35 protein-coding genes are annotated in these 42,272 nt (G+C 43.6%); 12 read left to right on the plus strand and 23 right to left on the minus strand.

Annotated features, from left to right (window positions below; genetic code table 11):
* Positions 1-105: 105 nt before the first annotated feature.
* The 19 genes from A6K76_RS02625 to A6K76_RS02715 form a co-directional block, all read right to left on the minus strand.
* Positions 106-1,569, minus strand: coding sequence for an aldehyde dehydrogenase family protein (locus tag A6K76_RS02625; RefSeq protein ID WP_066461809.1), 1,464 nt, complete (start codon positions 1,567-1,569; stop codon positions 106-108).
* Positions 1,570-1,587: 18 nt separating this feature from the next.
* Positions 1,588-4,176 (minus strand): aconitate hydratase AcnA, encoded by a 2,589-nt coding sequence (gene acnA, locus A6K76_RS02630; protein ID WP_066461812.1) that lies wholly within the window; start codon positions 4,174-4,176, stop codon positions 1,588-1,590.
* A gap of 11 nt (positions 4,177-4,187) precedes the next feature.
* Complete coding sequence (locus A6K76_RS02635) at positions 4,188-5,123, minus strand: hydroxymethylglutaryl-CoA lyase (protein ID WP_066461814.1); 936 nt, start codon at positions 5,121-5,123, stop codon at positions 4,188-4,190.
* Between the two features lie 11 nt (positions 5,124-5,134).
* Positions 5,135-6,346 carry a CaiB/BaiF CoA transferase family protein gene (locus A6K76_RS02640; RefSeq protein ID WP_066461816.1) on the minus strand — a complete coding sequence of 404 codons (1,212 nt, stop codon included), beginning with the start codon at positions 6,344-6,346 and terminating at the stop codon, positions 5,135-5,137.
* Between the two features lie 170 nt (positions 6,347-6,516).
* Positions 6,517-7,698, minus strand: a complete 1,182-nt coding sequence (locus A6K76_RS02645; protein ID WP_066461817.1) for an FAD-dependent monooxygenase — start codon at positions 7,696-7,698, stop codon at positions 6,517-6,519.
* Between the two features lie 18 nt (positions 7,699-7,716).
* Complete coding sequence (locus tag A6K76_RS02650) at positions 7,717-8,859, minus strand: cupin domain-containing protein (protein WP_066461819.1); 1,143 nt, start codon at positions 8,857-8,859, stop codon at positions 7,717-7,719.
* Positions 8,860-8,940: 81 nt separating this feature from the next.
* Positions 8,941-9,774: a fumarylacetoacetate hydrolase family protein gene (locus tag A6K76_RS02655; protein WP_066461823.1), complete on the minus strand. Its 834-nt coding sequence runs from the start codon at positions 9,772-9,774 to the stop codon at positions 8,941-8,943.
* A 14-nt stretch (positions 9,775-9,788) separates the two neighbouring features.
* Positions 9,789-11,210: an MmgE/PrpD family protein gene (locus tag A6K76_RS02660; protein WP_066461825.1), complete on the minus strand. Its 1,422-nt coding sequence runs from the start codon at positions 11,208-11,210 to the stop codon at positions 9,789-9,791.
* On the minus strand, positions 11,176-11,982 hold the full coding sequence (locus A6K76_RS02665) for an enoyl-CoA hydratase/isomerase family protein (protein WP_083995232.1): 807 nt from the start codon (positions 11,980-11,982) through the stop codon (positions 11,176-11,178). The genes A6K76_RS02660 and A6K76_RS02665 overlap by 35 nt, the downstream gene beginning before the upstream one ends.
* A 16-nt stretch (positions 11,983-11,998) precedes the next feature.
* Positions 11,999-13,171: an acyl-CoA dehydrogenase family protein gene (locus A6K76_RS02670; protein ID WP_066461827.1), complete on the minus strand. Its 1,173-nt coding sequence runs from the start codon at positions 13,169-13,171 to the stop codon at positions 11,999-12,001.
* Positions 13,172-13,193: 22 nt separating this feature from the next.
* Complete coding sequence (locus A6K76_RS02675; protein WP_066461829.1) at positions 13,194-14,156, minus strand: hydroxymethylglutaryl-CoA lyase; 963 nt, start codon at positions 14,154-14,156, stop codon at positions 13,194-13,196.
* A 12-nt stretch (positions 14,157-14,168) separates the two neighbouring features.
* A complete protein-coding gene (locus tag A6K76_RS02680) occupies positions 14,169-15,362 on the minus strand; it encodes a CaiB/BaiF CoA transferase family protein (protein WP_066461831.1) in 1,194 nt (397 codons plus the stop codon).
* 16 nt (positions 15,363-15,378) lie between these two features.
* Complete coding sequence (locus A6K76_RS02685; protein ID WP_066461833.1) at positions 15,379-16,350, minus strand: electron transfer flavoprotein subunit alpha/FixB family protein; 972 nt, start codon at positions 16,348-16,350, stop codon at positions 15,379-15,381.
* A gap of 13 nt (positions 16,351-16,363) precedes the next feature.
* Positions 16,364-17,131, minus strand: a complete 768-nt coding sequence (locus tag A6K76_RS02690) for an electron transfer flavoprotein subunit beta/FixA family protein (RefSeq protein ID WP_066461835.1) — start codon at positions 17,129-17,131, stop codon at positions 16,364-16,366.
* A 390-nt stretch (positions 17,132-17,521) separates the two neighbouring features.
* Positions 17,522-19,030 (minus strand): tripartite tricarboxylate transporter permease, encoded by a 1,509-nt coding sequence (locus tag A6K76_RS02695; RefSeq protein WP_083995234.1) that lies wholly within the window; start codon positions 19,028-19,030, stop codon positions 17,522-17,524.
* Between the two features lie 11 nt (positions 19,031-19,041).
* Entirely contained in the window at positions 19,042-19,506 is a 465-nt protein-coding gene (locus A6K76_RS02700) for a tripartite tricarboxylate transporter TctB family protein (RefSeq protein ID WP_066461838.1), read from the minus strand.
* Between the two features lie 27 nt (positions 19,507-19,533).
* A complete protein-coding gene (locus tag A6K76_RS02705; RefSeq protein ID WP_066461840.1) occupies positions 19,534-20,514 on the minus strand; it encodes a Bug family tripartite tricarboxylate transporter substrate binding protein in 981 nt (326 codons plus the stop codon).
* A gap of 42 nt (positions 20,515-20,556) precedes the next feature.
* Entirely contained in the window at positions 20,557-22,272 is a 1,716-nt protein-coding gene (locus A6K76_RS02710) for a thiamine pyrophosphate-requiring protein (RefSeq protein WP_066461843.1), read from the minus strand.
* A complete protein-coding gene (locus A6K76_RS02715; RefSeq protein ID WP_066461847.1) occupies positions 22,273-24,363 on the minus strand; it encodes a (Fe-S)-binding protein in 2,091 nt (696 codons plus the stop codon).
* A gap of 255 nt (positions 24,364-24,618) precedes the next feature.
* Between A6K76_RS02715 and A6K76_RS02720 the strand changes: the two genes are divergently transcribed.
* A complete protein-coding gene (locus tag A6K76_RS02720; RefSeq protein WP_066461848.1) occupies positions 24,619-25,494 on the plus strand; it encodes a LysR family transcriptional regulator in 876 nt (291 codons plus the stop codon).
* 815 nt (positions 25,495-26,309) lie between these two features.
* Here A6K76_RS02720 and A6K76_RS02725 read toward each other — a convergent pair.
* A complete protein-coding gene (locus A6K76_RS02725) occupies positions 26,310-26,777 on the minus strand; it encodes a hypothetical protein (RefSeq protein WP_066461849.1) in 468 nt (155 codons plus the stop codon).
* 99 nt (positions 26,778-26,876) lie between these two features.
* Here A6K76_RS02725 and A6K76_RS02730 point away from each other — a divergent pair, with 99 nt between their 5' ends.
* The 10 genes from A6K76_RS02730 to A6K76_RS02775 all read left to right on the plus strand — a co-directional run bounded on the left by A6K76_RS02730 (position 26,877) and on the right by A6K76_RS02775 (position 39,120).
* A complete protein-coding gene (locus A6K76_RS02730) occupies positions 26,877-28,424 on the plus strand; it encodes a methyl-accepting chemotaxis protein (protein WP_066461850.1) in 1,548 nt (515 codons plus the stop codon).
* Between the two features lie 145 nt (positions 28,425-28,569).
* Positions 28,570-30,252, plus strand: a complete 1,683-nt coding sequence (locus tag A6K76_RS02735; RefSeq protein WP_066461852.1) for a methyl-accepting chemotaxis protein — start codon at positions 28,570-28,572, stop codon at positions 30,250-30,252.
* A gap of 440 nt (positions 30,253-30,692) precedes the next feature.
* Positions 30,693-32,777 (plus strand): methyl-accepting chemotaxis protein, encoded by a 2,085-nt coding sequence (locus tag A6K76_RS02740; RefSeq protein ID WP_066461853.1) that lies wholly within the window; start codon positions 30,693-30,695, stop codon positions 32,775-32,777.
* Between the two features lie 429 nt (positions 32,778-33,206).
* Complete coding sequence (gene ahpC, locus A6K76_RS02745; RefSeq protein WP_066461855.1) at positions 33,207-33,770, plus strand: alkyl hydroperoxide reductase subunit C; 564 nt, start codon at positions 33,207-33,209, stop codon at positions 33,768-33,770.
* Between the two features lie 407 nt (positions 33,771-34,177).
* Positions 34,178-35,734, plus strand: coding sequence for an alkyl hydroperoxide reductase subunit F (gene ahpF / locus A6K76_RS02750; protein ID WP_066461857.1), 1,557 nt, complete (start codon positions 34,178-34,180; stop codon positions 35,732-35,734).
* 271 nt (positions 35,735-36,005) lie between these two features.
* On the plus strand, positions 36,006-36,401 hold the full coding sequence (locus A6K76_RS02755; RefSeq protein WP_066461860.1) for a hypothetical protein: 396 nt from the start codon (positions 36,006-36,008) through the stop codon (positions 36,399-36,401).
* Positions 36,398-36,823, plus strand: a complete 426-nt coding sequence (locus tag A6K76_RS02760) for a hypothetical protein (RefSeq protein ID WP_066461862.1) — start codon at positions 36,398-36,400, stop codon at positions 36,821-36,823. The genes A6K76_RS02755 and A6K76_RS02760 overlap by 4 nt, the downstream gene beginning before the upstream one ends.
* Before the next feature lie 256 nt (positions 36,824-37,079).
* On the plus strand, positions 37,080-37,769 hold the full coding sequence (locus A6K76_RS02765) for a YfjL-like protein (protein ID WP_066461864.1): 690 nt from the start codon (positions 37,080-37,082) through the stop codon (positions 37,767-37,769).
* Positions 37,770-37,873: 104 nt separating this feature from the next.
* Positions 37,874-38,287 carry a DUF6188 family protein gene (locus A6K76_RS02770; protein WP_066461870.1) on the plus strand — a complete coding sequence of 138 codons (414 nt, stop codon included), beginning with the start codon at positions 37,874-37,876 and terminating at the stop codon, positions 38,285-38,287.
* 77 nt (positions 38,288-38,364) lie between these two features.
* The gene (locus A6K76_RS02775) at positions 38,365-39,120 is read left to right on the plus strand and encodes an SDR family NAD(P)-dependent oxidoreductase (RefSeq protein WP_066461872.1); all 756 of its coding nucleotides are present in this window, start codon (positions 38,365-38,367) and stop codon (positions 39,118-39,120) included.
* 43 nt (positions 39,121-39,163) lie between these two features.
* Here the strand turns inward: A6K76_RS02775 and A6K76_RS02780 are convergent, their stop codons facing one another.
* From A6K76_RS02780 to A6K76_RS02795, 3 genes are all read right to left on the minus strand, one after another.
* Complete coding sequence (locus tag A6K76_RS02780) at positions 39,164-39,715, minus strand: hypothetical protein (protein WP_066461873.1); 552 nt, start codon at positions 39,713-39,715, stop codon at positions 39,164-39,166.
* A gap of 506 nt (positions 39,716-40,221) precedes the next feature.
* Positions 40,222-40,656, minus strand: a complete 435-nt coding sequence (locus A6K76_RS02785) for a type II toxin-antitoxin system HicB family antitoxin (RefSeq protein ID WP_066461874.1) — start codon at positions 40,654-40,656, stop codon at positions 40,222-40,224.
* 621 nt (positions 40,657-41,277) lie between these two features.
* The gene (locus A6K76_RS02795; RefSeq protein ID WP_066461876.1) at positions 41,278-41,682 is read right to left on the minus strand and encodes a flagellar type III secretion system protein FlhB; all 405 of its coding nucleotides are present in this window, start codon (positions 41,680-41,682) and stop codon (positions 41,278-41,280) included.
* A gap of 128 nt (positions 41,683-41,810) precedes the next feature.
* On the opposite strand from A6K76_RS02795, the gene A6K76_RS02800 reads away from it, so the two are divergent.
* Positions 41,811-42,242: a WD40 repeat domain-containing protein gene (locus A6K76_RS02800; protein ID WP_066461877.1), complete on the plus strand. Its 432-nt coding sequence runs from the start codon at positions 41,811-41,813 to the stop codon at positions 42,240-42,242.
* Positions 42,243-42,272 lie beyond the last annotated feature (30 nt).

Consider the following 42,272-nt stretch of genomic DNA (forward strand, 5'->3'; position numbering starts at 1 on the left):
GCGAGCCGCAATACGCGAACTGCCAGTTGAATGGCTAATCAACAAGCTTGGTGCAACATATGAAAAAGCACAAACGCTGTTAAGTCAACGTTTGTGCTTTTTTGATTATAACGGGTATTCGCGGTAGCCGTTTTGTACGCCAATCCATTTCACTGTTGTAAATTTATCAATTGCCCATTCGCCGTTGAAGCGACCGACACCTGAATCTTTTTCGCCACCAAATGGCACGTGTGCTTCGTCGTTTACAGACTGGTCGTTAATGTGTACCATGCCTGATTTAATTTGCTTCGCGAGTTCGACACCATGGTGTAAGTTTTCGGTAAAGATCGAGCCTGTTAAGCCGTATGGAGAATCGTTCGCAATGGCGATCGCTTGTGCTTCGTCGTCTGCTTGAATGATGCATGCGACTGGGCCGAAAATTTCGTTGCTCGCAATCGGCATGTCGTTTTTCACGTTCGTTAAAATCGTCGGTGTGAGCACGCAGCCGTTCACTGTACCTTGTAGTTGGACATGTGCACCTTGCTGAATGCTCGCTTCGACGTCCACTAAAATGCGATCGACTTGCTCGCGGTTAATGAGCGGTCCGATAAACGTCGCGTCATCATGTGGGTCACCAACTTTTAGTTTGCTGACGATCGCTGTGAAGGCCTCTACGAATTCGTCATGCACGTCTTTTTCTACAATAATGCGGTTGAGCGCCATGCAAATTTGACCTTGGTGCATGAACTTACCGAATGCCGCTGCACGTGCTGCACGCTCGATGTTCGCGTCTTTTAACACGACCATGACGTTGTTGCCACCAAGCTCAAGCGCGACATCTTTTAAGTGGTAGCCTGCAAGCTCACCGATGCGACGACCTACTTCTGTTGAACCGGTGAACGAAATTAAGCTTGGAATTGGGTGCTGTACGAACGCATCGCCAATTTCTGAGCCGCGCCCGACGATGACGTTGACAAGTCCTGCTGGGAAGCCTGCCTCCTCAAAAATTTCACCGAACAATAAGCCTGATGTGACCGGTGTGTCCGACGCTGGTTTAATAACAACGCCGTTACCTGTTGCGATCGCTGGGGCAATTGAGCGCATCGATAATAAAAATGGGAAGTTCCATGGGCCGATGACGCCGATCACACCTTTTGCAGTACGGTATACGCGGTTTTCCTTATTCGGCACGTACGACGGTAAAATTTGCCCTGTTAAACGTGTTAAAAAGCTCGCCGATTCTTTGACGATGCGCAACGCTGAGTTGAACTCCGACGTTGCTTTTAGCTTCGTGCCGCCTGCTTCGTTAATGAGCCAGTCGATGATGAGTTCACGTTTGCTTTGTAAAACAGCGACAAGCTGCTCAAAACGTTGCTGCTTTTCAACGAGCGGTGTTGCTTCCCATACTTTTTGTGCGCGTGCTGCTGCTTCGTATGCGTCATCTAAATCTTGTTGGTTCGCCGCTTGAATTGTGACAAGCTCCTCGCCATTGTATGGGTTGTAGCTCGTAATGCTTTTTGTACTTGAGCCGTCTTTCCATTCACCGTTAATAAACTGCTTTGTGAATTGCTGCTGTGCTAATTGTTCCATGTCGATCCCTCATTTCAATTAGTAGTTCAGTGCGTGCTGCTTACGTGCTGCATAAATCGCTTGGAAAATGCCGCGCTGTTTATATAAATCAATTTCAAGCTGTGTATCTAAGCGAAGGTGCAAGCTAATCGTTAGTGCATCGCCGTTTGGACGAATGATCGCGGCTTGAACGGTTTGTTTTGGTTGCAATGTGTCAGGAAGTACAATCGTAAATGTTTCCTCACCTGTTAAAGCATACGTTTGTGCGCTTTCGCCATGTTCAAACTGAAGTGGAATAATGCCCATCATCGCTAAGTTGCTGCGGTGAATGCGCTCGAAACTTTCCGCAATCACTGCTTTCACACCGAGTAAATACGTGCCTTTTGCTGCCCAGTCGCGCGCGCTACCTGTGCCGTATTCTTTGCCAGCAAGTACAATTAGTGGTGTATTTGTTTCACGATAACGCTGTGATGCATCGTATACGGTTAATTGCTCGCTACTTGGAATGTGACGTGTGTAGCCACCTTGCTCTGTACTTAGTGCATTTTGCAATCGTGGGTGGGCGAACGTGCCGCGCACTAACGCTTCAAAGTTGCCGCGACGTGCGCCGTATGAATTAAAGTGTTCATATGCTACGCCGATTTGCTTCAAATAATGCCCTGTTGCGCTATGCTCCTCAATATGTCCAACTGGTGAAATATGGTCAGTCGTAATCGAGTCGCCGAGCTTTAGTAATACGCGTGCATTGTTGATTTGCTGCGCGGACGTGTCGTGTTCGAAAAATGGTGACGGTTTGAAATACGTCGATTGCGGATTCCACGTAAATGTTTGTGTCGCCTCATACGGTAATGCTTGCCACGCTGCATCGCCTTGTAATACGCCGTCGTACGCTTCTGTAAATAATGTGCGCGTCACCGTATCGGCAATGACAGCTTCGACTTCGTCATTTGTCGGCCAAAGATCACGTAAGTATACGGTTTGTCCAGTCGTATCGTACGCAATTGGCTCGCTCGTTAAATCGATGTGCATCGTGCCTGCTAATGCGTACGCAATAACGAGCGGTGGTGATGCTAAATAATTCGATTTCACGAGGCGATGAATACGACCTTCAAAGTTGCGGTTGCCACTTAATACAGCCGCGACAGATAACGATTCATTCGTGATCGCCTCTGAAACGTCCTGCGCTAATTCTCCGGTATTACCGACGCATACGGAGCAGCCGTAGCCGGTAATATAGAAGCCGAGCTGCTCTAAATAGGGCAGTAACCCAGCTTTCGTTAAATAGCTTGTGACAACTTTTGAGCCAGGTGCTAAGCTCGTTTGAATCGTTTTATTCACCGTTAAGCCCTGTTCGACAGCACGCTTCGCCAGTATTCCAGCGGCGATCATATTGTATGGGTTTGACGTGTTCGTGCAGCTCGTAATAGCCGCGATCACAACGGAGCCATCTGTTAACGTTTCACCCCGCACGATAACTTCTTTGTTCGTTTGCTCAAATTGCTCCTTCACTGCAGATAGTGCGAGGCGGTCTTGCGGGCGTTTTGGTCCTGCTACGCTCGGTTCGATTTGACGTAAATCAATCGTAATGACTTGCTCATACGTCGGTTCCGTCGTCGCATCATACAGTAAGTGCTGCGTTTGGCAATACGCTTTTACGCGCGCAACTGTATCGTCATCTTTACCTGTTAAACGTAAAAAGGCGAGCGTCGCATCATCGACTGGGAAGAAGCCACATGTTGCGCCGTATTCTGGAGCCATGTTCGCAATCGTCGCACGATCGGGTACACTGAGCGCATGCACATCACCGAAATATTCGACAAACTTGCCGACGACGTTCGCTTTACGGAGTGTTTCGGTAATCGTTAAAGCGATGTCTGTTGCTGTTACGCCCGTTTGTAGTTCACCGATAAGCTTCACGCCAACGACTTTTGGTAACGTCATGCTCGTTGCAACACCCATCATGGCAGCTTCTGCTTCGATGCCACCAACGCCCCAGCCGAGTACGCCGAGCGCATTGACCATCGTCGTATGCGAATCGGTGCCAATGACAAGCTCAGGGTGCGCGATACCGCGGTCGTTCGTTGCGACGACGTGCGTTAAATATTCGATGTTGACTTGATGAATGATGCCGTTTGCAGGTGGCACGATCGCGACGTTTTGAAATGCTTGCTGTGCCCATTTTAAAAAGGTGTAGCGCTCCTCATTGCGTGCATATTCTTGTGCGACGTTTTCAGCGAACGCATCGGCATGACCAAACGTATCGACTTGTACGGAATGGTCAATGACGAGCGCTACTGGAATAACAGGGTTTACAGTTGCTGGGTCTACCCCGTCACGCGCGAGCTGCTCACGTAACGTCACTAAATCAACGAGCGCTGGTACACCAGATGCATCTTGCATAATGACGCGCGTTGGCAAAATCGGAATGTCGATTGCCTCGCGTGCAGCGATGCGCTGAAGCAATAGGATGCATTCATCGTCGCTCATGTTTAACGTTTGTGCGTTTCGAAGCAATGACTCGATGATGATTTTTAAAGTGTATGGCAGCTTCGCGAGCGCAATGCCTGCAGCTTGTGCGGCATGCTCGACGCTATGAAAAGTGAGCTTGCCATTTGTCGTCTCATACATCGCGCCACCTCCTATGATTCCACTTTCACTTGCTCAGCAGGTCGCTCTGATAAATCGCTGCTTTTACCTGCTTTTAACACGAAGCTATCGATGTGGCTCGGCAAATGTTGCTGAATGAGGCGTGCTGTTTCAAGTACACGGTCCAGTGATACGTTCGTTGGAATGCCCATCGCTTCAAAGCCGTGAATTAAATCTTCCGATGCGATGTTACCACTTGCACCAGGTGCGTACGGGCAACCTCCTAAGCCACCTGTTGAACTATCAAAGTGGCGAATACCTTCCTCGTAGCCAGCTACTGCGTTCGCAAATGCCATGCCGCGCGTATTGTGTAAATGTAGCGTGAATACAAGCTGCGGGAAGCGTTGTGTTAATTCGCGTACAGTGCGTTTAATTTGCGCTGGGTTTGCCATACCTGTCGTATCGGCAAGTGACACTTCCTCAATGCCAAACGATGCGTAGCGCTCACAAATCATAATGAGACGCTCCACTGGTACGTCGCCTTCGTACGGACAACCGAACGCAACCGAGATCGAGCCAGCAATTTCAATGTCGCTTTCTTTTGCGCGTTCAATGAGTGGCTCAAACTGCGTAAGCGCTTCTTCTGTCGTACAGTTGGCGTTGCTAATGCTGTGCGAATCAGACGCCGACAACATGAGCTTTGCTTTATGTACGCCTGCGTTAATTGCTCGTTCTAAGCCGCGCACGTTCGGTACAAGCGCACGAAACGTGACGCCATCTCGTCTCTTCACTTGTGCGAGCACGTCGTCTGCGTCCTTTAGCTGTGGAATTGCTCGTGGGTGCACGAACGACGTCACTTCAACTTGCTTGTAGCCACAGTCGATCAACGCGTTGACGATTTCGACTTTTACCTCAGTTGGAATCCACTCGCGAATGCTTTGGAAGCCGTCGCGTGAGCATACTTCTGTTAAAAATACTGCATCTGACATGAGAAGCCCTCCTAAATAATGTTTTGTGCTTTTAGCTCGGCAATTTCTTCTTCGCTATAGCCGAGTAAGCCATGTAAAATTTCGTCGTTATGGTCGCCTAAGTCTGGTGCGATATCGCGAATCGAGCCTGGTGTTTCCGAAAACTTCGGCACGACGCCTGGAATTTTCACTTTGCCTAAACGTGGGTGCTTCACCTCGACGATGTTTTCGCGCGCTTTATATTGTGGGTCGTTGAAAATATCTTCAATGCTGTAAATTGGGCTCATCGGTACGCCGCACTCATCTAAATATGTTTGCAGCTCGTCTTTCGTTTTCGTTTTCACCCAATCTGCGACGATGCCGTTTACTTCATCAAATCGTTGTAAGCGCTCTGAGTTCGTATGGTAGCGCGGGTCCGTTAACATGTCCGCACGCTCCATCGCATGTGCAAGACGCTCAAACGTTTTATCTGAGCTCGTCACTAAAATAATCCAGCTGCCGTCTTTCGTTAAAAAGTTACCAGCCGGCGCTGAGTGACCGCTTAAGCCTGGTGAACGTTCTTTAATGTGCCCTGTTTGGTCGTAATCCGTCACTAAAAACTCAAGCATGCGGAACATCGACTCATATAAGCTCACATCGACCGATTGTCCAACGCCGTCTTCTTGACAGTCGCGGTAATACAATGCCGTCATCGTCGCAAACGCTACGTAAATACCTGTTACGTAATCGGTTAATGAAAACGATGGGCTAATTGGTGGGCGATCTGGGTAGCCGTGTAAGTACGTGAAACCACTGAACGCGGTAGCTGGTGTACCGAACCCTGCTTTATGCGCGTACGGTCCTGTTTGCCCGTAGCCTGTTACACGTACCATAATGAGCTCTGGATTCACTTCCTTTAGCGCCTCATAGCCGATGCCCCATTTTTCAAGCGTGCCTGTGCGGAAGTTTTCGATGACTACATCTGACTGCTTCACAAGCTCCTTTAAAATTTCTTTTCCTTTTTCTTGGCGCAAATCGAGCGTTAATGATTTTTTATTGCGGGCAATGCCTGACCAGCGCAGCCCTTCCCCTTCGTAATACGGTCCTAAGTTGCGCAGTGGGTCTCCTACGCCTGGCATTTCGACTTTAATGACTTCTGCTCCGAAGTCACCGAGTAATGTTGCGCCAAATGGAGCCGCAATAACGGTTGATAAGTCGAGTATGCGAATGCCATCTAATGCCCCTCTTTTTTGTTGAACTGTCACAATTCCCACGTCCTTTGTATTGAGATAATATGTTAACTGCTGTTTAGTTGAATTGAATAAGGTTGTAAGAGCTGCATGAACGCTTACGTCACTTATGAATAAAGACAAAGAAAAGACTATATCCTTGCGTAACAGAATATAGTCTTCTCGCTTATTTATCGTGATATGTCTTAAACAGACGCTGTTTTTCGTTCTTTGTATAACCACTCTAAATAAGTGTAATCGTCTGGACGACGGTTGAGCATGATCGTGTCGCGTAGTAAGCGTGTCACTTCATCCTCGGCGTGCTTAATTTCGCCCCATTTACGTGCACCGCGTTGTACTTGCGCTGTACGTGGAATACGTTCTTCCTCATATTCCTTAAAGGCCGCTGCAACAGATGATGTGCTGCGTAGCTTATCAACTAAACAAGCGGCATCTTCTAACGCTTGGCATGCGCCTTGTGCTAAATATTGCAGCATCGCATGGGCGCTATCACCTAGCAGCGTCACGCGATTTGTTGACCATTGATCAAGTGACTCGATATCGTGCAGCTTAGATACGAAGCCTTCTTGCACGAATTTCAGCGACTCTTGAATCGTTGGGCAGCAATCTTTAAACATTTCACGAAGCTCATCGATTGAGCCCCAATCATCTGATTCTGCGTTGTAACGGTAGCTTTTGAATACGGCTACTTGGTTAATGACGCTTTTATGACGCACTGGGTATTGCACTAAGTGGATGCCAGGACCGATCCACGTTAACTTTTCATCCCAGTCAATGTCGATCGTCATTTCATCCATCGGTACAGTGAAGCGATATGCGACGTATTTTGATGGCACAGGACCCGCTTGCGTAAATAGTTTACGTGCAGCTGAGTGAATGCCATCTGCGCCAACAACTGCTTCTGCGCGTAACGTTTCGCCGTTTGCACATGTTAACTCGACAAAGTCCGCATGCTCCTCAACGTTCGTTACTTTATGATTCGTTAAAAACGTAATGTTCGATAATGTACGGCAATGCTCCAGTAATACGTGGTGCAAGTCTGAGCGGTGGATTACGATGTACGGATAGCCAAAGCTTTCCTTGAATTTGTCGCCAAACTCCACTGCTGATAATTCCGTACCGCCTAATGCGTCCATAAAAATATGCTTGCGCGGGAATACCGCTAATTTGTATACGTCCTCTAGTACGCCAAGCTCATCTAATGCACGTAAGCCGTTTGGTCCAACTTGTAAGCCTGCACCGACTTCGCCAAATTGCTGCGCTTGCTCTAGCACCGTGACGCGTTTACCGAGCTTCGCAATGCCGTAAGCTGCTGCTAAGCCACCGATACCGCCACCGATGACAATTACTTCTTCCACATTTCCCATCCAATTCACCCCACGTTGTTATTTAATTACGACAGAGCCTTCCGCAAATTCCGGCTCAAACACTTTTTCAATCACTTGGTAGCCTTCATTTTCGCTGTACGCTTCTTCACGCTCGAAGCCGAATAACTCCATGATTGGTAAATCGTTTGTTGAGAATAAAAACGCTTCTTCTGTTTCTGATGTATTTACATGCTCATGCACTGCCCATACTGGTACGACGAAGAAATCGCCTGCTTCCCAATCGAAGCGCTCACCATTGATTACTGTGTAGCCTTTCCCTTTATGCACAACGTATACAGAGCTGTGCGTATGGCGGTGTGCTTTCCCTTTGAAGCCGACTGGTAAGCCTTGCATACGTGCACCGATGCGTCCATTTGCATCTTTACCTGTTGATGGGTTAATGTACTCTACCGCAAAACCGTCATATGGATCTGGCTCAAATTGTGATTGTCCATCGATTGCTTGCTTCGTTAAATCCCATGTGTAACGACCAAGTGGCGCTGGTGATGGCTTACGATCTGAAATCGGACGAACCATACCACCTGCGTAACGTTTTGTGCCGTAATCTTCTGGGAAGTCGATTGGCTGCTGGCTTGCTGGGTACATTTCAAAGAATGAGCTCGTTAACGCTGACGTGAACGGAATGTCTAAGCAGTCCATCCAAAGTACAGTTTCGTCGCCTTCGTTAATATGGTCATGCCAGCACCATTCAGGCGTAATGACATAATCACCTGGCTCGAAGTTGTATTTCACGCCGTTTACAACACCTGATGCGCCTTTTCCTTCCATAATGAAGCGTAGCGCTGATGTCATATGACGGTGTGGCGGTGCGATCTCACCTGGGTTTAATGCTTGTACAGCGGCGTAAAGCGTTTGTGTTGCCCCGCCCCAGCCGTGTGGTTGTAAGTATTTCATGCCTGGGTTTACTAAGTATACGGCGCGGCGATCAATTGACCCTGTACCAACTTGCAGTAAGTTTTTCGCTTTTTCTAACATGTCTAAAATTAATTGCTTTTTCCATAAGTAAGGAATGGCACGTGGTGTTGGCTGTGATGAACTAAACACAGACGCCCAAAGTGGCCCCATATTTTTTGATTGTAACTCCTCGTGAAACTCTAGTAATTCCGGTGTCCATTGTTGCTCTAATTTATGTTCTGACATCGTATTTCCTCACTTTCGTATAAGTAGTTTTGATGTGACGGCTAGTCGCTATATAAAGCAACTAGCGATCACGTCGTGCAATTAAATACCTGGCTTGTAGTCTACGCTGACAGAAAACTCACCGATGCGCTCGATATGAATGCGCACTGTGTCACCTTGTACAATCGGTGCTACGCCTTCTGGAGTTCCTGTTGTCACAATGTCACCAGGAAGCAGTGTCATAACGCTTGAAGCAGCTTCTAAAAACTTATAGCAGTCATAAATTAAGTCGCTCGTGTTCGCTGATTGACGAATTTCTTCGTTTACCCAAAGGTTCATTTGTAGCTTATTTGGATCTTCTACTTCATCGTTCGTTACGATCCACGGTCCAATTGGTGTGAACGTATCGAACGATTTACGCCAAGGACGATCTTCTTTCCCGCGTACGGTAATGTCCATTAACGCTAAGTAACCGAAAATGTAATCTGCTGCATCTTCTGCTTTTACGTCTTTCGCTTCTTTGCCGATAACGAATGCGATTTCTGCTTCGTGATCAACGCGGCGGTCTTTGAACGGTAATAACACCGTGTCGTTTGGTCCGATAATAGAAGATGGTGATTTTAAGAAGAAACCTAAACGGTCAACTGTTAACGCTGTGTTCATTTCTTCCTTATGCAAAATGTAGTTGATCGGTGCAGCGACGATTTTGCTTGGATTTGGCACTGGTGCACGTAACGCTACATCATTTACTGGATATGAAGGGCATGTTGCTAAGCCTTCTTCAATTTTTGGCTTTAAGTCGTTGAAGTTTTTCATTAGCTGTACAAGTGAACGCTGTGGCTCTTCCTTGTTCCAGCCTGTTAATTCTGTAATATCGACTACATTGTCGCCGTTAATGACGCCAACTTGATTTTCATTAAACACTGCAATTTTCATAAGTATAGTGCCTCCTAATGTTTCAGTAATGGTGTTTCTACCGCGTCGTGCACCGCTTGAAGCCAGTCGCTAAATCGTGCAATTGTCTCCAATGCCATCCCATCATCATAACGTTGAGAAAATTGGCTTGCCGGTACGTCCGGTGCGTAATAATGTAAGCAGCTCACCCATTTTTCGCGGTGCTCGTCTGCTGAAAGTGGAAGTTCAACCGACCCTGGTGCGATCGGTACGCTTAGCTTGTACACTTCGCCGCGCGCATGAATGTGAAGCGTCACAGGTAATAGCCCTTCTACTGGTGTTTCAGGTTCTTCTAACACGTGCACGCTCACCTTTTCAAATGCTTGCTGAAGGTGCGGGCGCTGCACTTGCTCGTCTGTAAAGCTCGTTAACGTCACTTGCTCATCGACAAGCGCCGCAAGCACGGTATATTGTGCGCTAAACTTTCCTTGTAAGCCTGTTTTCGGACGATGGTGTACAAGTGGTAGTAAGCTGCGAGACTGCGCATGAAGTACGATTGCTTCAATGTCATCTAGCGTTAAGTTGTGCTGCGTTTTCAGTAGCTGCATGCCATGAATGAAGCGATGTGTCGCAAAGCAGCACGGGAATTTTTTGACCGCTAAACTTGTAAGTAAGTCATACGGAGACCCGAACTGGAGTGTCGCTTGTTTGGCAATGACGTCTTGCTCGGTCATGCCGCCGTACGCTAAGAAAAAGCCGCGATCTTTAAAGATGTTTGTATTGCCTGTAAAGCCAGCATGTGCGAGCTTTACGGCTTGAATGCCATGCGATGCGGCAAGTCCGACGTGCAGCGGTTTCGTCATCGAACCGAAGTTTTTTTGTAAGCCGCCGCTCATCGACGCTGCAATCGCAATCGCATGTGCACATTGCTCATCATTTAAGTGTTCTAAGTATGCACACGCCGACGCTGCACCGACCGTCCCAAGTGTGTCGGTCGCATGCCAGCCGAGACGGTAATGTTGCACACCCATGATTTCACCGATGCGGATCATCACTTCTGTACCAATCGCATACGCCGTAATAACGTCTTGCCCAGAGCTTTGTAATCGCTCTGCTACAGGTGTAATAGCTGCTAAAATCGGTGCGCTCGGGTGTATGATCACACCAGCAGATGCATCGTCGTAATCGAGTACGTGCGTTGCCGTTCCGTTAATGAGTGCCGCATTTTCCTCAGACGTCTTTTTCGCCTGGGCAAATAACGAAGCGTTACCAGCTTGTTCGCCGTACACCGCAATCGTTTTTTGTACCGCGTCCTCGCGCCAGCCGGCAATCGACACACCGAGTGTATCGATCATTGCCTGCTTTGCTAGCGTAATCATTTCAGCTGGGAGTGAAGCGTACGTCGTCGTTGTAATGAACGCGACAAGTCGATCCATGACGTCGTTATTTACACTGCCAATTTGGTTTACGTTTTTCATTGAAAGCCGCAACCCCCTCCAGGCGATCTTCAGAAGTTACTAATAAGTTGTATGCCGCGATGTCTAACGCATACGCACTATGGTAGTCCGTTTCTGAGCCGTTGTTGATTGATACTTTCGCTGCGCGTACAGCCATTGGTGCACTTGCCGCGATTTTAAACGCAATTTCGATCGCCTTATCTTTTGCTTGACCTTTTGGTACGACTTCGTTTACAAGACCCCACTCGTACGCTAATTCCGCGTTTAGCTTGCGACCTGTGTAAATGACTTCCTTCGCTCGGCGTACACCGATTGCACGCGCTAAGTTTTGTAAGCCACCACCGCCTGGTAAAATGCCACGCAGCGCCTCTGATAAACCGAATACTGCCGTTTCTGAAGCGATGATGAAGTCGCTTGATAATGCCAACTCACAACCACCTGCTAATGCGTAGCCTTCAACCGCTGCGATGATTGGCACCGGGAAGTCACGCGTTAGCAGCACTAAATCTTCAATAATTTGGTGTTGGCGCTTCCATGAGTTGTTACCCATGCCGTTGCGCTCTTTTAAATCGCCACCTGCACTAAACGCTTTATCACCAGCGCCTGTAATGACGATGCATCGAAGTGTTTCGTTATACGCCTGCTCGCGGAACAACGCCAGTCTTTCTTCTAGCATTTTTGTGTTCATCGCGTTCATCACGTCTGGACGGTTTAACGTCACGACTAATACTTCTTGGTCTTCTCCGAGAAACTCAACTTTTAACGTTTCGAACGTTTGTGTATCGACTGTCATGCGGCAAACTCCTTTCTTAGTAAGATCGAGGCATTTTTAATACGTGCTGCCCAACGTAGCTTAAAATTAAGTTTGAAGAAATCGGTGCGATCTTCATCATGCGCGCTTGCATCCATTTACGGTTTACGTGGTACTCGTTTGCGGCTGCGTAACCACCGAACGTCTGCATACATGCTTCTGCTGCATGGTACGCTGCGTCTGAACATAAATATTTCGCCATGTTCGCATCTGCACCCGCTGATGGGTCTTGTGCATCAAACTTCGCTGCAGCTTCATACATTAACGCTTCTGCTGCACGTAGCTCCATGTACGCTTGTGCGATTGGGAATTGTACACCTTGGTTTTGTGTAATCGGGCGGTCAAATACAACGCGCTCGTTACCGTATTTCACTGCTTGATCGACAAACCATTTACCGTTACCTAAAGCTGAGCCTGATACTAATAAGCGCTCTGCTACCATGCCGTCCATTACGCAATATAAGCCGCGTCCTTCTTCGCCGATTAATGCGCTTTCTGGCACTTCTAAGTCGCTGAAGAATAATTGGTTCGTGTCACCACCAAGCATTGTTGGAATTTTCGTCGCTTCGATCATCCCTTCTCCAACTTCACGCGTATCGATTAAAAATAAGCTAATGCCGTGTGTTTTCTTTTTCACTTGATCTAGTGGTGTCGTACGCGCTAGCAATAACATTAAGTCTGTATTGTTGAAGCGAGAGATGAAGATTTTTTGACCGTTAATGATGTATTTGTCGCCTTTTTTCACAGCGAACGTCGTTAATTTCGTCGTGTCTGTACCCGCGTCTGGCTCTGTAACGGCGAACGTTTGTAAACGCAAGTTACCTGAAGCGATTTCTGGTAAATACTTTTGCTTTTGTTCTTCGCTACCGTGACGTAGTAATGCACCCATTGTGTACATTTGTGCGTGTACTTGGTTTGCGTTACCACCTGAGCGGTTAACTTCCTCTAAAATGATGGCACCTTCTGTAAAGCCTAAGCCTGATCCACCGTACTCTTCTGGAATTAACGCACCTAACCAACCTGCATCGCTCATCGCTTTTACGAACTCTGTTGGGTATAAGTTTTCCTCGTGCGACTTGCGCCAATACTCTAAATCAAAACGCGCACATACTTCGCGCACCCCGTTACGAATGTCTTGCTGGAAATCTGAATACGATGTTGTTGTTACCATTTTTTCATTCCTCCTAATATAGTTATCCTTGTACTTGCTTCCACGTTTTTGGTCGAATGTGCTCCTGTAAGCCACCTTTTGCTAAATGCCCTGGCAATGCGCGACCGACGAGTTGCTCTGCTTTGTTTGCACAATCAATGAGCGCGGCTAAATTCAGCCCTGTATCAATGCCCATTTGCTCGCATAAAAACGCGACGTCCTCTGTTGCGATATTGCCGGGTGCTCCTTTTACTGCCGCAAATGGACAACCACCTAAACCGCCGATTGCTGTATCAAACTCCCATAGCCCTTCTTGTAGCGCTGCGTACACGTTCGCTAAGCCAAGCCCGCGCGTGTCATGCAAATGCAAGTGAATATCAAGCTGTGGCCATTTATCTTGAATCGTTTGAACCGTGCGCTTAATTTGCTCTGGGTTTGCCCAGCCCATCGTGTCGGCGAGCTTTACTTTTTGAATCGTTTCGCCTGCATCAGCAGCTAAATCAATGACGTCCCCCATCAGCCTTATTAAATGTGGCAATGGAATGTAGCCTTCGAAGTTGCAGCCAAACGATGCCATAAAGCCCATTTGCTTCACGCGAATGTTAGCGGCTTTGTACGCGGCGATCCATTCTGATAAGTTCGAGAACATTTCGACTGTTGATTTGTTCATATTGCGCTTTGAAAACGTATCGCTCGCTGATAGCACTAAGCTGCCATCGAGTGTGACATTGTTGTTTAATGCGCGTTCTAATCCTTGTACATTTAAGTATGCGGCGCGGTAAATGACGCCTGGTTCACGGTGAATGCCGGCAAGTAACGCCTCGGCATCGGCCATTTGCGGAACCCATTTCGGGCTCACAAATGACGTCACTTCGATATGTCGTAAGCCGGTGCGACTAAGCGCATCGACAAATTCAATTTTTTCGTTTGTGTCGAGTACAGGCTCCGATTGGAATCCTTCACGCGGCCCGACTTCGTACAGTTGCACGCGCTCTGGTAACGTCATATGAACCGCCTCCTATCGCGCCACTGTTTCTTGTTGTAAATGCGCAATTTGCTCTTCTGTTAAGTTCAATGCGCGTAACACTTCTTCTGTATGCTCACCTAAAAGTGGTGGCAGTGACTGAATGTGACCACGCTCGTCGTTAATGCGGAACGGTAAGTCCACGATGCGGAAGTCTTCAACGCGGAAGCCGTCTACATCTTTAATCATATTCAGCGCGTTCACTTGCTCATCTTTTAAGACGCGATCTAACGTATTAATTGGGCAGCTCGGCACGTTGTATTTTTCCATTAATGCGACTAAATCATCGACATCAAATGTTAACGTACGCGCTTCGATTAATTGCTGCACTTCTTTGCGATTTTCAACGCGTGCGGCATTCGTCGCAAACTTCGGATCGTTCACAAGCTCTTGCAAGTCAAGTGCTTCACATAACGCTGCGAATAAACGGTTGTTACCAGCCGCGATAATTGCCCACTGATCGCCCTTTGTTTTGAACGCTTGGTACGGAACTGTCGTCGCCATGCCTGTGCCCCATTTACGAGGTAAGCGTTTTGATGCCATGAATGTCGACATTTGAAGCGTCGTCCAAGCAAGCCCTGTTTCAAGTAAGCTGCTTGCCACTTTACTGCCCTCGCCTGTTTGGTTGCGGTGCTGTAGCGCACTTAAAATACCGATTAAGCACCACATACCTGTTGCCATATCGACAATCGATACACCAACGCGCGCTGGGTCGTCACCTTCATTACCTGTTAAGCTCATAATGCCGCTGTACGCTTGAATAAGTGGGTCGTAACCTGGCTTGTTTTTCATTTTGCCCATGTCACCAAATGCACTAATTGATGCGTAAATAAGCTTTGGGTTGTTTTTTGTTAGCTGCTCGTAACCTAAGCCGCGTGATTCTTCACTGCCTGGCTTTAAGCTATGAACGAAAATGTCAGCTGTTTCGCAAAGCTTTTGAACGATTTCTTGCCCTACTGGATCGTTTAAGTCAACGCATACGCTTTTTTTGTTGCGGTTTAACGCTAAAAACGTTGATGACTCCTCTCCCCATAATGGTGGGTGCCAATGACGTGTATCATCGCCGTGTCCTGGACGCTCGATTTTAATAACCGTTGCACCTAAGTCCCCTAAAATTTGTGAACAAAATGGACCTGCGACGTTTTGTGTTAAGTCAATGACCGTCAGCCCTTCTAAAATGTTACCCATGCAATTTCCCCCTTGTTTATACTGGCACTTTTCTAAATTCTTCTGCGAGTAACGGTAGCACCTCGAATAGATCGCCAACGATGCCGTAATCTGCTACTTTGAAAATTGGTGCTTCTGGATCTTTGTTGATCGCGATAATAATTTTTGAGTTCGACATACCAGCTAAATGTTGTACCGCACCTGAAATACCGCACGCGATATAAAGGTCTGGCGTTACAACTTTCCCTGTTTGTCCAACTTGCATTGAGTAATCACAGTAGCCTGCGTCACATGCAGCACGTGAAGCGCCAACTGCTGCGCCAAGCACTTCTGCTAGCTCGCGAACAGGTGCGAAACCTTCTGCACTTTTTACGCCACGACCGCCTGATACGATAATTTTTGCTTCTGTTAAGTCGATCGCACCGCTCGTTTTACGCACGACGTTTTGAATGACTGTGCGAATGTTCGTTACGTCCACGCTCGTTTTCACAACGTTTGCCGTACGCGCTGTATTTGGCTCTGTAATTTCGATGTTATTTGGACGAATTGTCGCAAAAATTGTGCCGCTCGTTACTTTTCTCGTTTGGAACAGCTTGCCCGCATAAATTGGACGTGTGAACACTACGTCGTCGCCTTCTACTGCAACGGCTGTACAATCAGAAATTAATCCTAAGTTTAAACGTGCTGCAACGCGTGGTGCATAGTCGCGACCTGTCGCTGTATGCCCGATTAAAATCGCATCTGGTTGAATGCTGTTAATGATTTGTGTAAACGCTTGTGTGTATCCGTCTGTCGAATACGATGCTAAGTCCGCATGCTCGGCAATTTGCACTGTATCTGCGCCGTGCTGTGCAAGCTGCTGTACTTGCTCCTCGCTTGCTTCGCCGAATACAACGGCTGTTACGTGCCCACCGTTTGCGATTGTTTGTGCTGCTGTTAATACTTCAAACGACACGTTACGTAAATTGCCGTTACGGCTTTCTGCTACAACTACTACATTTTTACTCATCCGTTACTCCCCCTTATACGACTTTCGCTTCGTTGCGTAGTAAGTTCACAAGCTCTGCTGTTTGCTCGTGTAATTCGCCTTCTAAAATGCGACCACCTGATTTTTTCTGTGGTAAGTTTAACGTTAACGTTTCTGTTTTTGAGCCAATTGCGGCTACGTCAATGCCTAAGTCCGCTGCTGTGACACGCTCGATCGGCTTTTTCTTCGCCTTCATAATGCCTGGTAACGTCGGGTAGCGTGGCTCGTTTAATCCTTGCTGCGCTGTTAATAACGCCGGCAGCTGCACTTCGATCGTTTCAAGATCACCTTCTACGTCTTTTTCTGCACGTGCTGTTTGACCGTCGATCGTTAAACCAGTAATCGTTGAAATGTGTGGAATGCCGAGCAATTCTGCAACGCGTGGTCCGATTTGTGCCGCGCCGTCATCGACTGACATATGCCCTGCTAAAATAAGGTCATATGATTCTTTTTGCGCGATTGCTGCTAACACTTTTGAAATTGTGTACTCATCACCATTTAATGATTCGTCGTCAATTAAAATCGCATTGTCCGCGCCAACTGCAACAGCTGTACGTAATGCTTCTTCTGCACGTGCCGGTCCAGCTGATACAACCGTTACCTCTGCTCCTTGCTGCTCTTTTAAAAGGATCGCTTGCTCTACCGCATACTCGTCATATGGGTTGATGACATATTTGACACCGCTTTCCTTTAGCTTGCCATCTACTAAAAAAATTTCTTCTTCCGTATCAAATGTTTGCTTCATTAGCACTAAAATTTTCATACGTAACCTCCTAAATAAGTCAGTTTCACTCGGACTTTATCAGTTCGAATATTCTGTTTTTTTAAAATTAACATTGTTCTTCATAGATTACTAATATGTGTATAATACGTTTCGTATACTTTTTAAATATGAATTAATACAACATGCAATAAACGTTGATTTATCGCGATTTATCACTTGGTAGCTGCTCTTTTTTCATCAAAAGACGTATTAAAATTTTTTTGAAATTATTTTTAAAATACGTAATAAACAGAAAAAACAACACGTTAAAAAGAAAAAAGGAGCGAATTATGGAAATTCGCTCCAAAGAGGATTTATTGATTATCATGTAACAAAGGGGATTGTTCGTATCGCTAATTTTTATAAATACAGATTAAAAAAGTATATGAATTACATTTCAACATCGGCTGCTAGTTTGCCACGCTTATTTTTTACGCCACTGAAGATGCTCAGTGCAAACACGATAAATGCGATAATTAAAATAACCGCAGAAATCGGACGCGTTAAGAAAATTAAGAAGCCTTCAGTTGAAATCGATAATGATTGCAGCATTGAAGATTCTAACTGTGAGCCTAAAATGAACGTGACGATCATCGCAGACATCGGAATATCGAGCTTTTTCATTAAGTAGCCGATAATACCGAATACAAGCATCATGCCAACGTCCCATAAGCTACCTTTTAAGCTATACGTGCCGATTAAAATGACCATTAAAATAATCGGATACAATAACTTGTAAGGAATCATTGCAATTTTTGCCCACATGCCAACGAGCGGCAAGTTTAAAATTAATAATAAAGCGTTTCCAATAAACATGCTGGCAATTAAGCCCCACACGAAATCGGGGTTTTTCGTAAATAACGCAGGGCCTGGTGTCAAACCATGCATAATGAATGCGCCTAAAATAACGGCCATCGTTGGCGAGCTTGGTAAACCTAACGAGAACAACGGAATTAACGCTGCGCCACTATGTGCGTTGTTCGCTGTTTCTGGACCTGCCACACCTTCGATTGCCCCTTTACCGAAACGACTTGGATCTTTCGCCACTTTTTTCTCCAGCATATAGGAAAACGTCGATGCAATAATCGAGTTCGCACCAGGAATCATACCAAGAATCATGCCGATGCCCGTACCACGCCCTGCCGATTTTAACGTCGGGCTCCATTCACCTTTTCGTGGAAGCAATCCTTTTACTTTCGGCACGTTGCCAATTTGCGTCGGCTTTTCGGCATTGAGTAAAATTTCAGAAATGCCGAATAATCCCATCGCCATAACGGCAAAGTCAATGCCTTCCATTAACTCAAGTGACCCGAACGTAAAGCGGTACTCACCGGATACTAAATCTTGTCCAATCATTGCAAATACAAGCCCAAGAACTGCCGCAATCATACCGCGCACGAGCGACTTCCCCATAAGCGCGACAATCATGAGCATCCCTAACAGCATGATCGCGAAAAATTCTGGTGGACCAAAGTTTAACGCAACGTCAGCTAAAATCGGACCGAAAAACGTCAGCGCAACAACTGCGACAATACCGCCGATGAACGAGCCAATCGCCGCAACACCGAGCGCAGCGCCAGCACGACCATTTTTCGTCATTTCATAGCCATCAATACATGTAATAACGGACGCTGCCTCACCTGGTACGTTAACTAACACAGACGTAATCGTTCCACCGTACATCGAGCCATAAAAAATACCCGACAACATAATAATGGCAGATACCGGCTCCATTCCGAACGTAATCGGAATAAGAAGCGCTGTTCCGGATACAGGACCAAGCCCCGGTAATACACCAATAATCATGCCGAGCATAACACCAATAAAACAATACAATAAGTTCGACCACGTTAATGCGGTCGCAAAGCCATCAAGTAACAAGAAAAACGAATCGATCATAAGGTGTCCCCCTAAAATAAAATGCCGTTCGCTGGTATATGCACTTTCAATACGTTATTAAACATCACATAAATGAACATCGTAATGCCAACTGATAACGCAACTGTTTGCCACCATTTGTATTCCTTGAAAAAAAGTACAATTAAAAATACAGTGCCTGCAACTAAATAGCCACATAGCACAAACAATAAAAGGAATAGTAATAACGCCATAATGATAAACACAATTTTTTTCAACGAGTGCCCAGTCGGCCATTCTTCATCGCTTACATTTTTACCTTTTATACTTTCGTAAATGTACAGCACAGCTAAAATCATTAAAATGAGACTGAGCCAGAATGGGAAAAATCCTGGCCCAGGACCAACAATTCCTGAATAGCTATACTGAAACGAGATGACAAACGCTATAACGGCGACCGCAAGAATAACAAGCCCTGCCCATACGCCTGCATTGAATTGTTTCACGTTTATGTTCATGTTCGCTTCATTCCTTTCAGTAACGAGTTAGTCGATTAAATTTAATTCTTTTAAAATGACTGCAGCTTTTTCGTTTTCTGCATCTAATTCTTCTTGCACTTGTTCAGATGTGCCATATTGTACTTGTAAGCTTGCTTTTTCGAACTCGGCAATTACTTCAGGGTCTTCCATCGTTTTCTTAATTGCTTCTTGTAATTTCACTTTAATATTTTCTGGTAAGTCAGGCGGTGCCATTAACGACGTGTTGCTGTCGTATACGATGTCAAAGCCTTGATCTTTTAAAAGAGGAATGTCTGGGAAATACGGAACAGGTACGCCACCTGCATTGAAAATCGCGCGTAGCTCACCTGATTCAATTAACGCTTTCGCATCACTTGGCTGTAAAATTGCACCTTGTACGTGACCGCCTAAAATCGCGGTAATCGCTGGCGGTGTGCCTTCAAACGGTACGGGCTTTACTGTAATGCCTGCTTGTAGTTCAAGCTCTGCCATTGGTAAATGTGAGCCACCACCAATGCCGCCTGATACGCCGAATGTGAATTCATTCGGATGCTCTTTTACGTACGCTAACCATTCGTCAAAGGTTTGCCACGGTGCATCTGCTTTTACGACTAAAATTTGTTGGTTACCAAATACTTTCGCAAGTGGTGTGAAGCTGTCATGCTTGTATTTCGTTTTACCGTATAACGGCTGAAGTGCTAATGCACGGTGTGTCGTTAGCGCTAATGTGTAGCCATCTGGTTTTGATGCATATAAATCAGATAGCGCAATTGTGCCACTACCACCTGGTTTATTGACAATGACAAATTGTGCATTATCTAAATACTTTGGCAAATACTTTTCTAAAATACGCCCGCCAATATCCGTTGAGCCACCTGGAGCGAACGGTACGATAATTTCAATCGCACGCTCTGGGTAATCCGTATCGCTCGACTCTGCCTTCTCACTTGAACAAGCCGCCAGTAGTAACACCATAAATAAACTACATACTAGTAAACATTTTTTCATCCGCGTTCCCCCTACATAATAAGATTCACCAATTCTTTGCCTCTAATACGATGTTTGTTGAGAAATTGCGGCTAATCGCACATCAACGACTGCACTGCGCCCTTCTTTCACGCAGTCCATCGCTTGCTGAAGTGCATCGACTAGCTGTGCTGGGTCGCTTACAGTTAATGCAAAAGCGCCTCCAGCTGCCTCTGCAATTTTTGCTAAATCCGCTGACTGATCAAAGTTCACCCAATAACTATCTGTTTGTTTTGCGACACCATCTGGGTAGCGCTTTAATAAATTCATTTTCGTTGCGTTCCAGCCTTCGTTGTTATAAATGACCGTTAAAAACGGCGCATCGTAACGACGTGCCATCCAATGTACAGCAGCTGGCTCGCTAAATAAATACGTCCCGTCGCCAGTTAAGCTCACGACTGTTTTTTCCGGATGTGCAAGCTTCATGCCAATTGCTGCACCGCCATTCCAGCCAAGTGACGTCGCACCGCTCGTAAAGTATGTACGCGGCTTCGTACGCGGTAAATGCTTGCATACCGTCATCGTGCTCGTAATCGTTTCATCAAGTACAATCGTATCTTCATCGACTACTTGCGCGATGCAGTGCGTTAACCATTCTGGTGTAATAATGTCACCTCGTTTTGCCTCTTGTGCCCATTGCGTGCGCTGTGCGTCGTATCGCTCCTGCCATTGTGCGACATTTGAAGGCGGAAGATGCTTGCTACATTGTACTAGCTGCTGTAACACTTCCTCTGCATCGGCTCGGTATGTTTTCGTCGCCGCAATATGCCATAGTGGAATATGCTCCTTCACTGGGTCTACATCAATGAAAAATACGCGACAGTCGTCCTGTGGCTTTTGCTGCGTTACGACCCACGGCACGTCTGTATCAAGCGCGATAATGACGTCGGCGTCCGCAATGAGCGTATGTGGATCAAAACCTGCATGAAGCACATGGTCGCGCGGGAAGTTCATGTACGTCGGAATGTGCTCGACAACCGGCACAGCGAACTGCTCACATAATTGTATGAGCGCTTCAACTGCTTGTGGGTTTTTGCCGACATACGACGTAACAAGCACTGGACGCTTTGCCGATGCTAATGCTTCGACAATGTGCTCTGCTTCGCGTTGTGGAAGTGCACCTTGAGCAATCGCTTGCCATTGTGCCCATTCACTTTCACGCGGCGTTACAGCTTCTTCCAACACTTCGCGAGCACCTGTTAAATAAACCGGTCCAGCTGGAGCACTCGTTGCCAGCTGCATTGCACGGTAAACAAGCTGCTTCACATTTTTTCCTGTGCGAATATCACCCTCCCATTTCACATATGAGCGCACGATGCCACGCTGGTCGTACACATTTTGTAAATAGTTTACATAGGAGTTGCGGCTACCCGGCAACTCCCCTTCCATTGTGTACGGTGTTTCTCCAGCGAAAATAAAGACGGGCACGCGTGCGCGAAATGCGTTGTGTACAGCGCCACCTAAGTTTTGTGTACCTACGTCGGTATGGATGATGACCCCTTGTGCTTCATCGGTCAGCATCGCATACCCTTGCGCTGCAGCCATTGCGACGCTTTCATGTGGGCAAATAATCGCTTTTGGTAATGTGCGCCCTTCCTGCTTTGCTTTTGCTAGTGCTTCAATAATCGATGGATGATCGCTTCCTAAGTTACAAAATACGTACGACATACCAACTTCATGTAATGCTTCCATAAACGCATCGCCCGTTGTCATTGTCTTGACTTCCTGTGCGGTTTTCATCTACTGAACGCCCCCTTCTGTATACACGATAGATCGATCTAAAATTTCAGCAATATCTAACGTTTTCACGTTTTCTTCTACTTCTAACGCTTTCGTACCGTCCGTTAACATCGTTAAGCAGTACGGACAGTTACTACCGATGACACTCGGGTTCGTTTCAAGTGCCATTTCAGTACGTGCTAAGTTAATGCGCGTGCCTTCACGGTCTTCCATCCACATACCGCCACCGCCTGCACCACAGCACATCGCATCTTGACGATTGCGCTTCATCTCTAAAATTTCAACACCTGGAATGTGGCGTAAAATGTCGCGCGGTGCATCGTAAATATCGTTGTAGCGTCCGATATAGCATGAATCATGGTACACAATTTTTTCCTCTACACGATTTGTCGGCACAAGCTTTTTTTGTGCTACTAAGTCGCGCAGTAATTCTGTATGATGCACAACTTCTACATCTTTTAATCCAAAATCTGGATACTCATGTTTAAATGAGTTAAATGCATGCGGATCCGTCGTCACGATTTTACGTACATTGTATTCTTCAAACACGGCAATGTTTTGTGCGCATAAATCTTGGAATAAATATTCATTCCCCATGCGGCGTGCTGTATCACCAGAGTTGCCTTCGTGGTTACCTAAAATCGCAAATTTCACGCCAGCTTCATGCATTAAACGAGCGAATGCTTGAGCGATGCGCTGGTTACGAATGTCGAACGAGCCCATTGAGCCAACCCAAAAGAGCACGTCAAACTCCTCAACTTCATCTACTGTTTTAATGATGTCTTCCATACCTTCGCGCCACTTCACACGCTCGTTACGGTTTGTGCCCCACGGATTGCCTTGACGCTCAATGTTTTGGAAATAACGAGACGCCTCAGTTGGCATGTCTCCTTGCGTCATCACTAAATAACGACGTAAATCGATAATTTTATCTACGTGCTCATTCATTACTGGACATTGATCTTCGCAGTTACGACACGTCGTACATGCCCATAGCTCTTGTCCTGTTACAACATCGCCAAGCAGCTCTTTCGTTTGTACTGGCTCTAGTTCTGGACTGCCACCAGCTGCTTGTAATGCGAGTTGATTTCCTGACGTATCGCTAAACGCAAACGCTGGTACCCACGGCGAGTGAGACGTAATGAGCGCCCCTTTTTCCGTTAAATGGTTACGTAAGTTCACAATTAAATTCATCGGTGATAACATTTTGCCTGTTCCTGCAGCTGGGCACATATTCGTACAGCGTCCACATTCAGCACATGCATATAAATCGATTAATTGCGTTTGTGTGAAGTCTTCAATTTTCCCAACGCCAAACTCTTCTAATGTCTCGTCCTCAAAATCAATTTTGCGTAAACGTCCAACAGCTCCTGCTTTTTTAAAAAATAAATTAAACATCGCAAACAGCTCATGCGCTTGCTTCGATTGTGGTACAAATACCATAAATACTAATACCGTTAATAAATGAATCCACCAGAATACATAAAACAGCACGGCACCAATCGTCGGACCAACAAAGCCAAATACGACAGCGACTAAGCTAGAAAACGGCGCATATACAAAGTTTGCTTCGCGCTCTAACATGACAGATTCAAATCCAAGCGTTAATAAAATCGTTGTCGTTAGCACTGTTAATGCTCCAACGACGAACGCAGCTTTTCCATCACGTTTCCACTGCAAGCGCTTTAACTTTTCAACGTAACGACGGTAAAATGCGTACAGCACAGCCGCAAGCATTAAAAATGTTGTCCATTCCTGTAAAAAGCTAAAATATTTGTGGAAGCTGCCTAGCGGATATTCATACCCTTTGCTAAATCCTTTAATGACAACTTCGATCAAGCCAATTTGAATAATGAAAAATGCATAAAATAAAATAGCGTGCATAATGCCGCTCTTTTTATCTTTAAACAGCTTCTTTTGACCGAAACCGTTAATGATCACCGTGCGTACACGCTCCCCAATATTCCACTCCATATCCGGCTTTTTTCCAAGCTTAATGAATACGTAACGGCTATACACTACTTTCGTAAATAAATACAACGCGTACACAGCCACAATAATTACTGCGGCTAAATTGATATACATTAACATATGAATCACTCCCCCAAAACATACTTATAAAGTTTACTTCTCCGTTTTTTTGTGGCAATATATCCCTGAAAGATATTTCGCGAATTCAATTCAAATAATCTGCATTTCATTTATAAATAGCTCGAAAAATACTATTTTTTATAGAAAAAGATTATTCTGAAAATAATTACGTTTATCTTATCACCACGCATGATATAGCACAAATATCTTAAAGGTATGTTTTAAATACTAAATAAATATGGAAAGAGGGATTTTGTGGACATTCGTCAACTTCGCTATTTCGTGACGGTCGCAGATGAAGGGCAAATTACGCGTGCGGCGAAAAAATTAAACATGGCACAGCCACCGCTTAGCCATCAGCTTAAATTAATGGAAGAAGAGCTCGGCACTACGTTATTTTTCCGCAATAGTCGCAGCGTCGAGCTTACAGAAGCAGGCTCACTTTTATACCAGCGCGCCATTAGCATTTTGCATCAATTAGAGGACACTGTTGTGGAAGTAAAAGAAACGGGGGATGGTATTCGTGGACAGCTCGCAATCGGCACCGCAAAAACATGCGGCATTAATTTTTTACCACCGCGAATTCAAGCGTTTCAGCAAACATACCCACTCGTAACGTTTCGCATTTTAGACGGGCATCCGTACGAGGTGCTGAAATTTTTAGACGAGCGTTTAGTCGAGTTCGCTGTCGTTCGATTCGCTGCGGACATTCATCTCGACTACGATGCGAAAACATTACAAGTCGAGCCGTACGTATTATTCGTGCCAAAGCAGTGGCAATGGCCAGCTTCGAAAACATCTATTTCAATGAAAGATTTATCGGATATTCCACTCGTTATGGTTGTACGAGAAGAGCGTTATGGCATGTATAGCTCATTTCATAACTTATGCTTAAAGCAAGGCATTAAGCTCAACATCGTATGTGAATGCCACGATGCGTCGATTATTTGCTCGTTCGTCGCAACAGGTATGGGTGCAGCTGTATTACCTAAATCTACGCTACTATCACATGAGCATGAAATCGACATTATTGAAATTGAAGACTGTGATCTGTACAACAAAACATCGCTCATTTGGAACAAAGATCGACCGCTTTCCAAAGTCGCACAGCATTTTTTAGAATCGTTTTAACGAAAAAAAGCAGGAGCATCTCATACTCGAGATACTCCTGCTTTCCTATTCGTAACCTTGAAACTATCTTCTATCTGATTATCTCTCTAAAGCTCTTATCTTTCTTCTTTAACAAAAGCTTTACGTTAGTTTATTTTTTCATGCTGTTTCGCATATTTAAGCTTGCGATTTACTAGGTTTTCAACTCAGGCTGAGATGGTAGTTACTAGGCTGTGGCATGAAAAAATGCCTGCCTAACTCTCAAAGATTAAAAAAATAGATTTAATCTAAGGAGTCAGACAGGCATTCTATATATGTTGTTTCTATGTATGATTGATTGTTTGTACATCTCAGTCATCGAAGTATAGCCCTGAGTATGCGTATATGCTCCCTTGAATGCTCGATTTCTCGAAGTGACATCTACTGTTACAAATCTGCCCATAACAGTTCCTATAGTCTGTACACACGCTTTTTTGCCTGTAACATGAATGCCTATTCTACTGGTTATGAGAAACTCAGCAACAACTATAGTATGTGATGCACCTGCTACAGCCGTAACTGTACAGATAACCCACCGCGCCCTTAGTGGTGGCGCACACCATTCACACTCTGACTGCAAGGGAGAGCAGCTTTTTTGAGTGCTAGACTTAATTATGTGCGGCGGCTAAGTCATAACCTTTCCTGTTGTTTAAGGAGGTTTTGTGGCATTGGTCCCTCCGCCTCACTCTTTGGAACATTAATCTACTGTATCAATATTGACAGTAAGAATGTTCCTCTGATAGAATGAAATCATTGGTTGTGATTCAATTCTGTGAGGACTTGAATATACGAAGGGCTTAGAGACTGCAATCTCTAAGTCCTTTTTCTTTGTCTATAGAGTATTCTATCATTCCTCTTTTCTTTGTGCAAATGTTGATTTTTTCGTGGATCTGACAAACTACTCCATCATTTTCTCTGTTGTTGTTAGCTGGCATTTTCAATGAAAGACAAGTACCAGTAAGCCCTCTTAACTGAAGACTATATATTTCGTCTGCTTTCGGTAGCGAAATGCGCATCGTAAACAATTGCTTTGTTGTTTCGTTTAAAACGTTAGGCAACGTCATGACGTTAAGTTCGTTAGTGGAATGGATGTTTGTTTCTACGAACGGTATTTTAGTAATATAGTTCTGTTTATCAACAATTTGGATCTTTCCTTCAATGAAAGTAGGTTGGATGAACTGTTTTTCGTACATGAAAGATGCTAAAAAAATAAATAATATCGGAAAAATAAGGACAATTGCCGCTTTTTTTTTTGAACAAACCATAATATCCTCCGTTTATTTGAGAAATCTGTGAGAATGATAGTATATAATTATAGGTACATAGAACTCAATTTATTATAAAGCAAAGTGTAGGAGGTTACTATGACGGAGAAGAAACTATTGCAAAATAAATTGCTACTGCATTTCTCGTCAGTGTTAGTTGTACTTGCATGGCTAGTCTTCTTACTTCATCGCTATTTAGGCTTTCTACAAGCAGAAGTGATGTATCGAAACGGACAGCTTATGACAACGACAGCAACATACATTGTATTAATGCTAATGCTATTCATAACGGTATTACAAGGAATAGGAATCGTTATGTATTACAAAAAACCTGCAAATAAACGATTACCATTATTAATTACGCTAACGTTAACGATGACAAGTATTGCGACGATTGCGGCGGGCAGCGGTTTAATAGAATATCACTTTTCAATCTTTGTTGTCATGGCATTGATTACGATGTTCCAACGTAGAAAGCTCGTGCTAATTGCGTCAAGTATTTTTTTAACACAGCACATTGGTGGTTATCTATTTTTCCCAGAGCTATTGTGTGGCAGCACAACATATAGCTTTTTATTATTGCTTATTCACGCAATATTTTTAATTGGCATTACGATTGCGGCAACGGTTATGATCAATCAAACGAAAAGAACCGATTTGGAATATGCGAAGGTGGAAAAGCAGAATGAAGAGAAAATTCAAGAGTTACTACGTGAAGTGAAAAAAGCAAGTCAGCACGTATATACCGATGCGACACAACTTCAGCAACAAACAGAACGCGTATCGAGTGCGAGCGCTGGCATTGCAGCAGTTATTGAGCAAACGAGAGCACAAGTGAACGAAACGACGGAGCTTGTAACGGCAGCAAGCAAAACAGGGAATCAATTAGATTGTCAAATGAATGAAGTGGAGCGTATTACACAGCTAATCGCGAATGAAGCGCAATTTACGACAAAAATGGCAATTGAAGGTGTGACAACATTAGATCATGTGACGATGCAGCAGCATAGAATCGAGCAGTCATTGTATGATTTACATCAGCTAGTGGAAAATGTTGTTGAGGATTCTAAAAACATTTCGTATGAAGCGAATGATATTGCCCGAATTAGTGAGCAAACGCGCTTGCTTGCACTGAATGCCTCGATTGAAGCAGCACGAGCAGGTGAATACGGTAAAGGCTTCCAAGTTGTTGCATCCGAAGTACAGAAGCTTGCGCAGCACTCACAACAATCAACGAAGCATATTTTTGAGCTCATTCATGAAATTCACGACAAAATTGAGCTCATACAGCAAACGACGATGCAAAGTCGTACTGAAGTGCAAAAAGGCAACGAAATGATGCGCCAAACAGAGGAAATGTTTGAGCGTATTGTTACACAAGCCAAAAGTATGGAAAGTGAGACAGAATGGATTACATCTATTATTCACACAGCTGTTACGATGACGACAGAAATGAATACGATGTTTGAAACGGTATTGCTTGCGAATGCAGAATTGCTCGAAGTGTCTGATAAAGCATCTACGACATCGGATCGCCAGCTGCATAACATTGAAGTGCTTGAGCAAGTGACGAGCTACTTATATGAAATTGTGGAGCGCTTAAATACGTTAATGCAAGACGAAGAAGATGTGTTAAAGCTTGATTAACGATAAGTTCGTGAAACATCTTTGAATAACATACACCCTAGAACAACCGATCATTTTTTAGTCAAGTACGTTATAGCATGTCATAATAAATGAGGATTTTGATCATTTGCTATAAAACTAGTGGAATGAAAGGATGAAATACAGTATGAAAATCGGCACGAAATTAAGTGCGGCATTTTATTTAATTATTGCGGTTATCATTTTAACGACCATTTTAAACTTTGGGAATTTGCAGCGCATTGAAGAGGTGCAAACACAAGCATTTGACCATCGAGTAGAGCGTATTTTGTTAGCGGAGGAAATTCGTTATGACATCGCGCAGCAAGGGTTGTTTTTACGTGCGTACTTTTTAGAGCGTACGGATGAAAATTTAAAACAACTTGAAGTGTTTGCGACACAATTACATGAAAATATCGAAACGTATCGTGCGACATCAAGCGCGCAGTCGATGGAAAGTGTGGAACAGCTCGAGCGCTTTAATGAGCAGTTTAATGTAGCGCTTCGAAAGGCGATTACGGCAATTGAAGCGGGAAATAACGAGGAAGCGTTAAACTACATTAACGATCCACTAGATGAGGCGAACGCGGCGTTATCTCAAATAGCAGATGAAATAAAAGAAGGTCAGCAAATCGGCTTGCAAATGGCAAAGGAATCAAATGAGCAAGCACTTGGAAGTTCAAAATGGAGTTTACTGCTCGCATTATTTGTGTCGTTGATCATTACAATATGCTTAATTGTATTAATTAAACGTACCGTGACGCAGCCGTTACAAATTTTATATAAAAGTGCTAAGCATATTGTAGAAGGTGATGTATCTCAGCCTGACATACAGTTAAAACAAAAAGATGAAATTGGTGACCTTGCGAACGTATTCAATAGTATGAAAGCTAACTTAAACCAGTTGCTACAAAGCGTTCAGCAAAACTCCGAGCAGCTTAGTGCAGCAGCCGAACAGCTAGCTGCAAGTATTGAAGAAGTGAGCGCTTCAACGGAGGAAATGACGAGCCAAATGAGTGTGACAGCAAAAACGGCTCAAATTGCTGAACATGCTGCACTTGATAGCACATACGTTATGGATGAAGCAGCAAATGGTGTAAAAAACATTACAGATGCATCACAGTCATTGCATGTCGCGTCACGCAATGCTGGAACGATCGCGATAAACGGTTCAACAATCATTACGAAAGCGCAGCAACAAATGATCACGATTGAACAGTCAACAACACTTGTAAACGAGCTCGTACGCAAGTTAACGAAGCAAACGGAGGAAATCGAAACGATGGCAGATACAATCAATGCGATTACCGACCAGACAAATTTACTTGCGCTCAATGCCTCAATCGAAGCGGCACGTGCAGGGGAAAATGGCAAAGGATTCGCGGTTGTAGCCGATGAAGTACGTAAGCTAGCTGAGCAGTCAAAAATATCAGCAACGGCTATTTCCGAATTAACGAGCGAAATTCATAAAGAGACGCATGACGTTGTAAACGCAGTGGACGGTGCAATCTTTTCTGTACAAGAAGGAGTAGCCATCATTGGCGAGGCAGGCACTTCATTTACAGATATTACGAACGCAGTCGATCATATGACAAATCAAATTGAAAATGTGTCGGCAACCGTTGAGCAATTGCACGTACAAACGCAAAAAGTATCAAGTTCTGTACATCATTTATCACAAAGCGCAGCAACGACAGCTAGCAATATGAAAAACGTTGCGGTGTCGATGGAGGAGCAAGGCGACGCGATGCAGCAAGTAAACGGTGTAGCGACATTGCTTGCGACGAGCGCTACTGATTTACAGCGAGAGCTAAATCATTTTAAAGTTTAACCAAGATCCGCGCCTGTTCATACAGCAGTAATTGACCAAGCGCGTATTATGGCTCGCGTTGCCTCTGCGATTATTCGAGGCAACAATCATTTTCGCTTTTTCTCAAGGAGCCTCACTGTGCGCGTCTTGTCATGACGACAGAGCCTTTTATTCGGATTTTATACTTAAAACAGCCGTTTAACTGTATAAGAAATGTTAATCAATACGCCTAATATAGGACTTAATGCATAATGTGAAACTATAAACTAGAACACTGTGAAATTTTTCTTGTGTTCTAGTTTTTTTTTGAGCATTTAATGATGTGCAAGCATAATTTTAGGAGTAAATGTGTATTAAATAAACTAAAAATTCATACTTTTATGGTAATATAGGAGGGGTGTCTTGTCAGCCTGCTATAGATAAGCGAAGAAATGTACATAAAACAGAGAGGTGGAATAGTGATGTTTCGGTCACTAAAAAGTTATTTATGGGTGTCACTTTTAGCGCTCACAATTATTCCTGTCGTGTTAATTGTTATACTAAATTACACGGTGTTTTCAAAAGAGGTGAACGAATCAGCTGAACAAACGAATAAAACGTTTGCGGAAACGCTAGCAGACAACATCGCCTCAAACATTCAGCAATCATACAAAGTAACTGAAATGTTAGCGACAGATCCAAGCATTACGTCCATGGACCGAGTACTACAAACTGAGCGCTTAAAGCAAGTCATTGCCGAAAATCCACATTTTGATTTGTTTTATATTCAAGATATGACGGGCATGCAAGTTGCGCGTTCAAGCGGTGAACTCGGCTTCCGCGGCGATCGCTGGTATTATGAGCAAATGATGAACGAGCGCGCCCCATTTATTAGCCCTACATATTATTCGGTTAGCGGTAACGTACCGGTCGTATCGATGTATTTCCCGATTGAAAATAACGGAGAAATGGTCGGCTTTTTAGGGGCAGATATTCAGCTAAGTCGTCTGCAAGAAATTGTTGACCAATATGCAACGAAGCAGGACGCGACATATGCGTACTTACTCGATACGGAAGGAAAAATTGTAGCGCATCCAGATGCAATGTACGTAGAGGAACTATTCAACTACATAACGGGAACGAAAACAGTACTGTTGCGCGATGCAAATGGTAACGTACAAGTAGACGCAGAAGGCAATCAACTAACAGAGGAACAGCCAATCGAAGTACCAAAGGAGCTATATACGATTACGAAAGGTGCGTTAAATGGCGAGCATGGCGTCACGCAATATGCGAGCTATAATAACGAGGATGTCATTAGCGGCTACGCACCAGTTGAGCTAGCGGACGGTACGAACTGGGCAGTCATTACAGTGCAGCAGAAAGAGGCGACATTTGCAGCGGTCAATCGTTTAGCGAGTGCAAATGGCATTGTAGCCATTATATTAACGATTTTAGTCGTTATGTTCACTGCATATTTAATGAAGAAAATTATCCGACCAATTATCGAAGTAGCTAACCGTATGAAAGACATTCACCAAGGCGAAGGAGATTTGACGAAGCGTATCGACACGAAAGCATCGTTTGAAGTGAAAGATTTAACGACACATATGAACGGTTTTTTAAACAACGTGCAGCACATCGTTAAAGAAACGAAACATTCGTCAGATGAGGTGTTAAAGCATACGCAATCGCTTAGTGCACAAACCGAGCAAATTAACGATGCTTCACACGATGTTGCGCTAACGATTAATGAAACAACTGAAAGTACTACGTTGATCAATGAGCAAATGCATGTGACGACGAACGTAGTTGAACATGTAACGAGCGGGTTACAAACGATTTCAAATAGCGCGACTGAAATTTCAAAAATTACCGAGAAGACCGAGCAAATTTCAGAGGAAGCGAGCTCATCATTCATTCAAATTCATAAGCAAATGCACGAAATCTCAACGAACGTATCCAGCTTAAATGATGTAATGCAATTGTTAAACACCGAGTCACATGAAATTTCACAAATTGTGGACGTCATTCGCTCAATTGCGGATCAGACAAACTTGCTTGCACTAAACGCTTCGATTGAAACAGCGCGTGCAGGTGAGGCGGGCAAAGGATTCGCAGTCGTAGCCGAGGAAGTTCGTAAGCTCTCTGATCAAGTAAGCGAATCGATTGATCAAATTTCCGTGAAAATTCACCGCATGGAAAACGTTATGGGCAAAGCGCTCGTCTATATGGAAAATGGTCATAAAGAAGTAGCAGTCGGCATGGAGCTCATTACAGCTGGCACTGAAACGTTTAAAGAAATCGGCATCATTTCACAGCACGCGAACGCGGAAGTACAAGAAATTTCAACGTCCATTGCAGCGATGGTTGACGAATCCGAGCGTGGTTTAGCCGCAATTCAAGAAGTGAAAGAGCACGTCGATCAAGTGAATGCGACGTTACTAAACGTTAGCGCCGTGTCTGAACAAACACTCGCGTCGACATCTGAAATTTCAGAAGCGAGCCGCACGTTAGAGGAAGTGAGCAATCAGTTGAACAAAGTGATTGGGCAGTTTAAAAGTTAATACGAACGGGCATGGTGCATGATGCATCATGCCCGTTTTTTCTTAAACGTAATTGAGAATTGCATGTAAGAAAAGTAAAAATGTATGATGTGCATAATAATGAAAATGAATCTTTCTATGTATGAAAAAATGGCTTTATTTTATTTTAAAGTAATATTGTTTTTACGTGCAAGTGTATTTTTCCTATGTATATTTTGTATTTTCGATAATGTTACGTTTAGATATTATACTTTTGGCCTTATGAATTTCCCTCTTTCTAGCAGTTCATGAGTTAATAAGTGAATAAAACTGACGACGTTAATAAAAATTGTTATTATTTACGAAAAATTCTCGTTTACGCATTTTGCATTGAAAGCATAGGTAAAATTAAGCATAATTTAAACTGAAATACATATCTATAAACTAGAGACAGAATAGGGGAAATAAATCATGGCATTAATCGGTAAAGAAATCGCACCGTTCCAAGCAAAAGCTTTCCAACAAGGCGAGTTCATCGACGTATCTTCAGAAAACTTCAAAGGACAATGGTCAGTAGTATGCTTCTACCCAGCAGACTTCACTTTCGTATGCCCAACTGAATTAGAAGACTTACAAAACGAATACGCAACATTAAAATCTTTAGGTGTAGAAGTTTACTCAGTATCAACTGACACACACTTCACACATAAAGCATGGCACGATTCTTCACCAGCAATCGGCAAAATCGAGTACATTATGATCGGTGACCCATCTCACCAAATTTCTCGCGCGTTTGACGTATTAATCGAAGAAGACGGTTTAGCTGAGCGTGGTACATTCATCATCGATCCAGACGGTATTGTACAAGCTATCGAAATTAACGCAGGCGGCATCGGTCGTGACGCTTCTACTTTAGTAAACAAAGTAAAAGCTGCACAATACGTACGCAACAATCCAGGTGAAGTTTGCCCAGCGAAATGGGAAGAAGGCGCTGATACATTAAAGCCAAGCCTTGACCTAGTTGGTAAACTTTAATATTCACCGTTTGAATAATAGAACATCGCTAACAACTTAGCACATCACGGGGGGCTTCTGGACATGTCTAGAACGCCCCTTGTTTTCGATTTAATCGGACGTGTTGTGGCAGGAAGCGTGTTGCGGCTCGCCCGACAAATTTCAGCTATGTTGATACGCTTTTGATATAGCACGGAAGCTGAATTAAGTTTTCAACTGTAAGAGCAGTGAGCATGCGGCGAGACTCCTTGTGGTGAGACCCCACAGCGTAGCGAGGAGGCTCAAGGAAGGCAGTAAGCGCCACGTCTATGTGGCACTGCCTTCAGAACTATAGCCCCCACGCCTAAGGAAAGCGAGCCGCCATACGCGCAATGCTCATAAACTAGCGTAGCGACATGCACAAAAACATTTATTTAGGAGGAACTACCATGCTAGATCAAGCAATTAAAGACCAATTAAAACAATACTTAGCAATGCTCGAGGGCGACTTAGTCATTAAATATAGCGTTGCAGACGACAAAGCATCACAAGATATTTTAGCGTTAGTAAACGAGCTAACGAACCTTTCAACACGTATCACAAGCGAGGAAGCAGCGTTAGAGCGCACACCGAGCTTCTCGGTAAACAAAGCAGGTGAAGCGGATTCAGGTGTTATTTTCGCAGGCTTGCCACTAGGTCACGAGTTCACATCACTTGTCCTTGCATTACTACAAGTATCAGGTCGTGCACCAAAAGTAGAAAAAGCGACAATCGACCGCATTCAAGCGATTAAAAAGCCGTTAGTATTCGAAACGTACGTAAGTTTAACGTGCCATAACTGCCCAGACGTTGTGCAGGCTTTAAACATTATGGCCGTATTAAACCCGAACGTGACGCACACGATGGTTGAAGGCGGTACGTTCCAAAATGAAATTCAAGCGCGCGATATTATGGCGGTGCCAACTGTGTTCTTAAACGGCGAAAACTTCGGCGGTGGACGTATGGAGCTTGAGGACATTTTAACGAAGCTTGGCGAAGTATCAGACGGCTCGGAGTTTGAAGGCATTGAACCGTTTGACGTGCTCGTTGTCGGCGGCGGTCCAGCAGGTGCAGCAGCGGCAATTTATGCAGCACGTAAAGGCATTCGTACAGGGATCGTAGCAGAGCGCTTCGGTGGTCAAGTCAACGACACATTAGCAATCGAAAACATTATCGGTACGAAAGCAACAGAAGGTCCAGCATTCGTATCAAGCTTAGAAGCACATGTACTGGATTACCCAGTAGACATTTTCAAATCACAACGCGCAGCTCGCATCGAGAAAAAAGAGCTTGTTGAAGTAACACTTGAAAATGGTGCGGTATTACAAGGGAAATCGGTAATCGTGGCAACAGGTGCACGCTACCGTCAGCTAGGTGTTCCAGGTGAAGTGGAATTCAAAAACAAAGGGGTTGCGTATTGCCCACATTGTGACGGTCCAATTTTCAAAGGAAAAGATGTTGCGGTCATTGGTGGCGGTAACTCAGGTGTTGAAGCGGCAATCGACTTAGCAGGTGTTGTAAAGCACGTAACATTAATCCAACGTAGCGGCGAGTTAAAAGCTGACCAAGTATTACAAGAACGCGTACGTAGCTTACCGAACGTAACGGTGATTACGAACGCATTAACGAAAGAAATTACAGGTACGAACAAAGTAAACGGCTTAACGTACATCGATGCATTAACGAACATCGAGCATCACATCGCACTTGAAGGTGTATTCGTACAAATCGGTTTATTACCGAACACGGAATTCGTTGAAGGTTCACTTGAATTAAACGGTCACGGTGAAATCATCATCGACGGTCACGGTGCAACGAGCATGCCAGGCGTATTCGCAGCAGGTGACTGCACGAACACAGTGTACAAGCAAATCATCATTTCAATGGGTGCAGGGGCAACAGCAGCACTTGGCGCATTTGACTACATGATTCGCCAAGCACCAGTGCGTGAGTTAGTCGAAGCATAATGGAAACGCGAAAGTAGGGGAAACCTTGCTTTCGCGTTTTTCTATTCAATCGTACTTAGCTGATTGTTCAAATGCCCTGTAAGTCGATCTTTAGGAATTGATGTGTGACGAGTAATCGCAGAGACAAAGCGAACGACCATACGCATCTGCCAATTGAATGACTCATCATGAACGTTGTAACAAATCGTCACAATGATGCGTTTCATAGAGGAAAGCAGGAGTTTTATGCGATGCTGTCGTAATAAAGAGATAACGGAAAGGGAGTGGCAACATGAAAAAAATTGCACTACCAGTACTAGGTGTCATCATTTTTTTAACAGCAATGCTCGCGTTTCACTTTTTTGTACCGACAAACGTGACGGCAACGGACGATGACATTGTGAAAATTCGCGTGTTTGACGGCAATGACGGCACCGAAACAATTATTACGAGCGAAGCACAAATTGAGCGTATTGTGACGATGCTTAACGATATCGAGTTTTTGAAAACAGGTGTATCGATCGGATATATTGGCTACAGCTATGATGTGACGTATTACACCGCTTCTGGTGAAGAAGTACAGCAGTTCATCGTCAACAACGAGAAACAAATTCGCTATGAAGGGTTCTTTTATGAGGCACAAAACGGGGCGATTGATATGGCGGTACTTACAGGTGATGCATTATGAAAAAATGGTTATGTGCAGCACTTTTACTCGCAGGCTGCTCGCATACAGTAAGCGAGGACGACTTGCCACAAGCGCACGTCATCGTCGGAGGGAAAACGTATGACACATCGATCGGCACGTATTGCTGGGACGAAGTGTGCGTCGATAAAGTGAGCCCAGACGAACAGCTACAACACGCTGAGCCCATCATTGTAAGCAGCGGGGAGCCGCTTAGCATACAGCTTGAAGGAGAAGAGCCGCCAACGAATATCGATGTATCACGGGTAAACGGAAATGACGTCCAAATCGTGCCACTCGAACATGGGCAAATGACAGCGCCGATTGAACGAGGGAAATATACGTATAATTACCGAGCATCGTGGCTGGACGGTAACGTGTCGTACGGTGATATATCGTACGTGTTTGTAATTGAAGTGCAATGAGCTGTGTTACATGTAGCACGGCTTTTTTCAGGCTCATAAAAAATATTTTTTGTAACGAATGCATCATTTTATTGAATCGCTTTGGCAATCATAATTATTTACGATCTAGTTTGTGCTTTTCGTATTAGGCGGTGCATGAAATGAAAAAGCTATATTACGATCGCATTATTTGCGGTATGATGCATAGTATATTTGCAATACGTAGTGCAGTCGTGTCATCATTATGAAAAAGAGTATGTTCAAAGGAGGAAGGACGATGAAGCGCAACTTGTTCATTTCACTTGCAGTCATTGTTTGTATGCTTGTGCTATTTCTTTACGTGTCGTTTAATGGTAATTTTATTACGAAATCAATGGCGATGAAAAAAATTGAGGAATACGTTATGACGACGTATGCGGGTAGCGATATTACTAAAGGAGATGCGAGTGGCTTTAATTTTAAAGACGCTAGCTATTACACGTATTACACAATTGATAAAAGAGAATACTCATTTTCAATTCGCGGTGCAATCGTGTTACAAGAACGCATTTATACAGATGTTGATTATAGCGCGCTTCACGAGGCACAAACAGCCGCCTTCACAAATAGTGGCACAGCATGGCTTCATGAGCAGCTAAAGCGAGCGAATGTGCCAGTCGAATCAGCGTATTATAGCGCATACGTGTTTAAAGACCTTGCTGATAATACAGCTGTATGGAAGCCAACGCTTAGTGACGAATTGCGCATCGTTGTCGATATTGAGCTAGCGTACACGAAACAAAGCGAAGAAGCCTTTTTACAGCAAGCGACAAACATTCAGCAACTGTTAAATGCAAATGGCTTAACGTATACAGAGGCGGCCGTTTATGCACGACGCGACGTACGAAGCGGCAGCGACACGCATTCAGAAGTCGCATACACAACTGTGTTTACACCAACTACGAAACAATTAAATAGTATAAAATAACGACAAGTGCGGCTACGTTTTGTAGTCGTGCTTTTTTATGAGATAAACGCCTGTTGTTTTGTAGTCGAATCACTCCTATACTCATCATAAGGAGGTTGGACATATTGGATCAGGACATTAACCTATTTTTACGCGAAACGCTTGTCGGTGAAACGGTCGATGCGCTCCATTTTTGGTGGCCGGCACTTATGTTATCGACAGATCATAGCACCTATGATGACATTACGATTCGTCTAGAAGGTACATACATATTGACAGATGCAAACGGTGAACGCATTGTGCGCCGCGATGATTTCGGTCGCTTAGAGCATTTGTGTGCACTTGCACGTGAAAAAATTGCTTCGGCGTGCATCGTCGGCGATAATGATTTATCACTTCAGTTTGAATCAGGCATCACACTTTATCTGTTCGGTGACAACGGCTCATTTGAAGGGTGGCACGTTGAGGCGAAGTCAGACGAGCAATTTCGACTACTCGTTGCGGGTATTGGCAAGGAGCTAACATTTTTCAATGAATAATTTTTATAGGGCATTTTCGTGACAATACAGCAAAAAAACGCTATAGTATAAGCAAATAAATGGAAAGAGGCGAACTTATGTCAAGACTACAAAATAAAGCAGTCATTATTACAGGCGGTGCTGGCGGGATTGGTGCTGGCATGGCAAAAGCGATGGTAAAAGAAGGCGCTAACGTATTAATCGTTGACGTAAATGAAGAAGCGGGCGCAAAAGTATTAGCAGAGCTTCGCGAGTTTTCACCAAAAAGCGAATTTTTACAATTTGATTTAATGAAGCACGATGAGTTACATAAAATTGTCGACTTTGCTGTAGAGAAGTTCGGACGTTTAGACGTGCTTGTAAACAACGCACACGTATCACGCCAAATTATGTTTGAAGAAACGAAGCAAGAGCACTTCGATTTATCATTTGGCACAGGCTTCTACCCGACGTTTTACTTAATGCAAGCAGCACTGCCACACTTAAAAGAAACAAAAGGTAACATCATTAACTTCGCATCAGGTGCCGGCATTTCTGGTCAAAAAACGCAAACAGCATACGCAGCAGCGAAGGAAGCAATTCGTGGCATGACGCGCGTTGTGGCGAACGAGGTTGCACAATACGGCGTAACGGTGAACATCATCTCACCAATGGCCATGACTGAAGGCGTAGAAAAATGGAAAGCGGCATTCCCAGATATGTACGAGGATACGTTATCAAAAGTGCCACTAGGTCGTTTCGGTGACCCAGAGCAAGACATCGGTCGCGTAGCTGTGTTTTTAGCATCAGAAGACAGCAAATACATGACAGGTCAAACGTTTATGGTTGACGGCGGCGTGAATATGCGTCCGTAATATAAAAAGACCCACCTTACATTTTCAGTAAGGCGGGTCTTTTTTAATTTGCAATTTTTGTCTTATGTTTAATGAGCGTTACTTTGAAATTGCTTAGTAAATATAATGTTAAACGCAATAAAGACTTAACATTTTCAAAAGTAGCAAATTTCTCTAAATCACCATGAAAAATAGGGTTTCGAACATGTTGATATAAATAACTAAGCTCTAAAAGTTCATTTAAACATTTATTAGGATTCGGTGACAATTTCATAAACGTATCTATTTTCTCTGCAAAACATAGCCATTTATGCGAATTGTCATTTTCATTCGGAGTTGTCATCGGAATGTTATATGCCTTCAGCAATTCGTTAATGATACTTTCAGCTAAACGAATTAACGCGAAAAATTTTAAATCATTGCTCGAAGTTTTAAATGCTTCTTCGACAGTATCAATTAAGCGAGCAAACCTTTCATAATTAGTCGGATCTATCTTATGTTTAGGAAATACTTTTGGCGCAGTATAAATAGTGCGAGGTGAAGTAGCACTTTTACGTAATACAAGCTCCTTTTGAAGTAATGAAGATTGAGATAAAACTAATAGATTTTTGTACATGATAAATTCCTCCTGAGTGATTGATTAGTTAATAATACATATCTAGGTGCAGAATCTAACACGTGTTATAGTACGTGTTTGTTGTACCTTTATTATTACACGTGTAATAGCACGTGTCAAATGATTTATTGAAATTTATTAGGCATGAGACGAAAAAAAATCAAATCTGTTGATTAGCTACTTTTTTACAGTGGAATCGCTTGTTTTGAACAGCAAAACTGGAATCATTTCTGAATGATTGTAGCAGGAAACATGCAAAGAGACTGTTCGAGGAAGGCAATTTTCATAACTAACATCGTGTTTGCGACTATGATCAATTAAGCTTATGTTTTAAATATAAAAACCCTTCCAACAAAAATAATTGTCGGAAGGGTTATATAAGATGTAAGTTTTCCAGGTCTGTTGATTAGCTATTTATATACAGTGGAATCGGCTGTTATTAGCAACCATTTGGAAATAAATGCTGCATGTTAATAGATAATCAACACGCTTGTAAGTTTTCGTTACTAATTATATGAAGAAGGATCATCAGGATGTAATTGTTCTTTTAATGCATTTTGCAAAACAAGTGAAAAATTAATGTTTTCTTGTTCAGCAGCATCATTTAACCATTTTGGAATAGTTAATGTTTTTTTCACTGAAGCTTGCTTAATTTTTGAGCGAGCAATTGCCATATTTATGCGTAACAAAATAGGAACTTCATTTTCTTCTAAACTTAAATCTTTGAGAGATGTAGGAACAGGTAAAGGTTCATTTAAGCTTTCCAATGTAAAAATATGCAAGGCTAATGCTTGTTCAGCATCTTTATATAGTACATTTTCTTCTTTTTTTTCTTGAATAAATACATTTGGAAAATCTGGAATTCGTACATGTATTTGCCCGTCATCTAGGAATGAAAGTACTGCTAAATAATTGTATATGTTAGGCAGTTTCGTACTCATAATAAAAACCTCTTTCATAAACTTCTTTATACGTATCATAACACGTGTTTTTTATGTGTGCAATATAAAAACCTCTTTCCGATTATGCAAAGAGGTTTTTTATAGCTTATGAAATTTTGATAATAGGAGGGCTACTGTTAACTGGAAAGAATCTTTTACATGTTTTTTAGAGGATTGTTAGTATTTATGTAAATAATATAGCTTTTTCAACAAGTAGTTCAGTTCATCATTTAATACAAATTTTATTCTCATATTTATCAACTAACTATAGGTGTTGAATGGAACTACATTAATCCCATTCAACACTATTTAGTTAAACAATTAAAACTTTTTTCACGTTTTCAATAGACAACGGTTGTAATGTACAAGGCGGTTTAGAATCGTGCTTGTAACTACGAGCATTATCGTATACGGCGAACAAACGCCAACCGTGATCTAAGAGTATCTGTTCTAACTTCTCGTCCGAATATTCTATGTATGGCTCGTATACGATAGATACAGTAGTTTCTTCTAGAGTGTAGTTGATATTGGCCATGAGAGAGCCCTCCTATTATATATTAAATTGGTGTTTCCAAATACTAATTATATTTCAAGTAAATTCTAAAATCAAATAAATATTTACTATTCATTCAATTCGGATAATTTAAATGCATTAACAATCCCTAACTTCTTACAAGCATGTTCCCACGCCTCCAGATCGACGGTTTCTTCAAAGTAAAACACACTTTGCTTTGGCACATCATTTAATAGTTTGCGATAAAACACTTTAAATAATGGCTTGTCCCAATAGCTTTCGTCAGCAGTAATGCGGTCACGGCGGCTAAAAGGGCGCACTTCTTCCTCCTTCAAATACGTACAATTCATTCCTTCGATACGCACGTAACAAATACGCGTATAAATCGGCTTGCCATTTGGATGTTTTTCGTAACGAAGTGTGACGCGGTAATGCTGCTTTTGTGTTGTTGATGGAACAGCCATTTCTTTCATAGTACGCTCATCTAATAATTGTTTTAATGAAAACGTCATGTACAATCCCTCCTTTTTTAACATATTCTGTGCGATTGAGTTAAATCCCTTTTTATTATATGTGGATATAGAATGTGATTAATTTTAGTTATATAATGGTAATTAATTAAACGGTAAAGGGTGGTTTCATGAAATTTGCAAAAATGTTTTTGTTATTGTTGCTTCTCATTGCTACGTGTAATACGAATGTAGTGAATGCGACAACTATGCCAACGATTGGTGAGGCACAGTTTTCAAATAGTGCTACGTTTAGTCCAGATGATGCATTTTTAGCGACAGGTGTGTCTAATGAGACGACGATTTGGCATGCGAAGTCTTTAGAAAAAATTCAAACGTTTCAAAATGTAGGTGCGGATCAAGCGTTATTTTTCGATAAGCAAGGATACTATTTGTATGCATTGTCAGACAATCAATTGTCAGCGATTCATTTTGAAAGCGGTGAAGTAACATATCAATTTGCTTCTCCATCTAGAAGCTTTACAGATGCCGTATTGAATGACGATGATGATGTCATTTACGTCGTAGAAGGCGTTACACTTTATTACATATATATAAGGTGATTAATATTTAGATTTAAATCCTTTTTCTTC

Source organism: Caryophanon latum (genome assembly GCF_001700325.1).
In the GTDB taxonomy this organism is placed as follows: Bacteria; Bacillota; Bacilli; order Bacillales_A; family Planococcaceae; genus Caryophanon; species Caryophanon latum.

Coding starts and splice junctions, on each gene's coding strand:
- A6K76_RS02730 (WP_066461850.1), top strand. CDS start 26,877: ATGACGGAGAAGAAACTATTGCAAAATAAATTGCTACTGCATTTCTCG.
- A6K76_RS02705 (WP_066461840.1), bottom strand. CDS start 20,514: ATGAAAAAATGTTTACTAGTATGTAGTTTATTTATGGTGTTACTACTG.
- A6K76_RS02680 (WP_066461831.1), bottom strand. CDS start 15,362: ATGGGTAACATTTTAGAAGGGCTGACGGTCATTGACTTAACACAAAAC.
- A6K76_RS02635 (WP_066461814.1), bottom strand. CDS start 5,123: ATGTCAGATGCAGTATTTTTAACAGAAGTATGCTCACGCGACGGCTTC.
- A6K76_RS02725 (WP_066461849.1), bottom strand. CDS start 26,777: ATGGTTTGTTCAAAAAAAAAAGCGGCAATTGTCCTTATTTTTCCGATA.
- A6K76_RS02785 (WP_066461874.1), bottom strand. CDS start 40,656: ATGAGTACGAAACTGCCTAACATATACAATTATTTAGCAGTACTTTCA.
- A6K76_RS02795 (WP_066461876.1), bottom strand. CDS start 41,682: ATGACGTTTTCATTAAAACAATTATTAGATGAGCGTACTATGAAAGAA.
- A6K76_RS02685 (WP_066461833.1), bottom strand. CDS start 16,350: ATGAGTAAAAATGTAGTAGTTGTAGCAGAAAGCCGTAACGGCAATTTA.
- A6K76_RS02650 (WP_066461819.1), bottom strand. CDS start 8,859: ATGTCAGAACATAAATTAGAGCAACAATGGACACCGGAATTACTAGAG.
- A6K76_RS02690 (WP_066461835.1), bottom strand. CDS start 17,131: ATGAAAATTTTAGTGCTAATGAAGCAAACATTTGATACGGAAGAAGAA.
- A6K76_RS02755 (WP_066461860.1), top strand. CDS start 36,006: ATGAAAAAAATTGCACTACCAGTACTAGGTGTCATCATTTTTTTAACA.
- A6K76_RS02700 (WP_066461838.1), bottom strand. CDS start 19,506: ATGAACATAAACGTGAAACAATTCAATGCAGGCGTATGGGCAGGGCTT.
- A6K76_RS02675 (WP_066461829.1), bottom strand. CDS start 14,156: ATGACGTTACCAGAGCGCGTGCAACTGTACGAAGTCGGGCCGCGTGAA.
- A6K76_RS02670 (WP_066461827.1), bottom strand. CDS start 13,171: ATGGTAACAACAACATCGTATTCAGATTTCCAGCAAGACATTCGTAAC.
- A6K76_RS02735 (WP_066461852.1), top strand. CDS start 28,570: ATGAAAATCGGCACGAAATTAAGTGCGGCATTTTATTTAATTATTGCG.
- A6K76_RS02645 (WP_066461817.1), bottom strand. CDS start 7,698: ATGGGAAATGTGGAAGAAGTAATTGTCATCGGTGGCGGTATCGGTGGC.
- A6K76_RS02765 (WP_066461864.1), top strand. CDS start 37,080: ATGAAGCGCAACTTGTTCATTTCACTTGCAGTCATTGTTTGTATGCTT.
- A6K76_RS02715 (WP_066461847.1), bottom strand. CDS start 24,363: ATGTTAATGTATATCAATTTAGCCGCAGTAATTATTGTGGCTGTGTAC.
- A6K76_RS02660 (WP_066461825.1), bottom strand. CDS start 11,210: ATGAAAAACGTAAACCAAATTGGCAGTGTAAATAACGACGTCATGGAT.
- A6K76_RS02695 (WP_083995234.1), bottom strand. CDS start 19,030: ATGATCGATTCGTTTTTCTTGTTACTTGATGGCTTTGCGACCGCATTA.
- A6K76_RS02780 (WP_066461873.1), bottom strand. CDS start 39,715: ATGTACAAAAATCTATTAGTTTTATCTCAATCTTCATTACTTCAAAAG.
- A6K76_RS02760 (WP_066461862.1), top strand. CDS start 36,398: ATGAAAAAATGGTTATGTGCAGCACTTTTACTCGCAGGCTGCTCGCAT.
- A6K76_RS02775 (WP_066461872.1), top strand. CDS start 38,365: ATGTCAAGACTACAAAATAAAGCAGTCATTATTACAGGCGGTGCTGGC.
- A6K76_RS02655 (WP_066461823.1), bottom strand. CDS start 9,774: ATGAAAATTGCAGTGTTTAATGAAAATCAAGTTGGCGTCATTAACGGC.
- acnA (WP_066461812.1), bottom strand. CDS start 4,176: ATGTATGAGACGACAAATGGCAAGCTCACTTTTCATAGCGTCGAGCAT.
- A6K76_RS02665 (WP_083995232.1), bottom strand. CDS start 11,982: ATGACAGTCGATACACAAACGTTCGAAACGTTAAAAGTTGAGTTTCTC.
- A6K76_RS02625 (WP_066461809.1), bottom strand. CDS start 1,569: ATGGAACAATTAGCACAGCAGCAATTCACAAAGCAGTTTATTAACGGT.
- A6K76_RS02740 (WP_066461853.1), top strand. CDS start 30,693: ATGTTTCGGTCACTAAAAAGTTATTTATGGGTGTCACTTTTAGCGCTC.
- A6K76_RS02710 (WP_066461843.1), bottom strand. CDS start 22,272: ATGAAAACCGCACAGGAAGTCAAGACAATGACAACGGGCGATGCGTTT.
- A6K76_RS02800 (WP_066461877.1), top strand. CDS start 41,811: ATGAAATTTGCAAAAATGTTTTTGTTATTGTTGCTTCTCATTGCTACG.
- ahpF (WP_066461857.1), top strand. CDS start 34,178: ATGCTAGATCAAGCAATTAAAGACCAATTAAAACAATACTTAGCAATG.
- ahpC (WP_066461855.1), top strand. CDS start 33,207: ATGGCATTAATCGGTAAAGAAATCGCACCGTTCCAAGCAAAAGCTTTC.